Origin of the sequence: Iodobacter arcticus (assembly GCF_042664895.1) — a bacterium.
Taxonomy (GTDB): domain Bacteria; phylum Pseudomonadota; class Gammaproteobacteria; order Burkholderiales; family Chitinibacteraceae; genus Iodobacter; species Iodobacter arcticus.
In genome coordinates this window covers 57,672-115,342 of sequence record NZ_JBHTBQ010000044.1, presented here as the reverse complement: position 1 = coordinate 115,342, position 57,671 = coordinate 57,672, and the positions used below count along the sequence as shown (strand labels likewise).

At 49.3% G+C, this 57,671-nt stretch carries 48 protein-coding genes and 4 pseudogenes (2 of these 52 cut by a window edge); 22 read left to right on the top strand and 30 right to left on the bottom strand.

The window, feature by feature from the left end:
• Both ACFQNF_RS17990 and ACFQNF_RS17985 read right to left on the bottom strand, forming a co-directional pair.
• Positions 1–493, bottom strand: the 5' portion of a protein-coding gene (locus tag ACFQNF_RS17990) for a GNAT family N-acetyltransferase (RefSeq protein ID WP_380189308.1). It extends 86 nt beyond the left edge of the window; 493 of the gene's 579 nt are visible here — the first part of the coding sequence; it begins with the start codon at positions 491–493; the stop codon falls past the left edge of the window.
• A gap of 64 nt (positions 494–557) precedes the next feature.
• Complete coding sequence (locus tag ACFQNF_RS17985; protein ID WP_380189306.1) at positions 558–941, bottom strand: nuclear transport factor 2 family protein; 384 nt, start codon at positions 939–941, stop codon at positions 558–560.
• Positions 942–1,214: 273 nt separating this feature from the next.
• Here ACFQNF_RS17985 and ACFQNF_RS17980 point away from each other — a divergent pair, with 273 nt between their 5' ends.
• Entirely contained in the window at positions 1,215–1,634 is a 420-nt protein-coding gene (locus ACFQNF_RS17980; RefSeq protein ID WP_380189305.1) for a VOC family protein, read from the top strand.
• Between the two features lie 31 nt (positions 1,635–1,665).
• On the opposite strand, the gene ACFQNF_RS17975 is transcribed toward ACFQNF_RS17980, so the two are convergent.
• The 6 genes and pseudogenes from ACFQNF_RS17975 to ACFQNF_RS17950 all read right to left on the bottom strand — a co-directional run bounded on the left by ACFQNF_RS17975 (position 1,666) and on the right by ACFQNF_RS17950 (position 6,690).
• Positions 1,666–1,944 (bottom strand): type II toxin-antitoxin system RelE/ParE family toxin, encoded by a 279-nt coding sequence (locus ACFQNF_RS17975; protein WP_380189303.1) that lies wholly within the window; start codon positions 1,942–1,944, stop codon positions 1,666–1,668.
• Positions 1,934–2,164: a hypothetical protein gene (locus ACFQNF_RS17970; RefSeq protein ID WP_380189301.1), complete on the bottom strand. Its 231-nt coding sequence runs from the start codon at positions 2,162–2,164 to the stop codon at positions 1,934–1,936. Before ACFQNF_RS17970 ends, ACFQNF_RS17975 begins: the two co-directional genes overlap by 11 nt.
• A gap of 261 nt (positions 2,165–2,425) precedes the next feature.
• Positions 2,426–3,925, bottom strand: a complete 1,500-nt coding sequence (lysS, locus tag ACFQNF_RS17965; protein WP_380189299.1) for a lysine--tRNA ligase — start codon at positions 3,923–3,925, stop codon at positions 2,426–2,428.
• 63 nt (positions 3,926–3,988) lie between these two features.
• A pseudogene (locus ACFQNF_RS17960) lies at positions 3,989–4,347 on the bottom strand (GxxExxY protein).
• Between the two features lie 116 nt (positions 4,348–4,463).
• Positions 4,464–5,567 carry a peptide chain release factor 2 gene (prfB, locus tag ACFQNF_RS17955; RefSeq protein ID WP_380189297.1) on the bottom strand — a complete coding sequence of 368 codons (1,104 nt, stop codon included), beginning with the start codon at positions 5,565–5,567 and terminating at the stop codon, positions 4,464–4,466.
• Between the two features lie 349 nt (positions 5,568–5,916).
• The gene (locus ACFQNF_RS17950; RefSeq protein WP_380189295.1) at positions 5,917–6,690 is read right to left on the bottom strand and encodes a hypothetical protein; all 774 of its coding nucleotides are present in this window, start codon (positions 6,688–6,690) and stop codon (positions 5,917–5,919) included.
• Between the two features lie 207 nt (positions 6,691–6,897).
• On the opposite strand from ACFQNF_RS17950, the pseudogene ACFQNF_RS17945 reads away from it, so the two are divergent.
• Positions 6,898–7,186 (top strand): annotated as a pseudogene (locus tag ACFQNF_RS17945) (ATP-binding protein); the annotation flags it as partial.
• A 135-nt stretch (positions 7,187–7,321) separates the two neighbouring features.
• Here ACFQNF_RS17945 and ACFQNF_RS17940 read toward each other — a convergent pair.
• The 5 genes from ACFQNF_RS17940 to ACFQNF_RS17920 all read right to left on the bottom strand — a co-directional run bounded on the left by ACFQNF_RS17940 (position 7,322) and on the right by ACFQNF_RS17920 (position 11,727).
• Entirely contained in the window at positions 7,322–8,401 is a 1,080-nt protein-coding gene (locus ACFQNF_RS17940; RefSeq protein WP_380189293.1) for an ATP-binding protein, read from the bottom strand.
• Positions 8,402–8,634: 233 nt separating this feature from the next.
• Positions 8,635–9,375: a response regulator gene (locus ACFQNF_RS17935; protein WP_293934887.1), complete on the bottom strand. Its 741-nt coding sequence runs from the start codon at positions 9,373–9,375 to the stop codon at positions 8,635–8,637.
• A gap of 205 nt (positions 9,376–9,580) precedes the next feature.
• On the bottom strand, positions 9,581–10,345 hold the full coding sequence (locus ACFQNF_RS17930) for a molybdopterin-dependent oxidoreductase (protein ID WP_293934890.1): 765 nt from the start codon (positions 10,343–10,345) through the stop codon (positions 9,581–9,583).
• Positions 10,338–10,988 (bottom strand): cytochrome b/b6 domain-containing protein, encoded by a 651-nt coding sequence (locus tag ACFQNF_RS17925; RefSeq protein WP_380189291.1) that lies wholly within the window; start codon positions 10,986–10,988, stop codon positions 10,338–10,340. Before ACFQNF_RS17925 ends, ACFQNF_RS17930 begins: the two co-directional genes overlap by 8 nt.
• Before the next feature lie 124 nt (positions 10,989–11,112).
• Positions 11,113–11,727 carry a hypothetical protein gene (locus ACFQNF_RS17920; RefSeq protein ID WP_380189289.1) on the bottom strand — a complete coding sequence of 205 codons (615 nt, stop codon included), beginning with the start codon at positions 11,725–11,727 and terminating at the stop codon, positions 11,113–11,115.
• 390 nt (positions 11,728–12,117) lie between these two features.
• Between ACFQNF_RS17920 and ACFQNF_RS17915 the strand changes: the two are divergent.
• A pseudogene (locus ACFQNF_RS17915) lies at positions 12,118–12,231 on the top strand (TIGR02391 family protein); the annotation flags it as partial.
• A 139-nt stretch (positions 12,232–12,370) separates the two neighbouring features.
• On the opposite strand, the gene ACFQNF_RS17910 reads toward ACFQNF_RS17915, so the two are convergent.
• On the bottom strand, positions 12,371–17,122 hold the full coding sequence (locus tag ACFQNF_RS17910) for an NAD-glutamate dehydrogenase (protein ID WP_380189287.1): 4,752 nt from the start codon (positions 17,120–17,122) through the stop codon (positions 12,371–12,373).
• A 567-nt stretch (positions 17,123–17,689) separates the two neighbouring features.
• Between ACFQNF_RS17910 and ACFQNF_RS17905 the strand changes: the two genes are divergently transcribed.
• The 5 genes from ACFQNF_RS17905 (at position 17,690) to ACFQNF_RS17885 (ending at position 22,198) form a co-directional block, all read left to right on the top strand.
• A complete protein-coding gene (locus ACFQNF_RS17905; protein WP_380189285.1) occupies positions 17,690–18,385 on the top strand; it encodes a helix-turn-helix transcriptional regulator in 696 nt (231 codons plus the stop codon).
• A gap of 110 nt (positions 18,386–18,495) precedes the next feature.
• Positions 18,496–18,870, top strand: coding sequence for a VOC family protein (locus ACFQNF_RS17900; protein ID WP_380189283.1), 375 nt, complete (start codon positions 18,496–18,498; stop codon positions 18,868–18,870).
• Between the two features lie 209 nt (positions 18,871–19,079).
• Positions 19,080–19,544, top strand: coding sequence for a GyrI-like domain-containing protein (locus ACFQNF_RS17895; protein WP_380189281.1), 465 nt, complete (start codon positions 19,080–19,082; stop codon positions 19,542–19,544).
• A gap of 76 nt (positions 19,545–19,620) precedes the next feature.
• Positions 19,621–20,184 (top strand): gamma subclass chorismate mutase AroQ, encoded by a 564-nt coding sequence (gene aroQ / locus ACFQNF_RS17890; RefSeq protein ID WP_380189279.1) that lies wholly within the window; start codon positions 19,621–19,623, stop codon positions 20,182–20,184.
• 118 nt (positions 20,185–20,302) lie between these two features.
• Positions 20,303–22,198, top strand: a complete 1,896-nt coding sequence (locus ACFQNF_RS17885) for an ATP-binding cassette domain-containing protein (protein ID WP_380189277.1) — start codon at positions 20,303–20,305, stop codon at positions 22,196–22,198.
• A gap of 297 nt (positions 22,199–22,495) precedes the next feature.
• On the opposite strand, the gene ACFQNF_RS17880 is transcribed toward ACFQNF_RS17885, so the two are convergent.
• Positions 22,496–23,950, bottom strand: coding sequence for an MFS transporter (locus ACFQNF_RS17880; protein WP_380189275.1), 1,455 nt, complete (start codon positions 23,948–23,950; stop codon positions 22,496–22,498).
• A 98-nt stretch (positions 23,951–24,048) separates the two neighbouring features.
• Here ACFQNF_RS17880 and ACFQNF_RS17875 point away from each other — a divergent pair, with 98 nt between their 5' ends.
• The 4 genes from ACFQNF_RS17875 to ACFQNF_RS17860 all read left to right on the top strand — a co-directional run bounded on the left by ACFQNF_RS17875 (position 24,049) and on the right by ACFQNF_RS17860 (position 30,812).
• Positions 24,049–24,852 (top strand): helix-turn-helix transcriptional regulator, encoded by an 804-nt coding sequence (locus ACFQNF_RS17875; RefSeq protein WP_380189273.1) that lies wholly within the window; start codon positions 24,049–24,051, stop codon positions 24,850–24,852.
• Between the two features lie 550 nt (positions 24,853–25,402).
• Positions 25,403–26,716, top strand: coding sequence for an esterase-like activity of phytase family protein (locus ACFQNF_RS17870; protein ID WP_380189271.1), 1,314 nt, complete (start codon positions 25,403–25,405; stop codon positions 26,714–26,716).
• Positions 26,717–27,271: 555 nt separating this feature from the next.
• The gene (gene mgtA / locus ACFQNF_RS17865) at positions 27,272–30,031 is read left to right on the top strand and encodes a magnesium-translocating P-type ATPase (RefSeq protein ID WP_380189269.1); all 2,760 of its coding nucleotides are present in this window, start codon (positions 27,272–27,274) and stop codon (positions 30,029–30,031) included.
• 64 nt (positions 30,032–30,095) lie between these two features.
• Positions 30,096–30,812, top strand: a complete 717-nt coding sequence (locus tag ACFQNF_RS17860) for an MgtC/SapB family protein (RefSeq protein ID WP_380189267.1) — start codon at positions 30,096–30,098, stop codon at positions 30,810–30,812.
• A gap of 60 nt (positions 30,813–30,872) precedes the next feature.
• Here ACFQNF_RS17860 and adhE read toward each other — a convergent pair whose 3' ends face one another.
• Positions 30,873–33,503: a bifunctional acetaldehyde-CoA/alcohol dehydrogenase gene (gene adhE / locus ACFQNF_RS17855; RefSeq protein WP_380189265.1), complete on the bottom strand. Its 2,631-nt coding sequence runs from the start codon at positions 33,501–33,503 to the stop codon at positions 30,873–30,875.
• Between the two features lie 610 nt (positions 33,504–34,113).
• Complete coding sequence (locus ACFQNF_RS17850) at positions 34,114–34,575, bottom strand: transcriptional repressor (protein ID WP_380189263.1); 462 nt, start codon at positions 34,573–34,575, stop codon at positions 34,114–34,116.
• A gap of 101 nt (positions 34,576–34,676) precedes the next feature.
• Between ACFQNF_RS17850 and ACFQNF_RS17845 the strand changes: the two genes are divergently transcribed.
• From ACFQNF_RS17845 to thrS, 5 genes and pseudogenes are all read left to right on the top strand, one after another.
• Positions 34,677–35,750 carry a CobW family GTP-binding protein gene (locus tag ACFQNF_RS17845; protein WP_380189261.1) on the top strand — a complete coding sequence of 358 codons (1,074 nt, stop codon included), beginning with the start codon at positions 34,677–34,679 and terminating at the stop codon, positions 35,748–35,750.
• Positions 35,747–35,950 (top strand): annotated as a pseudogene (gene yidD, locus ACFQNF_RS17840) (membrane protein insertion efficiency factor YidD); the annotation flags it as partial. The gene ACFQNF_RS17845 and the pseudogene yidD, both read left to right, overlap by 4 nt.
• Positions 35,951–35,993: 43 nt before the next feature.
• Positions 35,994–36,554, top strand: coding sequence for a gamma carbonic anhydrase family protein (locus tag ACFQNF_RS17835; protein WP_380189259.1), 561 nt, complete (start codon positions 35,994–35,996; stop codon positions 36,552–36,554).
• Positions 36,555–36,568: 14 nt separating this feature from the next.
• Positions 36,569–37,906, top strand: a complete 1,338-nt coding sequence (locus ACFQNF_RS17830) for a dihydroorotase (protein ID WP_380189257.1) — start codon at positions 36,569–36,571, stop codon at positions 37,904–37,906.
• 44 nt (positions 37,907–37,950) lie between these two features.
• On the top strand, positions 37,951–39,885 hold the full coding sequence (thrS, locus tag ACFQNF_RS17825) for a threonine--tRNA ligase (RefSeq protein WP_380189256.1): 1,935 nt from the start codon (positions 37,951–37,953) through the stop codon (positions 39,883–39,885).
• Between the two features lie 157 nt (positions 39,886–40,042).
• Here thrS and ACFQNF_RS17820 read toward each other — a convergent pair whose 3' ends face one another.
• The 6 genes from ACFQNF_RS17820 to ACFQNF_RS17795 form a co-directional block, all read right to left on the bottom strand.
• Positions 40,043–40,501 (bottom strand): nickel/cobalt efflux transporter, encoded by a 459-nt coding sequence (locus ACFQNF_RS17820; protein WP_380189255.1) that lies wholly within the window; start codon positions 40,499–40,501, stop codon positions 40,043–40,045.
• Positions 40,502–40,619: 118 nt separating this feature from the next.
• Positions 40,620–40,913: a copper-binding protein gene (locus tag ACFQNF_RS17815; RefSeq protein WP_380189254.1), complete on the bottom strand. Its 294-nt coding sequence runs from the start codon at positions 40,911–40,913 to the stop codon at positions 40,620–40,622.
• 56 nt (positions 40,914–40,969) lie between these two features.
• Positions 40,970–41,440, bottom strand: coding sequence for a cupredoxin domain-containing protein (locus ACFQNF_RS17810; RefSeq protein WP_380189253.1), 471 nt, complete (start codon positions 41,438–41,440; stop codon positions 40,970–40,972).
• Positions 41,441–41,463: 23 nt separating this feature from the next.
• Positions 41,464–42,867 (bottom strand): multicopper oxidase family protein, encoded by a 1,404-nt coding sequence (locus tag ACFQNF_RS17805; RefSeq protein ID WP_380189252.1) that lies wholly within the window; start codon positions 42,865–42,867, stop codon positions 41,464–41,466.
• A 220-nt stretch (positions 42,868–43,087) separates the two neighbouring features.
• Positions 43,088–44,500, bottom strand: a complete 1,413-nt coding sequence (locus ACFQNF_RS17800; protein WP_380189251.1) for a TolC family protein — start codon at positions 44,498–44,500, stop codon at positions 43,088–43,090.
• Entirely contained in the window at positions 44,497–44,769 is a 273-nt protein-coding gene (locus ACFQNF_RS17795) for a hypothetical protein (RefSeq protein ID WP_380189250.1), read from the bottom strand. The genes ACFQNF_RS17800 and ACFQNF_RS17795 overlap by 4 nt, the downstream gene beginning before the upstream one ends.
• A gap of 350 nt (positions 44,770–45,119) precedes the next feature.
• Between ACFQNF_RS17795 and ACFQNF_RS17790 the strand changes: the two genes are divergently transcribed.
• The 4 genes from ACFQNF_RS17790 (at position 45,120) to ACFQNF_RS17775 (ending at position 48,991) form a co-directional block, all read left to right on the top strand.
• A complete protein-coding gene (locus ACFQNF_RS17790; RefSeq protein WP_380189249.1) occupies positions 45,120–45,800 on the top strand; it encodes a heavy metal response regulator transcription factor in 681 nt (226 codons plus the stop codon).
• Positions 45,797–47,146 carry a heavy metal sensor histidine kinase gene (locus tag ACFQNF_RS17785; RefSeq protein ID WP_380189248.1) on the top strand — a complete coding sequence of 450 codons (1,350 nt, stop codon included), beginning with the start codon at positions 45,797–45,799 and terminating at the stop codon, positions 47,144–47,146. The genes ACFQNF_RS17790 and ACFQNF_RS17785 overlap by 4 nt, the downstream gene beginning before the upstream one ends.
• 260 nt (positions 47,147–47,406) lie before the next feature.
• Positions 47,407–48,705, top strand: coding sequence for an MFS transporter (locus tag ACFQNF_RS17780; RefSeq protein WP_380189247.1), 1,299 nt, complete (start codon positions 47,407–47,409; stop codon positions 48,703–48,705).
• A gap of 28 nt (positions 48,706–48,733) precedes the next feature.
• Positions 48,734–48,991: a DUF4826 family protein gene (locus tag ACFQNF_RS17775; RefSeq protein WP_380189997.1), complete on the top strand. Its 258-nt coding sequence runs from the start codon at positions 48,734–48,736 to the stop codon at positions 48,989–48,991.
• A gap of 1 nt (position 48,992) precedes the next feature.
• On the opposite strand, the gene ACFQNF_RS17770 is transcribed toward ACFQNF_RS17775, so the two are convergent.
• The 6 genes from ACFQNF_RS17770 to ACFQNF_RS17745 form a co-directional block, all read right to left on the bottom strand.
• A complete protein-coding gene (locus ACFQNF_RS17770; RefSeq protein WP_380189246.1) occupies positions 48,993–49,379 on the bottom strand; it encodes a helix-turn-helix domain-containing protein in 387 nt (128 codons plus the stop codon).
• Positions 49,380–49,382: 3 nt separating this feature from the next.
• Entirely contained in the window at positions 49,383–49,685 is a 303-nt protein-coding gene (locus tag ACFQNF_RS17765) for a type II toxin-antitoxin system HigB family toxin (RefSeq protein WP_380189245.1), read from the bottom strand.
• 126 nt (positions 49,686–49,811) lie between these two features.
• On the bottom strand, positions 49,812–53,003 hold the full coding sequence (locus ACFQNF_RS17760) for an efflux RND transporter permease subunit (protein WP_380189244.1): 3,192 nt from the start codon (positions 53,001–53,003) through the stop codon (positions 49,812–49,814).
• 415 nt (positions 53,004–53,418) lie between these two features.
• The gene (locus ACFQNF_RS17755; protein ID WP_380189243.1) at positions 53,419–54,894 is read right to left on the bottom strand and encodes an efflux RND transporter periplasmic adaptor subunit; all 1,476 of its coding nucleotides are present in this window, start codon (positions 54,892–54,894) and stop codon (positions 53,419–53,421) included.
• Positions 54,895–54,896: 2 nt separating this feature from the next.
• On the bottom strand, positions 54,897–56,105 hold the full coding sequence (locus ACFQNF_RS17750; protein ID WP_380189242.1) for a TolC family protein: 1,209 nt from the start codon (positions 56,103–56,105) through the stop codon (positions 54,897–54,899).
• Positions 56,106–56,208: 103 nt separating this feature from the next.
• Positions 56,209–56,604, bottom strand: a complete 396-nt coding sequence (locus tag ACFQNF_RS17745) for a hypothetical protein (RefSeq protein WP_380189241.1) — start codon at positions 56,602–56,604, stop codon at positions 56,209–56,211.
• Positions 56,605–57,199: 595 nt separating this feature from the next.
• Between ACFQNF_RS17745 and ACFQNF_RS17740 the strand changes: the two genes are divergently transcribed.
• A complete protein-coding gene (locus ACFQNF_RS17740; protein ID WP_046350134.1) occupies positions 57,200–57,484 on the top strand; it encodes a hypothetical protein in 285 nt (94 codons plus the stop codon).
• Between the two features lie 60 nt (positions 57,485–57,544).
• Here the strand turns inward: ACFQNF_RS17740 and ACFQNF_RS17735 are convergent, their stop codons facing one another.
• Positions 57,545–57,671 carry the final stretch of a phasin family protein gene (locus ACFQNF_RS17735; protein WP_380189240.1) on the bottom strand. 440 nt of this gene lie beyond the right edge of the window, so 127 of the gene's 567 nt are visible here — the last part of the coding sequence; its start codon lies beyond the right edge, outside the window; the stop codon is at positions 57,545–57,547.

Below are 57,671 nucleotides of genomic sequence, written 5' to 3'. Positions count from 1 at the left end.
AAAGCATCGCTCCTGCCTTTTCTGCGGTATGGCGCGATGCTACATTATCAACGCCCATGGCGATATCAATCCAGCTTAAGCCGTGGCTTATGGCCAAAGGCACGAGTTGCAAAATGGCTTGTGACGCATAATTGCCCCCGCGCTTCCACGGAACCACCACATAGCCAAGATGCCCCAAGCAATAAGCAGGCAATTCCGAAGTCCCTTTTTGCCAACGCAAACTTAAATCCCCCGCAAACTCCCCATCAGAAATCCAATACCTAGCCCGAGGTAGACGTGGCACTTTACTGCCATCATTAAGCTCTACAAACGGGCCACTACCGTTTAAGTCTGACAGCGAGGTGAGAAATGCGTCTGCGTCTTGGTGGATGCGGGCCAATTGTGCCGCCGCGCCAGCAGGATCTTGATCATTATCACGGGTCCAGTTTCGCTCTAGTGCGGCGATATAGCTGGGTAGAAGGGCTAGGTTTGGAGTGACGAGTGTAATGGGCATGGTGGTTGTTAAGTTTTGTATAAAAAAAATGGGGTAGCGCTATTATTTAATACCAAGTAGCCACTTAACTTATATCCGTAATTTTTAAAATAAGCCCATCTTTAAATTCAAAATCAGTACGTCCAGATAGCTCAAGTACTTGGTCTTTTTTTAAGCCGTTTGGCAAATCACGGGCAATAATGGCGCGAAACGCGATGGTTACGGCGGCATGTGTTTCCGTGTATTCAAAAGATAAAATCTCCTGATGCCGCTCAGAGAATAAAGAAATAGATTGCTCTGCAAGTGCTCGTAATTCAGTAGCGCCAATGGCAGTGGCATTAACAACGCCTCCTGATATATTTTTAAACTCAATATCGGAGTGCACCGTCAGCAGCATGGCCGGAATATCCATACGATTATACGCGCTGATATATCGATCGAGCAGGGCGCGCGTTTCAGTAGCATTCATTTAAATCTCCCGAAGCAATTTTTATTTAAGCCTTAGCGTTGAGCTGCACAATAAAAACGAGCGTTTTCTAAGCATGCTAAAGCATGATGACTTAATTGGCCGGTGGTTTTAGTTGCGATGGCTTACCGATAAGCACGAGCAGCACACTCTACTTTATCTATTTTCATGGCTTGCGTCATTCAAAAGAAAGCTCTGCGTCATAATTTATCGGCTAATGACGCGCAACAATATACAATAAAGAACAATCGTTCCATTCACTACAGAGGGGTAATCATGAGGCAAAGGCTTAATTTAATTTTGCTTGGGGTAAGCGACATTGCTAAATCCACAGCCTTTTATGAAGCACTCGGCTGGCCTAAGGCTGAATCGAGCCATGCGGAATTTGTGAAGTTTGATTTGGGTGGCGTGGTGTTGGCGATTCAATCTCGTGAAGCTTTTGCCAAAGATGCCAACTTTGCCACGGCGGAAGGGAGTGGCTTTTCAGGTGTGGCATTAGCCTATATCGCCCGCAGCCCTGAAGACGTACCGCGAGTGCTAGACAAAGCCGCCAATCTGGGTGCAACGATCATAAAGCCAGCCACGAAGAACGCATGGGGTATAGCAGGCTATTTCCGTGACTTAGACGGGCATTTATTTGAAGTAATTTATGAAGATGGCTGGGTTTTTGATGCGAGTGATGATTTGGTAGTTTAGCCAGAAAGGGCCTATCACTAATTAGGAGCGGCTAGTGGTAGCTCTGCCGCTGGTGATACACCCTCAGCAGGTATACAACCTCATTTACCATATCAACCCGATACAACAGCAAAAACGGGAAGCCCCGTACCACATAGCGACGGCGTGTTTCATCTATCAGTTGAAAGGCCGTCGGGATTGATTCAATCAGCTTAAAACCGTGCATCAACTCAGCAAGGAATCGCTCGGTAAGCTCAGGGGCTTGTTGTTGATACTGTACGGCGTGGCTCTGCATATCCGATAAAGCCTGCTGAGTTAACTCAAGCCGCACGGTTTAAGACCTGTCGAGTGAGTGCGATTGCCTCATTGGCTGAATAGGTCGGCTCATTGTTTAGTGACCACTCACCAATGGCCAGAGCCTCTTGTAATCGCGTTTGCTCTTGCACATAGTCGGTAAGTACCCGACGGGCTAGGGCGTCCGGGGTATCACCTTGCTGTATGGCTAGGCCATCAAGCGCTACTTGTAAGTCTGTCGGCAAGTGAAGGTTCATTGCTGGCCCCTTTAGAATCTGTTTATTTTACATCTAAAAATTTGCGTAAGTCGTTTTTCATTATTAATAGGTTACTTATGTTTCTGCTTCGTCTTATTGGCTTTTACAAAGATATTTATTTCCCGTCGGATTGGCTCACCTTTTCTTGCCCTTAGTTGAGTGTGGCCAGTGCAGAGGGGTATTGACTAGTCCAACAAGCAAAAACCCCGCACAAGCAATCACCTATGCGGGGTTTTGTTCGTTCAAGCAAAAAACTAAATCTTACTCAGGGCGCATCTGCGGGAAAAGAATAACGTCGCGAATGCTTGGCGAATCAGTCAGCAACATCACTAAGCGATCGATACCAATGCCGCAGCCACCGGTTGGGGGCATACCGGATTCCAGGGTGCGGATGTAGTCTGCATCAAAGTGCATCGCTTCATCGTCCCCAGCGTCTTTTTGCTCGACTTGGGCCATAAAGCGTTCGGCTTGGTCTTCTGGGTCGTTCAGCTCTGAGTAACCATTGGCATGTTCACGGCCAACCATAAATAGCTCGAAGCGCTCGGTAATGCCGGGTTTGCTGTCGTTGGCACGGGCCAGTGGGGAGACTTCGGCCGGGTAGTCGATAATAAAGGTTGGCTCCCACAGCTTGGCTTCGGTGTTTTCTTCAAACAGGGCCAGTTGCAATGCGCCAACGCCTGCGGTTGGCATTGGCTTGCCACCTAAACGAACCACTTCTGCCGCCAAGAAAGCTTGGTCATTCAGTTGCTCGTCGGTGTATTCTGGGTTGTAAGCTTTGATCGAGCCTGCGATGGTGTAGCGGGCAAAGGGCTTGGATAGATCGACTTCTTTACCTTGGTAGGTAATGACCGTGCTGCCCGTCGCAAGCTGGGCGCAAGCGCGGATGATGCCTTCGGACATTTCCATCATGCGTTGGTAGTCAGAATACGCTTCATAGAATTCGATCATGGTGAATTCTGGGTTGTGGCGTGTGCTCATGCCTTCGTTGCGGAAAGAGCGGTTGATTTCAAACACGCGCTCCATGCCGCCAACGATCAGGCGTTTGAGGTAAAGCTCTGGGGCGATGCGCAGATAAAGCGGCATATCCAGTGCATTGTGATGCGTTACAAATGGCTTGGCTGTTGCACCGCCGGGGATGCCATGCATCATCGGGGTTTCAACTTCTAAGTAGCTTTCGCCCACCATGTAATCGCGGATGCACTGAACGATTTTAGAGCGCTTGATGAAAGTGGCGCGGCTTAAATCGTTAGTAATCAAATCCAGATGACGCTGACGATAAATCTGCTCTTGGTCTGCAAGGCCATGGTGTTTGTCTGGAAGAGGGCGTAAAGATTTTGTCAGTAAACGCAATTCGGTAACTTGGATCGACAGCTCGCCGGTATTGGTTTTCATCAGCATGCCACGGGCAGCAATAATATCGCCCATGTCCCAAGTCTTGAAGCTGTCGTAAATATCTTCGCCAACCTTATCTTTGCTGATAAAAAACTGAATGCGGCCTGTGGAGTCTTGCACAGTAGCGAAGCTTGCCTTGCCCATCACGCGTTTGAGCATCATGCGGCCAGCAACGGCTACGCTCACTTGTGCGGCCTCCATATCGGCTTTTTCAAACTCGCCATACTTGGCTTGCAAATCGCCAGACATGTTTTCCCGCTTAAAATCATTCGGGTAAGCCACGCCAGCCGCGCGTAAGGCAGTCAACTTAGCGCGGCGTTCCGCGATAATTTGGTTTTCATCTTGCTGGATAATTTGTTCTTCGGACATTTAATTTAAACCCCAAGTCTGTAGACACAGAGAGCAGGAAGAACACAGAGCGCACTGAGAAAATCAAAGTGAGGGTCTGCGAATCCCGTCTTTTAGTAATTTGCTATTAAAGTTGATTAATAAGCCGATTTTGCATTGAGTTAATCGCATATAAGTGAGTAACTGGGCTTGATGCAAAGGCAGAAAATTCTCAACCGCTTTAAGCTCAATAATTAATTCTTTATTTACCCAAATATCCATTTTGAAAGCGTTTTCAATATGGATATTTTTATAATCCAATGCCACAAAACACTGCCGCTCGGTTCTTAAGCCGCATAAACGCAATTCATAATCAAGGCACTCTTGTAAGTGCTTTCAAGTAAACCCGGCCCAAGCGATTTATGCACTTCAAGCGCTGCACCAATGACAATTTTGCTCAGCATTTAAAGCACCCCCAAAAGGTCTGTAGTACACATAATCAGCAGGGTTCCTGCCTTTACTCGATTTTCTCTGTGCTCTCACAGATCTCTGTGTCTACAGAAGTTTTTTTGGGGGGGGCTTAAACCCCGTGTTTCAAGCTGGCGGCGATGAAGCCTTCTAGGTCGCCGTCCATCACACCCTTGATATTGCCAACCTCAAAGCTGGTGCGCAGGTCTTTGATGCGGCTTTGGTCGAACACATAAGAGCGAATCTGATGACCCCAGCCGATGTCGGATTTGGTCGCTTCCAGAGATTGCTGTGCTTCCATGCGTTTGCGCAGTTCCAGCTCATACAATTTGGCGCGGAGCATTTTCCATGCCTCGTCACGGTTTTTGTGCTGGGAGCGATCGTTCTGACACTGCACCACGGTATTGGTTGGGATGTGCGTTAAGCGAACAGCAGAGTCGGTTTTGTTAATGTGCTGACCGCCCGCGCCCGAGGCACGGTAGGTGTCAGTACGCACATCAGCCGGATTGATTTCAATCTCGAAACTATCGTCAACTTCTGGGTAAACAAAGACCGAAGCAAACGAAGTATGGCGGCGATTGTTTGAGTCGTACGGCGAGCAACGAACCAAGCGATGAACGCCTGTTTCTGTGCGTAAAAAGCCGTAAGCGTAGTCGCCGGTGAGTTTGATCGTCGCCTGGCTGATGCCCACGATATCGCCGTCTGACTGCTCCATCACTTCAACGGTAAAGCCTTTGCGCTCGCCATAGCGGACATACATGCGTAGCAACATGCCCGCCCAATCTTGCGCCTCAGTGCCGCCAGCGCCCGATTGAATGTCGATAAAGCACGGCATTGGATCCATCGGATGATTAAACATCCGGCGAAATTCCAGCTCTTCTACGCGGGCAGAAATGGCATCCACATCATCAGACACAGCTTGCAAAGTATCGAAGTCGCCTTCTTCCTTGCCCATGCCGAACAAATCTTTGGCGTCGCCAAGGCCTGCGGAGACTTCATCCAGCACCACAACCACGCCTTCAAGTGCTTTCTTTTCTCGGCCTAATTCTTGTGCTTTTTTCTGATCATTCCAGATGTCTGGGTCTTCCGTCAGGCGCACAACTTCTTCAAGTCGATCGCTTTTGCCGGGATAATCTAAGTATTTGCGGAGTTCTTCGCTGCGAGAGACCAAATCTTCAATTCGGTTCTCGATCTGATTAAGCTGTTCTGCTTCCATGCCTGTGGCTTTGTCCCATAAAGGCGGCTTGCAGTCTGCCTGACTTAAGCGATCATTGCGAAGGGAAGTCCGGCTTGAGACACATATCGCGAATTTTTGAGGCGAATAGCGGGCTATTCAACGAAAAAATGCGTGAAATGTGGCCAAATCCGGCTTTTCCGCAGTAGATCAGTCTTAAGCCTGGCAGGCTGCAGACACTAAAGCGCGAAATTATACCGTGAGAGTGGCATTCAAGGGGAGTCTCAGATGGAAAATTGCTAAAAGTACGATTTACTCGGGTAGAGCGCCCTAGCACGCAGTAAGGATTACACAGGCTATAAAGCGCAGATTTTGCATGTTTATGCCGGCCTTATGCCTGCACAGAAATTTGCGGCAGGCTCACTTGAATAGGGCTGGTATTGCCATCGGCGCTGTACACGCTGGGAGTATCGGCGGCTTGTTTGCCTTCCTGCTCTAAAGCGATGGTGGCATTTTTGAGTGCATCGTCCATGCTTTTTAAGGCGTCTTTGTAGAGCGCTTTATCTGTTTTGATTTCTTTCTTGCTGTTTTGTATTTCCAAGGCCAGCAGCAGCTTCGCTTTTTGCATGATCTTTTTGGCTTCATCCAAAAAATCACGATCTTCTGCACTCATGCCGCTTTTTTGCGCGAGTGGGTTTGATGCTTGTTTTTCCTCTTGCCTTTCTTCTTGCTCCTTTACTTGTTGCTCGACTTTTTGTACTGCTTGCTGCGCCTCCTGGCCAGCGTTCTCCACAGCCGGGGCCTCAGTAGGGGCCGTCGCCGTAGTGGTGGCTGTGCCCGCAATGGTTGGCGGTTGAACCGCGCCGCCGCTGACGCCTGCATATTCGGCTACCGCAGCGGCAATTTGCTTGGCTAGCCGTGCTGCGGCCGCCACATTGCTTTTGCCTATGCCTGCAAACTTCAACATGCCTTCCAATTGCCGCTTCAGCATATCTAAGCGGCCCTTTGCCGCGCTTTTACGGCTGGAAACCGGATCGAACTTTGGCATTTTGAATTCAAACGAAGCGCTTTTTGTAGTGTCCTCTTCCGTCGCGCCGTTATTGCTCACACGCTGCCGTGTAAAGTTTTGAATGGTGGCTTGCATTGATTCGGAGGCAATTTTCATGAGGAAAACCTTAAATTTGAAGCAAGCAGTCAGTCTGATTAAAGATATATCGAATAAACCCCACGAATCTTTAATGTTATTTATTATGTGAAAGCTTGTTTAGCGATGCTCGAAGAAGTTATCTAGTAAATTATTTCGTCAGTTTCGTTGAACTCGCCTTTTGCTGTATTTTAAATTGGGCTGGTTTTGTGGGGGGATTACCGAGAAATCACGCATCACGGCAAACGCGCCCGTTTTTATTTGAACGTGGGCTTGGTCAATCTGCTGGAAAAAGAAAAACGCGAAGGCAAAGCTGGCCGAATCGCACAGGCTTTAATGCGGGTAGATGTGGTGATTCTGGATGAGCTGGGCTAGCTACTAGGCAGGCGGTGGCGCATTGCTCTTTCATTTGTTGTCGAAGCTCTACGAGCACACCAGCGTCATCATCATCACGAACCTGAACTTTTCAGAATGGTCGAGCGTATTTGGCAACGCTAAGATGACTATGGCGCTGTTGGGCTGAGCGGTTTTAAGCTGAACATGAAGGCGTAAAAATAGCGGGCGCTGTTTGCTAGACTTATCCACCGTTGCCCAATCAAAAAGCAACGCCCAGCCCTGGGGCAAATTTCAATCTGCGTGAACAATCGAATCCTTAAACAGGAATATCCGTTAGCGTAATTTTAACCACTAGACCACCTTCCACTCGATTGGTTAAGGTTAAGCTACCATTTAGGGAGGTAACGAGTTGCTGTGCAATAGCTAATCCCAGTCCGGTACCGCCTGTCATTCTATTACGTGAATTCTCTACTCGATAAAATGGCTGCATCACAGCATAAAGTTCATCTGGAGGGATACCTGGCCCTTGGTCCTGTACTTGAATAATTATGTACTCGGCTTCTTGTTTCACAACTACTTCTGCACTACCTGCAAACTTCAAGGCGTTATCAATCACATTACTGAGAGTCCTGCGTAGCGCGAGTGGTTTAGTTAGCAATGACCCACTTAACTTGCCGAGGAGCATCACAGGCTGACCCGTATCTTGATAATCGCATACTAAGCTGTCAACAAGTGCATGAGGCTGGACGCGGCAAGTTTTTTCACTGCTACTTTCATTGGTACGAGCATAGGACACACCTTCACGGATCAATAAATTCATTTCCTCCAGATCTTGCAGTAATTTTATTTTGATCCCGTTATCTTCTATTAGCTCTGAACGTAATTTAATGCGGGTAATAGGTGTTTGCAGGTCATGTGAAATAGCCGCGAGGATATGCATTCGCTCCTGTAAATAAGCCGCGATTCGTTCCTGCATTGCATTAAATGCACATGCTGCCTTACGTACTTCTACTGGCCCTTCCTCGGACATTTTAATTGCGATGGAGGTATGTGGGTTCATTGATTCAGCTGCCTGAGTCAGGATAGTTAACGGCCGTACTGCGCTACGTATAGCAAACCAGGCTGTGCACAATAGCAAAATTAACTGACTGACCAATACGACAGGAAACCAAGGAATAAACGGCATGCTTCTCAGGGCCAAATCGATTGTGAGTGGGCTTCCGTCATTAAGGTGCAAATGCATCTGCAAATGGCTTTGGTTGTCAGAAGGGGTACTAAAACGCAAGGCATACAGCTCCCCAAGCGCATTCCTCAAGGACTGTGCAGTATCCTGCAAGCGCTTGTCCGTTAGGTATTCATCCCCCCCGCCTTCTTGTTGTATGTAATGATAGCTCACTCGATTAAGCCGTAATATCCACGCAGGACGCTCATTTGCAGGTAGGCGGTCTAGGATTGCCACCCCTGTAGCCACGTTGTACGTCATGTTACCTTGCATCATTATTTTAGCACTCTGCGCACGCTCGAATAATAGCAAGCTCAGAGTCAATCCGTTTGTCGACAACAGTCCAAACAACAAAATTAGCAGCAAGCGCGAAGCTAACGTTTTTGGCCACCATTGACAAACATACTTCATATTTTAGACTCACGTAACTCTACAGACATAGTGAACACATATCCCTCACTTCTTACGGTCTTAATATAAAACGGCTCCCGTGCATCGTCGTTTAACCGTTGCCTCAATCGACTTACCAATAGATCGATAGAACGTTCAAACAGGTCTGCATCACGCCCTTGTGTCTGATTGAGCAACTGATCACGGGTTAACACATGCTGCGGGTGATCGAGAAACACCCTTAGTAGACGGTACTCTGCACCACTCAATGCAACCATGACCCCGTCACTATCCATCAGGCTACGCGCAGTAGTGTCTAATACCCATACACCAAACGCTAAAAGACGTGCCGGTTCAGTTGTCCGTAAGCTGGGTGGCATCATACGTGTACGGCGTAATACCGTTTTGATGCGCGCGAGTAGTTCACGAGCAACAAACGGCTTCACCAGATAATCATCTGCTCCCATTTCTAAACCAACAATCCGATCAGTATCTTCACTTCTGGCAGTTACCAAAAGTATAGGCGTGGCCTTATGTCTACTGCTTCGCAATTCGCGGCACAGCGTCAGGCCATCATCGCCAGGCATCATGATGTCGAGTACTATCACATCTACGGGAGTTTTCTCCAGAAAGGCCCACATCTGGCGTCCGTCAGCGACTTCGGTAGTTCGGAGTCCATTCTTTTTCAGGTAATCAGCAATCAACCAACGAATTTCACTATCGTCATCTACAATCAAGACATGATCTGTATGTTCCACCGCAGCATCCTTATTTCAGGCTTTAAACAGATAAGTCAGTAGATTCTGTCTCATTAAGGGGAAAAGGTTAAGCAGAAGCCGTGTGATTGTGTTTTAGGCGGCCAAAGATAAAACTGTACTGCAGGGGACAATACGTACCCTGCAGAATGCAGAAATTGCCCCTTGCGTATCCTATGCAAGATGGCCATTGAGACCAGAGTCTCACTTAAATCCCACTGAACCAGTTATAGCCCTGATCTTCCCAATAACCACCGGGATACTCGTTAGTAACAAAAATCGCGCCAATATGTTTGGCATTTTTGAAGCCGAGCTTGGTCGGCATACGCAAACGCAGCGGATAACCATATTCGGGCGGCAAGGGTTTTCCGCCAAAATCTAGCGCCAGAATAGTCTGTGGATGCAGAGCAGTCGCCATATCAATACTAGAATAGTAGCGGTCATCACATTTGAAACCTACATATTTAGCGGTGAGATCGGCCCCAACTTGCTGCAGAAAGGTTTTTAGTGGTACACCACTCCATTGACCGATCGCGCTCCAGCCCTCAATACAGATAAGCCGAGTTATCTGGCTCTCCTGCGGCAAATGCTGTAACTGTTCCAATGTCCACGGAGCCTTCTTTTGCACTAATCCTGAAACCTCCAATCGGTAATTAGGTATATCGACTTCAGGAACATTGAATTCAGGATAATAGGCGTTAAAGCGGAACGGCATATCTATTTGATCTGGACGATATGTCTGTGCCAATTTCTCACCGTTAAACAGCCAGCGCTGCACGCGATCATTCCAGCGCGACATTTCCCACAGAACCTTATCGACCTGATCGCCATCCTGCAAATTACAGCCAGTTAGCATCGATACCGCACCGAGTGTTAACCCGGAACGTAGCAATAAGCGACGCTGAATATTGACCAGTTGTTTACGCTGTTCTGGTTCAATAATGATTCTTGGTGGTTTTGATTGATCACTCATCTGTGCTCTCCTGGATGTGTGCTTTTTTACCGCCGGTAATCATGGCGATAAAGGTTTTAGGCACCAATAGCACCATCAAAACATGGATTACCACAAACAACATCACACCGCTCATAGCAAAGAAATGCACATAACGGGCACTACCGAACCCACCTAAAAGCCAGACCAGACCACTTAGCTGCACCGGTTTCCAGATAGACAATCCGGACAGTACCAATAACGCCCCTAGCAGCAGTACGCTGACATACATCAGTCTTTGAACGGCATTATATTCACCGAGTTTGTGCGGCAAGGTAAACGTAAAAGCCCGTACAGTATCACGCCAGACAGACTTAGATGAAAACGGGAAAAAGCTTCGCTTAAAGTGCCCGCTGAACAAGCCCCACAGCAGGTAAAACAGAGCGTTGACCGCCATTAGCCACATAGTAGCTAAATGCCAAGCAATATTGCCACCTAACCAGCCACCCAGCGTTGTGCTTTGCGGAAAGGTGAAGGGAAAAAGGGGATAGGCATTATAAATACCCCATCCACTCATTATCATGCAGATCATTGCCAGCAGGTTTATCCAGTGGCTCAGGCGGATCTGCCACGGATGAATATTTTGCTTACACCGTGGAATTATTTTCGATAAAGGACGATTCACAAAGCGTCTCCGGCATATTCAATCTATTAGCTCGAATTGCCACGAAAAATATATAAACAGTAAGAAAATAGAAAATACCGCACTATTTTTTCTAAAAACCCTCACAAACAGGTTCACCACTGGTTTACATTGGCGGAGTAATACCGTCTTTGCCAGCAGAAATAGCACGGATAACCGACTGACCTTTATCATCTTTCATGAAGAAGAGAATTACTTTTACGCCAGGCATCAACACACTACGATCGCTGGGAGTAATCAGAACAACTGGCACATCATCTGGGATGATGACCGTTTTTTCTGCATTATTGAATTTGATCGTTAGGGTACGACCATTATTGTTCACTAGCTTGCCAACGGTGCCGTTGGTCATGGTGTTGATTTTACCGTCCGCCGATTCAAACGGGTTGAAACCTTCGCCATTACCGCGAAGACTTGGCGAGAAAACGTGTACTTCCAACGCTTTCAGCGTACCGTCGGCCTGAGGTGCTGCAGCCGTACCGATGAAGCTGTTGGCTTTAATATCAGAAATTTTAGCTTTAGTGATGCTATTAATCTTGGTCTGATTAGTCAGTTTGACATCCAGTTTTTTCCCCTGACGCGTAATTATCTGTACGGAGTTACCATTCACCGACTCTATAGTTCCACGTGTAGGTCTGCTTACGTTGTCTGCTGCGAATGCAGAGCAGCACAAAAAAAGATAACTCAACACGGCACCAGCAAAGCGAGATGACATCGCCATTTTAATTCTCCATATTTTGTAGATTGAGAAAAACGTATCACTATCAGACACGGTTATGTCGTAATAAGGGAAATAGGCTTAATACATCATAATTCGTGTTTTCAAAGGTTTCACCTTATAACTGCAAGATTAAAGGCAGGGAAAGTATTATCTTTCTGCTGCTCGACGAGTTAATTAAAACACTGCAATGTATCGCTGATATGTCGAGTAAAGGCCCGAATGTAACTTAATATTGTTTTCTGCTGGATAATTACATTGATATACAATTTAATGGTTAAGTTAAGAGCCTGAATAGGTTTTGTGGGGGGATTACTAAAGGAAACAACATTAAAAGGGGCTCGTGTTAGGGCGGGGCATTTATGAGGATTACTTGAAGGTCGAGGTACTCATACAGAAGTTCTGAAGTTTTGTAAGGCTGAGCGATTAGAAGAAAATCATTTCCATTCTGTACTTGAGGCTGTAAAAGGCATCGCAGAGCGACTTCGTTGTACCTCCAGCCAATAAAAATGCGGCCCCTCTCAAGGCCGCATTTTTATATCTAAGTACCAAATTTCATTTAATCAAATACACAAATCCCATTAAACATTAAATAAAACCCAATACTCAACCTACAGGCCAAGCCTAAACTAAGCCTCCTTCTTTTTTACACCGCCAAGCGATGACGAATTTCGCGTAAGGCGGCCGACATCATGGCCAAGTCTGGCGCGAGTGTTTTCATTTCTTCAAACATTCTGCGGCAGTGGGCGATGGCTGTTTCTTGACTTTGTAGCCATGATTCAACCCGCACACTTGGCGTAGCACCGGGGCTTAGCTCCAGCGCGGCACTTGTTAAGGCGATGTGGGCGCGTTGTAGATCGTCGCGGCAAGCCAGGCGGGCTAGGGTTTGCCAATGATTAGCGCGTGGCAATTGCTCGATCAAGCCGTGCAACCAATCCAGCTCCAGCGCATCCCCCAAGGCAAAGTGGATCGTTGCTACGGCATCCACATCTGCGGCTTGTTTTCGGGTAAGCAGCGCGATATTAAGCAACTGCGTAGCCCCATCGAGGCAAGCACTTTGTTTGGCCAGAGCGGCAGGCACGCCCGCTGCCAACCAACTTTCAGTGGTTTCTGTTTGTCTGGCCGAGCCTGCATACCATTCAGGCAATTGCGGCAGCAAGGCAGGGATTTTGCCTTTTAGCTCGCGAATCAGCTCTGCGTAATCTGGCAGGGTGTCCTGGTTTTGTAGTAACCAACGTGTGGCATGCTCTAACTGACGACGCTCACGCAGCAGCATGGTGTATTGCATGGTAGCCGGAATACTGTTGTCGAGCGATTCGATGGCAACAAAGCGGGCTTCGCTATCGAGTAGCTCGGTGGCATCGTACCAAGCGCGCACAATCGTGGCTGGGGATAGCTCGGTTTCTTCGGAAAGACGGAAAACAAAGCTAATACCCATGCGGTTGATGGTGCGGTTGGTTAGCTCATTGGCCACAATTTCGCGGCGCAATGGGTGCTCGCCAAGGCGATCACCAAAGCGATCTACCAGCGGCTTAGGGAAGTAAGCGGCGAGTAGGCCATCCCAATCTGGGCTGTCTGGTAAGTCGCTAGCCAGTAAGTCTTGGTACAGGGCCATTTTTGCGTAGGCCAGTAGTACGGCTAGCTCTGGGCGCTCTAAGCCCCTGCCTTCTTGCTGACGCGCGACGATTTGCGTATCGGTTGGCAAGAATTCAATACGGCGGGATAGGCGGCCATTTTTTTCTAGCGATTGCATAAAGCGCTGATGCACCGGCAGGAGTGACGCAGTTTGCTGGTATTCAAGGCTGATGGCTTCGGTTTGCAGATAGTTGTCCCGCAGCACCAAATGGCCTACTTCATCGGTCATCGATGCCAGCAAGTCATTCCTTTGCTTCATGGTTAAATCGCCACCGGCCATAATGCGGCCCAGCAAAATCTTGATATTTACTTCGTGATCGGAGCAATCTACACCGGCGGAGTTATCAATCGCATCGGTATGCACGCGGCCACCGTGAGCAGCGTATTCGATCCGGCCCAATTGGGTGAAGCCCAAATTGCCGCCTTCTGCAATCACCTTGCAGCGGAACTCCTTACCGTCGATACGCACAGCATCGGTACCGCGATCGTTGGCTTCGGCTGGCGTTTGGGTCGATGCCTTGCCGTATGTACCAATCCCACCGTTGTAGAACAGATCAACCGGTGCTTTTAGCATGGCGCGGATCAGCTCGCTTGGCTCCAGCTCATCGGCTTCTACATCAAGAATCGCTTTTACTTCGGCAGACAATGGAATGGTCTTGGCATTGCGCGGCCAGACACCGCCGCCTGCAGAAATTAGCTCGGCGTTGTAATCAGCCCATGAAGAGCGGGGCAGATCAAACAAGCGCGCGCGCTCTTTAAACGACACGGCAGGATCCGGGTTTGGATCAAGGAAAATATGGCGGTGATCAAACGCGCCCAAGAGCTTGGTGTGCTCGCTGCGCAGCAAGCCATTACCAAACACGTCTCCGGACATGTCCCCGACGCCGATCACGGTAAATTCATCAGTACGGGTGTTAATGCCCAGCTCGCGGAACTGGCGCTCTACCGAAACCCATGCGCCCTTGGCGGTAATGCCCATTTTCTTGTGGTCGTAACCTACCGAGCCGCCTGAAGCAAAGGCATCATCTAGCCAAAAGCCATAATCGCGCGAAATGCCGTTGGCGATATCAGAGAATGTCGCTGTGCCTTTGTCCGCAGCCACCACCAGATAAGGATCATCCTCGTCTAAGCGGCGTACTTGCGATGGGTGTACCACTTGGCCCGCCACCAGATTGTCGGTTAGATCAAGCAGGCCGCGAATAAAGTTTTTGTAGCATTCAATGCCGCGCGCCATTAGCGTTTCACGATCGCTTGGTGGGTTTTTCACCACAAAGCCACCCTTAGAGCCAACCGGCACAATCACAGTGTTCTTTACCATCTGTGCTTTTACAAGGCCCAGCACTTCGGTACGGAAGTCTTCACGGCGATCAGACCAGCGTAAGCCACCGCGAGCCACCTTACCGCCGCGTAAATGCACGCCTTCCATTTCTGGCGAGTAAACAAAGATTTCAAAGAGTGGCACAGGCTGCGGCATATTTGGGATGCGCGCTGATTCTACCTTGAACGATGTATACGATTTGATCTTGCCATCGCCATCAAGCTGGAAGAAATTAGTGCGCACTGTAGCCAGAATCGCGGCCAGCAGGCTAGAGAGGATTTTTTCATCATCTACGCTGGATTGATTAGCGCAAGCTTGGCGAATTTCTTCTGCCAGGATTTCTGCTACGCCCGGTGAATTGGTGACTGGGTCGTGCGACATCACAAACAGCGCCGCAAGCTGGCCGCTGAGTTTGCCGTGACGTAGCAAGCAATCGGCGATAATTTCAACGCCGTACTTCAGGTTTACCTGACGCATATAGCAAGAGTAAGCGCGCAGAATCAACACTTCACGCCAAGCTAGGCCAGCACCTAAGATCAAACGGTTAAAGCTATCGTTTTCGCATGCGCCTTCAAAAATAGCGGCAAATGCGGCAATCAAGCGCTCGCGATCAATGCTGTTTTCCAGCGAGGTGCCTACAGGTAAGCGCAGACCAATATCAATAATCCAAGCGTGTTCGGTTTGATCGAAAGTCAGCGCGTAGGGGCGCTCGTCCAGCACGCGCACGCCAAGGTTTTCTAAGAGTGGCAAGCAATCGGATAACTCAATGGGCTTACCACGGTAAAGCTTCAAGCGCCATAGGGTAGGATCAACCACACTGCCCGGAGAAAGGGTAATGGCGATCTTGTCATTCTTTAAGCTGGCTTCCAGTGCTTCGATATCGTAAACCGCCACGCGGCCCGTGAAATCTGCGCAGTAAGCGGGGGAGAAAGCACGTTGATAGCGCTGATACAGCGCAGCACCCACTTCTTCGCCGCGTACATGGGTTAGCTGATTACGTAAATCATCTTGCCAGCGTTGGGCGGCGCGGGCGATTTCGTCTTCAATTTCTTTAACGTTGTAAACCAGACGCTCGCCAACCGGCAGGTGAATCAGGAAGTGAATGCGAGCCAGCGGGCTGTCAGCCAGCAAGACATTGAATTCAGCCTCGTAGCCACCTAAGCGCTCCATCAGGATTTTTTCGACTTTAACGCGCACTTCGGTGGTGTAGTTATCGCGCGGCACAAACAGCATCACGGATACATAACGGCGATAGAGGTCTTCACGGAAGAAGGTGCGAACGCGGCTGCGCTCGTGCAGGCTAACGACGCCCTGGGCAATCCGGGCTAAATCTTCTATGCCGATTTCTAGCAATTCATCGCGCGGATAAGTGTCGATTACATTCAGCATGGCCTTGCCACGGTAGCCACCTACATCGGCATCGCTGGCGAGCAAGACTGCGTTAATTTTTTTGCGTAGTAATGGAATATTGCGTGGGGGTGTGGTGTAAGCACTGGCAGTGTAAAGACCAAGAATGCGTAATTCACCAATTACTTTACCGCTAGCATCCACTTCACGCAGGCTAACCATATCAAGGTAGGCAGGGCGGTGAATTAAAGAACGGGTATCGGCCTTGGTCATCAAAATCAATGGGTCGGCAGAATAAGCACGCTCTCTTAAATCAAGCGGTAAGGCGGCCCAAGTGTGTGACAGGCCAGACTCGCCAGAATCGCGTAATAAGCCGTGGCCAGAGCCACCCACAAAATGTAAGTTGCCATCTTCTGCAAAGCGGTAATCACGCACGCCCAGGAAAATAAAGTGACCAGCCAACATCCATTCTAAGAATGCGCTGGTTTCACGGACTAAAACAATATCAAGCGGAGGCGGACGATGACGCAGGCCTTCAAGTGCCGCCGTGACGCGATCTGCCATACCTGGCCAATCGGTAACGCAAGCATCCAGCATATCAAGGGCGTTGTTCAGATCGTTTTCGAGTTGAGCCAGTGCGTCGCTCGCGGTGATGCGATCAATTTCAATATGCATCCAAGATTCGGCAGGGCTTTGCTCATCCATACCTTGCCAGTCGCCATTTTCTTGACGGGCAACTTGCAACACAGGGTGAACAACCTGATGAACGCCATAGCCTAATCGCGCAACAGACATGCCAATGGTGTCAACCAGAAACGGGCGATCTGACTGCACGATTTCAATCACGGTATGGCTGCTCTGCCAGCCGTGATCAGGCACGCTTGGATTATAAATGCGTAGTTTGCGCGTGTTCGCCACGCGAGTGCGTGCCATACGCCAATGCGCAAGCACCGCGCCAAACCAATCTTCCGGTGTTTTTTCTATTAAATCGTCTTCGGAGATGTGGGCGAAGTAAGCAGAGAGAAAATCTTGGGTGATCGGCTGGTCACTCGCCGCAGCAAGTTCACCTAGTGCTTTGAGTGTGGACAAAACGGTCATAACAGAAGCTCCGGTTCAGTGTGCCCTGACTCTATACCCACCTTTCAGGCATTGCCAGCTTTGGCACATCATGATTTTCACTAATAGCAAGATTGGAAGAGTAAGAATATTGCAGCCAAGTTGTTGTTGTTAATGAATAAGCCTGACTACATGTTATTTTTAACAATAGGGTAAATTGTAAACTTCCAGAATACTTAATTTGCCCACGCATTTTGTATTTGATGGATTAAATATAAAGCAAGTTATGTTTTATAAGTAAAATCACCTACCCAATGGCTTTTTGTCTAGCAAAAATGAGCCTTACAAACAACCATGCTATAGCGGCTTGATGACCGTTTTTATTTCTGAAAAATAAACGATTGTTTTAAACCACTCTTATCCCTGTGCTTAAAATCCAATCAAGAATAGGCCAAAAAAATTATATCGCTGTTTTGATGCACAGATAACGAGATAAGAGCAGGAAATCGGCGCTGTTTACTACAAAAAAAACAGTACACCACCTATTTTATTGTAAGCTTCATGGCTGGGCTTTTAATTAGTCACTGACATACTAGAAAGGTTTAAAACGTGTCCAGAGCCGAACGCTTATTAGATCTGATGCAAAAATTACGGCTTTATCACTACCCAGTAAGCGGTGCGGTACTGGCCTCTGAGCTGGGTGTTAGCCTGCGCACTCTGTACCGGGACATCGCCAGCTTACAAGCGCAGGGAGCGCAAATCGAAGGGGAAGCGGGGCTAGGCTTTGTCTTAAGGCCGGGTTTTACACTGCCGCCCCTGATGTTTACGATTGAAGAAATCGAAGCACTTGCATTGGGTGCTAAGTGGGTGGCTGATCGTGCCGACTCTAGCTTAGGCGCTGCGGCTAATCATGCCCTGAGTAAAATTGCCGCCGTTTTGCCCGCAGAGCTGCGTTTAGAGCTAGATAGCACCGCATTACTCATCGGGCCAAGCTTGCATCCTGGTGTTGCAGATGAAACGCTGCGCTTGATTAGAGCCGCCATTCGCCAGGAGATAAAACTGGATTTACGTTATCTGGATGCTAAAGAACAAGCATCCAGCCGTGTAATCTGGCCTTGCGCGCTGGCTTTTTTTGATCAGATACGCGTGGTGGTGGCGTGGTGCGAATCACGGCAGGCGTTTCGCCACTTTCGGGTGGATAGAATTCAGTCAGTGGTTTGCCTTGATGTGTGCTACCCAAAACGACGTCAGGCTTTGCTTAAAGCATGGCGCGAAGCCGAGGGGATTCCTGCCCGAAATCGCTAGGGTGCGATTTAAAGTAGGCCCCGAGTCGATTGACTGCTGACAGAAACTGACACTCGCATAGCGCAAGATATGGGCTCTCAAGTCATAGAAAAAACCCAAGGAGAGCCATTATGTTTGATCCCAATCTAATCCTGCTTTACGTTGACAGCCCAGCAGCAAGCGCCGCTTTTTATGAAAAGCTGATCGGCCACCCGCCTGTAGAGCTGTCGGCTACTTTTGCATTATTTAAGCTTGAATCTGGCCTAAAACTGGGTTTTTGGTCCAAACATACGGTTGAACCCCGTGCCGCAGCAACAGGGGGAGGAGGGGAATTAGCACTTACCGTCGCGAACCATGCCGCTGTACAAGCGCTATACGCTAGCTGGCGCTTACTGGGGGTTTCTATTGAGCAAGAACTCACCGAGATGGATTTTGGCTATACCTTTGTGGCACTCGATCCTGACCAACACCGCTTGCGGGTGTATGCGCTAAACGCCGAGCGCTAATTCAGCCTTTACTGGAGCAATTGGATTTTTACAAAGGCATACGCAACTGGGGCGCACCATTTCGTTTTGGCTTATTTGCCATCAGCGAGCATGATAGGCAAATCACCACTGAGGCAATGGGCATCGATAGCGAAATGCCCCCGGTTAACAATGTAAGCAGGGCAGCAAATCAGGCTGTATTTTCCTTTTAACTTTTAATAAAGAAAAAAATGAATCCTAAACACGAGCTAGTCAGTGCTTTTACGGTAGCTGGTCTTGTAGTCAGAACAAAAAACAGTGATGAATTCAACCCGACAACAGCCAAAATCGCCCGAGTGTGGGGGCAATTTTTTACTGAAGGTTTGATTGATAAAATCCCTAATCGGCTGGCGAATTCGCCTGTTTATGGTGTGTATGCAGGCTATGAGAGTGATGCAAATGGTCTTTATGATCTAACCGCTGGTGTGTCAGTTAGTGAAAGTAGCGCAGATTTCAGCACGATCAATATTCAAGCAGGGGATTATCTGGTGTTTGAGGCGCGTGGTGCGATGCCGGCTGCGGTGATTCAGGCATGGGGTAATGTATGGGCTTATTTTGAGCAAAACCTACAAATCAAACGTAGCTATCAAACTGATTTTGAATCGTATATCGGGCCTAATGAAGTGCATATTTATATCGGTATAACGGGCCAATAAGCCAACTTACATCACCACCCCGCTGCATTGCAAAATGGGCAATCCAGCGGGCTCCCTGATCAAAATAGGAAGGCTTATGCGCCAGACGCTTATAAGATTATTCATCTGCCTATGGGCAAGCATCCTCGTAGTGGCCTGCACACATTCTCCGGCAGTAGCAACGCAGGCAAAAGAGCAGCAAGTACAGCATTTATTCCACTTAATCGCGCAGCGCCTAGAGGTTGCACCCTTGGTGGCCCGCAGCAAATGGAATTCTGGCGGCGCTATTAATGATCCAGCACGTGAGCAATTCATATTAGAAGAAGTGCAAAAACAGGCTCTTGCGATTGGACTTAACCCGCGCTTTGCCGCCGATTTTTTTCAATCTCAATTTGATGCAGGCAAGCTTATACAGCAGCAGCTTCATCAAGAATGGCAGCAGCAAAATCAAGCGCCATTTTCACCTGCGCCAGATCTTGCTAGGGATGTGCGGCCTGTCTTAGATGCGTTAAGCCCGCAATTACTAACCGCCATCAAGCAAGTAGAAGCCGATAGGTGCCAGCCCTATATGCAGCGCTTATTGCAAACTGAGGCGTCGCCCCTTGCTCAATTCAATACAGAAGTCAGGAAGATAGCCGTCCGTACATTGCAATGCCCTTGATCCCTCTCCTGATTTAGTGCGTAAAAAATCCCCCTATCTGCCTTTATGGCTAAATAGGGGGCTTGTACCTGGCAAACTCAGCAGAAGAAACTGAGTCAGTCTGTTAGAATCCTGCCCCATGATACGACTTAAATCCCTCACTCTAAGACGCGGCACCAAGGTGCTGCTTAATTCTGCGGACCTTACCCTGCAACCCGGCAGCAAAACCGGTGTAGTAGGGGCCAATGGCGCAGGTAAATCCAGCTTCTTTGCGCTGATGCGCGGCGAATTACACCCGGATGGTGGCGATATTGAAATGCCACCCCGTATTACCATTAGCCATGTGGCGCAGGAAACACCTGCGCTAGAGTGCTCGGCACTCGACTACGTGCTCGACGGCGATCGCGAGTTACGTCGCCTAGAGCACGAATTAGAAAACGTTTCGCACGATGACGGCATTCGCCACGGTGAGTTGCTTGGCGAATTTGACGCGATTGATGGCTACACCGCGGCATCACGCGGGTCTAAATTGCTAGCGGGCCTGGGCTTTTCTACTGAAGAACTAACGCACCCTGTTTCTAGTTTTTCAGGTGGCTGGCGTATGCGTCTGAATTTGGCACAGGCTTTGATGTGCCGTTCAGATTTGCTGCTGCTGGATGAGCCAACCAATCACTTGGATTTAGAAACCGTGGTTTGGCTTGAGCAATGGCTCAAAACTTACCAAGGCATGTTGCTGGTGATTTCGCACGATCGCGATTTCCTCGACAACACCATCAAGCAAATCTTGCATGTGGAAGGCGGCACGCTGACGCTTTACACCGGTACTTATGAAGACTTTGAAAACCAGCGTGCAGAGCGCTTGTCGCTGCAACAACTGGCTTTTGATAAACAACAGCGCACCATTAACCACTTAGAATCATTTATTACCCGCTTTAAAGCCAAAGCAAGTAAGGCGCGCCAGGCACAAAGCCGTGTGAAAGCACTGGAAAAAATGGAGCGCATTTCTGCAGCGCACGTAGATTCACCATTTACCTTTAGCTTCCGCGAGCCAGACAACAGCCCTAATCCTTTGGTTAAACTAGAAAACGGTCAAGCCGGTTACGACATTAATCGCCCCATCTTAAAGAACCTGACGCTGAGCTTGGAAAACGAAGCGCGGCTTGGTTTGCTGGGGGTTAACGGTGCGGGTAAGTCGACCTTTATCAAGGCTTTAGCCGGCGAAAATCCATTGCTATTGGGTGAGCGCGAAGAAGGTAAGGGCCTGAAGATTGGTTACTTTGCCCAGCATCAACTTGAGCATTTGCGCCTAGATGAATCACCGCTGTGGCATATGCAAAAGATTGATCCGCAAACGCGCGAGCAAGAGCATCGCAACTTCCTTGGCGGCTTTGATTTTAACGGCACGATGGCCACCAGCAAGATTGAGCCATTCTCCGGCGGCGAAAAAGCACGCTTGGCTTTAGCACTGTTGATTTGGCAAAAGCCAAACCTATTGCTGCTGGACGAGCCAACCAATCACTTGGATATCGAAATGCGCCAGGCGCTAACGATGGCGCTGCAAGATTTCGAAGGGGCCATTATTGTGGTCTCGCACGATAGACACTTGCTGCGTGCGACGGTAGATGATTTCTGGCTCATCGAAGACGGCACAGTTCGCCCATTTGATGGTGATTTGGATGAATACACCAAATACAGCCAGCAAAAGCGTAGCGAAGAAAACAGCGCCCTGCGTAATTCAAGCAGCGCGGTTGATCGCAAAGCACAGAAAAAGCTAGAGGCCGACGCACGCCAACGTAATGCCGTACTGCGTAAACCGGTAGAAAAGAAACTCGCCAAGGTCGAAAAAGACATGGTAGGCTTTACTGCGGAAATGCAAAAAGTGGTGGCTTTACTGGCCGAAGAAAGCTTGTATCTACCTGCCAGAGCTGCAGAATTAAAAACAGCCCGTGCAAAAGAAACCGAGCTAAAAAGCAAATTAGACCCACTCGAAGCATTATGGCTAGAGATTTCTGACGAGCTAGAAACTTTACGCTAAAAGCGCCTTAACAGCGCCATAAACGCATGGACAATCAGGGTGCCTTCACTGCCCCCTGATTGCCATGCGTTTTTCTTTGTAAATTGCCAGATGATATCGCTCATTTTAAAAATAGGATGCCGGCACTTGGCTTTGAATTTATTGGGAATGCGTTTGGATGACGCTCTGATTCTGTGCAGTGGAACCAAACAGGTCGACTAGATGCATTCGTGCAACAATACTTAGTAGGCGGGTAAGTGACAAGTCAAGGTGAAATTGTGACAGGCTTAAGAAAAACTGACCGTTTACTCTCTGTCATCAACGTGTTGCCCGCTGCGTTTTCGCCAGTATCGTCAGGAGCACAAACACGAGGACGGCCGCTCCTAGGTTGTAGAGCATTCCAGCGACAAAGGCCGACGCGTATTCGCCGGCTCGCGCAGTCGTATCGTGATCGCCGATGAGTGCCGCCCCGAACAGAATGCCGACAACGGCCACGCCCAGTGCTGCACCAATTTGCTGCACGGTCGCGATCACGCCCGATGCCATGCCCGCCTGGGATTCTTCGACGAACCCCAGTAACAGATTAAGCAACGGCGTCATGATGAAGCCCTGTCCGGCACCGACCACGATCAGAGCAGGAATCAAACGCATCGGCTCCAGCTCGGCACCCGCCATCCAGACCTGCGCGATCAGCAGACCCATTGACACTGAATAGACCAGTGCCCCCATCGCGATAGCCCGCGTTCCCCAGCGCGCAACCATGCGCGGTGCGGCTAGCGAGGTCATGACAAAACCCACGCTACACGGCGCGAAGATGGCGCCCGCCATAAACGGATCAAGGCCCAAGCCCGATTGCACCAGCAAAGCGAAACACAGAAAGAATGAGCTGGAGGTCGAGTAGATCAGCAGCACTAACAACACGCCCAAGGCAAATCGGCGCTGTCCCAGCAAGCGCATGTCCACCAAAGGCTGGTGACCTGCAATCCGCCGCTGTTCCTGATGCCGATAGAAAACCACCAACAGCGCCACAGCTGTACCCAAGGACCACAGGCTCCACGCTGGCCAGTCATATCCCGGCCCTTCGATCATCGGAACCAGTAATAGTGTCAGGCCACTACTAACCAGTACCACGCCAACCCAATCCAGTGTTGGACGTCGCGGCGCACGGGATTCAGGAATGAAACGCGCAGCACCCATGGCGAACAGGCAGATAGGCACATTGATGAGGAAGATACTGCGCCAGCCCAGCCCGAACAGGTCGGCATGTACTAGCCAGCCGCCCAGTATCTGGCCCATGATGGCGGCCAGACCCAGTGTCATACCCAGAAGAGCAAAGGCACGACGACTATCATCGCCGTTGAAGTTGACGCGAATGGACGCATAGACCTGTGGGAATAGCAATGCTGCAGCCAGCCCCTGCAAGACGCGCGCACCAACTAGGAAATCCGCGCTTGGCGCTAGCCCGCACAACGCCGATGCCAGCGTGAACCCCGCCATGCCAACGATAAACAATCGACGCCGCCCGAACAGGTCCCCCAATCGCCCTCCGGTGATCAGCAGCACACCAAAGGCCAGTTCATAACCTGCGACAATGAAACCGATCTGTGCGAAGCTGGCCCCCAAGCTAGCCTGCATGCTGGGGATGGCCACATTGACCACGAACAGGTCGAAGATCGTGACGAACCCTGCTAGAAGTAGAACGGAAAGACCGAGCCAAGGAGCGCCTTTTGAGGCGCATGCACCCGTTTTGATAAGGAGAAAATTTAAGTTCATATTGCGTCTCTTGGGTATTGACGCGATGATTGTTACAGTCTTTTTAAACGATTACAATTTAACTGTTTATACTATTACTTAAAGCAATGAGATAAACGATGCGTACCTTGGAACGAACCCGTGAAGACCTTGCTGCATTTCTTCGGGCGCGCCGTGAGCGCCTGTCGCCAGTGGACGTAGGCTTACCCATTGGAAGACGCCGTCGCTGCCCAGGACTTCGCCGGGAGGAGGTCGCGGCACTCGCGGGCGTCGGCTTAACTTGGTACACATGGCTGGAGCAGGGGCGCGACATCGGCGTGTCGGCGACCTTTCTGGATAACCTCGCTCGGGTCCTGAAACTAGATGCCACCGAACGCCGCCACCTGTTTTTGTTGGCCCACGAACGCCCGCCAGCCGAACCAGGTAAGACATGGTGTGTGGTACCGTCTTTGGTGCGCCGCTTGATGCACGACCTGACTCCACATCCAGCCTATGTGCTCAACCTGAGATGGGATGTATTGGCCTTCAATGCGGCAGCCGATCAACTCTTTGCCTTCGATGTGCACCCACCCCAGCGACGCAACATGCTCTGGCTACTGTTTACCGATCCGACCCTGCATGAGTGCTTTGTCGACTGGGAAGGGCAGGCAAAGCAGATACTGTCGAGTTTTCGCCGCGACTTCGCTCGCGGGGCACAGGAAGCCGGCATCCATGAATTGGTGGACGAGCTGGAGCAGGTCTCACCCGAGTTCAAAACGTGGTGGCGCCAGCATGAGGTGCATGCGCCCTGCAGCGGCGTGCGCAAGCTGATGGTTGACGGCAATGCCGAATCGTTCGAGCACACCTCACTAACCGTCGACGAAGACCGGCATCTACGGCTTGTGGTGTACGCCAGACAGCAAGACGATTCTGCCTCCGAGTGATTGTCCGGACATATCCCGTTGGCTTTTGCTCAAGCCCCATAGTGTAAACAATGCCTGCTGCGAATGAATGCAGGACATCGACTGCTAGGTCGTTTAATGAAAAATATCAGAACAAGAAAAAACGTCTTGCACGAGCACAGACTGGTGCTGAATAGCTAAAAAAGCTGGACCGCCTCCCGCTTTCTGCTTAAAAAATACCCGGTGTTTCCTTACTCTCATTCCGTCAAAAAATACTTGTAAGTTTTCTGAACATTCAGGCATCAACTTTACATAATATACAATATACGAATATATGAAAACCGCCAAAGTAAGGTTACTTACTTTTTGTAATTTTTATATAAAAATCGTAAGCGTGGGGTGCTTTCTGCGTAACTCTTACTAACCAAGCCCAAGCTTTTGTTCTGTTGCCAATAAAGGCGCATTTATCCTTGTATGCACTTGTTACGGCAGTAGAATTCATTGGCTCGTCACACTTCTTGCTCAGGATATGCTTTTTAGCGCCAGAGGGCACAGCATGTCTCATTTTCTTTGTAGTAAAAATTTATTCATTATGGCAATCACAATAAGCGCCTTGCCGCTCTGTGCCCAAACCGAATTTCCTGCCACATTGGCCGGGCATATTGTGATGCCCGCTCAATCCTTTATTGCTACGCCCAAGAATGCACCGGTCGATTTAAAAGTGAGCGGCAAGTTTACGACGGGCAAGCGGGTAGAGGCGCTTGGCTCTGTGCCCGGCATGTCGTTTGGTCGACCTACCGGCGCATCTTTACCCTTTAATGGGCAAGCATTGCAGGGGCACTCTGGCATTAAGAAAATGCCTGACGGAAGCTTCTGGGTTTTAACGGATAACGGTTTTGGTTCAAAAGTTAATTCGCCCGATGCCATGCTGTATTTGAACCGCTACACGCTGAATTTTAAAAACGGTAAAACACAGCACTTAGAAACTATTTTTTTGCATGATCCCGATAAAAAAGTGCCGTTTCGTATTGTGCACGAGGGCAGCAAGCAACGTTATCTAACGGGCGGCGACTTTGATACGGAAAGCTTTCAGTTTGCTGGTGGCGCGCTGTGGATAGGTGATGAGCTTGGCCCTTTTTTAATCAAGGCCGATTTAAAAGGCAAAGTGCTAGCCGTCTTTGATACCCTGATCGATGGCAAAATTGTTCGCTCACCCGATCACCCCGCAATCACCACGCCTGCAATGCCATCAGGCACAGTCGATTTTCAGATCCGCCGCTCTAAAGGCTTTGAAGGCATGGCCGCTTCAAAAGATGGCAGCAAGCTTTATGCTCTACTGGAAGGCGCGGCCTGGAACGGCAAAGCCAATGAAAACTTGGAAGGCAAAGATTATTTGCGCGTTTTAGAGTTCGATGTCAAAAAAGAAGCATGGACAGGCCGCCACTGGAAATATCCGTTAGAAAACAATGGCAACGCCATTGGCGATTTTAATATGATTAACGAGACACAAGGCCTGATTATTGAGCGCGACAATGGTGAAGGCACTGCAGATAAGGCTTGTCTTGCGGGAGAAAAGCAGAGTGATTGCTTTCATGATCTTGCAAAGTTTAAACGCATATATAAAGTCGAGTTTAACGATGCTAATGTCGGTGGCCCGCTGAATAAAATGGCTTATATCGATTTAATGAAGATCGCAGATCCAGCCAGATTGGCTAAAAAACCTTTAAACAACGGCGCACTGACTTTTCCGTTTTTTACCATAGAAAATGTAGACGTTGTTGATTCCCGCCATATTGTGGTGGGTAATGATAATAATCTGCCGTTTTCTAGTAGCCGCGAACCCAATCAAGCAGATGATAATGAATTTATTTTACTAGAGACGAGTGCGTTTTTGAGCGCCAATTAAGCGCTGTATTAAATGACGGCTTCGGCCGTCATTTAATATGAAAACCCATAAAACCCCTCGCTTCGCTAGACCGACTGTACTTACCAAAGCGTTTATTCGCAAACTCCAGACCAACAACTTTGAAGCCGCTTTTAAGCCGGGCTTTATTAATCTGAAAAAATTACAAACTCATCCCATACGCTAGACAGCCTGCATTCGGCGGCGTATGGTTTAGCCTTCATTATTTTACGGAGGTCCCTCGTGGACAGTTCTAGTAGTCGATCTTATATCGATCGCTAGCGGCAAGGTTGCAGGGGTCTTTTCTTCTGCCGTTACCTTGCCGACCTGGCGGGTAACGGTGTCTGTAGAGCATCCGTCTCTGGATTGCTTGCGTACGCCATTCCCATTTTTTGCGCTTAGCACGACGCCCTTTGGGTGTCCGTGATGCTATGCACTGCTGATGCTTGTTTCCCCAACGTTGTTATCGCGTGAAATAAGCATCAACAGCGTGTCATTACCGCTTGCGTAATAGATTTGTCCTCAACGTCGCCGCCTTGCTGCGACGAAGGAATGTATATGCGCCTATTTAAAAATCGTTTATTAAATTTCATTCAAAAAGGCCTGTCGGCCCGTCAATTTCGCCGCGTAGCCAGCTTAGAGCAGCTTCGAGGCATGAATCGTGGCCGGGAGGTGAGTAAGTCTCTGGGGCAGCGTTTGTTAACTCTGTCCAAGCTGGAAATCAGCACGGTCTTGCATCGCCTTGGCTCCTGCGCAGAAGGCTTAAGCCATGCCGAAGCGGATAGCAAACGCTTGCAAACCGGCCCCAACGAAGTCGAGCACGAAAAGCCGATGTCATGGAGCGAGCACCTGTGGCTCTGCTATCGCAATCCTTTTAATGTTTTGCTCACGCTCTTGGCGGTGATTTCATTTATCACCGAGGATGCCACTGCGGCGGCGATTATCTCGGCCATGGTGGTGATTTCTACTTTTTTGCGTTTTGTGCAGGAAAAACGCTCAAATAAAGCAGCTGACCGGCTCAAAGAAATGGTCAGCAACACCGCCACCGTATTGCGGCGGGATCCAAGCAAAGTCGCGGCAGCTGAGGCTGAAAAATACTTTGGCGAGCAGCTTCAGCCCAAGCCGGCAGAGCAAATAGAGCTACCGATCAAGCAACTGGTGCCGGGCGATATTGTGGTGCTTTCGGCTGGCGACATGATTCCTGCTGATTTGCGATTATTTGCCGCCAAAGATTTATTTATCAGCCAGGCCGCACTCACCGGTGAATCCATGCCGGTGGAGAAATTCGCCGAACATAAAGATGTGTCGATCAGCAATCCATTAGAGCGCGACAATCTGTGCTTTATGGGCACCAATGTGGTGAGTGGTGCAGCAACGGCCGTGGTAATTGGCACTGGCAATCAAACCTATTTTGGCTCTTTGGCTGAACGGGTGTGCGCCAGTGATAGAACGCTCACTCAATTTCAGCTGGGTGTAAATAAAATTAGCTGGTTATTGATCCGTTTTATGTTTGTGATGGCGCCGCTAGTGCTCTTTATTAATGGCTTTACCAAAGGTGATTGGCCAGAGGCGGCGCTATTTGCATTGTCGATTGCCGTGGGCCTGACGCCGGAAATGCTGCCGATGATTGTGACTGCGGCGCTGGCCAAAGGGGCGGTGATTCTTAGCCGCAAAAAAGTGGTGGTCAAGCGCCTCGATGCCATTCAGAACTTTGGTGCAATGGATATTCTGTGCACAGATAAAACCGGCACGCTGACGCAGGATAAAATCGTATTAGAGCGCCACACCGATGTATTTGGCGGCGCTAGCGATGAAGTGCTGGCGATGGCGTATTTAAATAGCTACTACCAGACGGGCCTTAAAAACCTGCTGGATGTGGCGGTGCTTGAGCACGCTAATTTAAATACCGAGCTGGGTGTGGCGCAAAACTATCGCAAAGTGGATGAAATCCCTTTTGATTTTAATCGCCGCCGGATGTCGGTTGTGGTTAGCGAGCAGGAAGACCATCACGAGCTGATTTGCAAAGGGGCTTTAGAAGAAGTGCTGGCGGTTTGCTCGCATGTGCGGCACGGCACGCAGATTGAGCCGCTCAGTGCCGAGCTGTTGCAAGATATTCGCCGCATTACTGCCGCACTGAATCAAGATGGTTTACGCGTGGTGGCGGTAGCCAGCAAGGAAATGCCAATTGATCGCGAGGCCTATGGCGTGAGCGATGAAAGTGATTTAGTGCTGGTGGGCTATATCGCGTTTCTGGATCCGCCCAAAGAAAGCACAGCGCCTGCGCTTAAAGCACTCAAAGCCAATGGCATTACTGTAAAAGTGCTTACGGGCGATAATGATTTGGTTACACTAAAAGTCTGCAAAGAAGTTGGCTTGCAGGTGGATGACGTATTGCTTGGGCCACAAATTGAAGCGATGAGCGATCAACTGCTCGCTGAAAAAGCCGAAATAACCACGGTGTTTGCCAAGCTCACGCCACTGCATAAAGAGCGCATTGTGCGTTTGCTTCGTAGCAACGGCCATGTGGTCGGCTTTATGGGGGACGGGATTAATGATGCGCCGGCATTGCGTGCGGCAGATATTGGTATTTCAGTTGATTCGGCAGTCGATATTGCTAAAGAAGCGGCCGATATTATTTTGCTGGAAAAAAGCTTAATGGTATTGGAAGAAGGCGTAATTGAAGGTCGTAAAACCTTTGCCAATATGCTGAAATATATCAAGATGACGGCCAGCTCTAATTTTGGCAATGTATTTTCGGTATTGATTGCTTCGGCATTTATTCCGTTTCTGCCGATGCTGCCCCTGCATTTATTGATTCAAAACTTGCTTTACGATATCTCGCAAACCACCATTCCTTTTGATAATGTGGATAAAGAATCGCTGAGCAAGCCACAGAAATGGAATCCTGATGAATTGGGCCGCTTTATGATTTTCTTTGGCCCGATTAGTTCGATCTTTGATATCACTACTTTTGCTGTAATGTGGTATGTTTTCAAGGCCAATACCGAATCGGCACAATCTTTGTTTCAATCTGGCTGGTTTATTGAAGGCTTATTGTCACAAACGCTGGTGGTGCATTTATTGCGTACGCGTAAATTGCCCTTTATTCAAAGCCGTGCAGCTTGGCCTTTATTAGCCATGACCGCACTCATTATCAGCATCGGCATCTTTTTGCCAATGGGGCCATGGGCGCATTACTTTAAGCTGCAGGCATTGCCTTTGACGTACTTCCCTTGGTTAGTAGGGATTTTGCTGTGCTATATCACGCTCACGCAAATCATGAAGGGTATTTACACAAGGCGTTATGGCTGGCAATAATTTTTAAATTAAATAAGGGCAAGACAATATCTGCCCTTATTAATCCACTTAAAAGGAGGCGCGCATGCACTTTACGCAAGGATTTGATCTTAACCTATTATTTAATTCCTTTATCAATCTGAGTACGGCCTTTATTCTTGGCTCAATTATTGGCTACGAGCGGCAATACCGGCAGCGCACGGCGGGTTTGCGTACCAATACACTGGTTTCACTGGCGGCGGCTGTGTTTGTGGGGCTTGCTTATCGCTTGAACGGCCCCGGTAGCGCGGCACATGTCGCGGCCTATGTGGTTTCTGGTGTCGGCTTTTTGGGGGCTGGCACGATTATGAAAGAAGGCCTGAATGTGCGTGGCCTTAACACGGCGGCCACCCTTTGGGGCTCTGCGGCGGTGGGGGCCTGCGCAGGCGCTGGCATGATTGTCGATGCACTGATGGCAGCAGTGTTTGTATTGGCGGCAAATACTTTATTGCGCCCTGTAGTTAACGCGATTAACCGCACGCCGATTAATGATCAGACGGGTGAAGTGAGTTATCAGATTTGTATGATTGTGGATGGTGGCAGGCAGAAGCACGCCTTAAGCGCTTTGGAATCTTTGCTGGAGCAAGCCCAATATCCACTAGGGGACTTGGATGTGGAGCCTTTTGGTGATGACGACGTGGAAATCACGGCCACCTTGCTATCGACTTCAGTGGATTCGGGCAAGCTGGATGCCTTGATCGCTCAAATGACGAAGCGCCCTTATGTAAAACAAGTTTTCTGGAACTTATCAGCGGCAGAATAAGCAAACCCGCAAGCAAAAACAAACCCCATCATATCGATAGGGTTTGTTTTTATCAGAAGCTTACTTCGCTTCAATAACTTCTTCACGCAAATGGCTTTCTACATAGTTGCGACCGTAGTAGCTGTCTAGCAAGAGCTGTCTTAGCTCTGAAATCAATGGGTAGCGCGGGTTGGCACCGGTACATTGATCGTCAAACGCTTCTTCAGCCAGTTGATCTACTTTAGAAAGGAACAGCGCTTCAGGCACGCCCGCTTCTTTGATCGAGACAGGGATTTGAATCGTTGTTTTCAGCTCTTCAATCCAAGCGATTAGGTTCACCACTTTTTGCTCGTCGTTCTTGCCGCCAAGGCCTAAATGTTCAGCAATATCAGCATAACGGCAACGCGCTTGTGGACGATCGTATTGGCTGAATGCGGTTTGCTTGGTTGGAATGTCTGCTGAGTTAAAACGAATCACATTAGAAATCAGCAGGGCGTTAGCCAAGCCGTGCGCAAGATGGAACTCGGCACCCAGCTTGTGCGCCATGGAGTGACAAACCCCTAGGAATGCATTCGCAAACGCAATACCGGCGATGGTTGATGCGTTGTGCACCAATTCACGTGCTTTAGGATCTTTCGCGCCATTGAGGTAAGACGAAGGCAAGTTTTCTTTAAGCAATTTCAGTGCTTGCAAGGCTTGCGGGTCAGAATACTCATTCGCCAGCACCGATACATAGGCTTCTAAAGCGTGCGTTACCGCATCAATCCCACCGAATGCAGTCAGGCTTTTTGGCATATTCATCACTAAATCGGCATCAATAATCGCCATATTTGGTGTGAGTTCATAATCGGCAATTGGGTATTTCATACCGGTTTTTTCGTCAGTCACTACCGCAAATGGGGTCACTTCTGAACCTGTACCCGATGTGGTTGGAATCGCAACCAATTCAGCTTTAATACCCATCTTAGGGAACTTGTAAATACGCTTAGTAATATCCATAAAGCGCAATGCAAGGTCTTCAAAGTGGACTTCTGGGTGCTCGTACATTACCCACATAATCTTAGCGGCATCCATCGGTGAGCCACCACCCAGTGCAATAATCACGTCAGGCTTGAACATGTTTAAAGAATGTACGCCCTTACGAACGACTTCTAGCGTTGGATCGGCTTCTACTTCGTGGAACACTTCGACTTCCATGCCCATTTGTTTCAGCACTTTGATGGTTTCATCGCAGTAGCCATTGGCAAATAGATAAGGGCCAGTCACGATGGTTGCGCGTTTCTTATTAGCAAGATCAGCCAAGGCAAATGGTAAGCAACCACGACGGAAATAGATATTCTTAGGGAGTTTGTGCCACAACATGTTTTCAGCCCGTTTAGCAACCGTTTTAGTGTTGATCAGGTGTTTTGGACCCACGTTTTCAGAAATCGAATTACCGCCCCATGAGCCGCAACCCAAGGTAAGCGATGGTGCCAACTTAAAGTTATACAGATCGCCAATCCCGCCTTGTGAGGCAGGGGAGTTGATCAAGATGCGCGCAGTTTTCATCTTGTCGCCAAAGTAGGCGATTTTTTCGTGCTGCTGATCTTGGTCGATATATAGCGCAGAGGTGTGACCAATCCCGCCGAGTGCAACCAAGGCTTCTGCTTTAGTTACCGCGTCGTAAAAGTCTTTCGCGCGATACATGGCCAATGTTGGCGAGAGTTTTTCGTGAGCAAAAGCTTCTTCTTCACCAGTAGATGACACTTCGGCAATCAGAATCTTTGTGTAACTAGGCACTTTAATGCCGGCCATCTCAGCAATCTTCACAGCCGCTTGGCCAACGACGCCCGCATTTAAATTACCGTCAATCAAGATCACCTTACGTACGGCTTCGGCTTCTTTTTTGCTTAAGATATGGGCGCCGCTTTGGGCGAAACGGGCTTTCATAGATTCATAAATACTGTCAACTACGATGACAGACTGCTCTGAAGCGCAAACCACACCGTTATCAAATGTTTTTGACATCAAAATAGAGGCAACAGCGCGTTTAACATCGGCAGTTTCATCCACCACAACTGGCGTATTACCTGCACCCACACCAATTGCAGGCTTGCCTGAAGAGTAGGCAGCACGCACCATGCCCGGACCACCAGTGGCCAAAATCAAATTAATGTCTTTGTGCTTCATGAGCTGATTAGAAAGCTCAACGGTTGGCTGATCAATCCAGCCAATAATATCGCGTGGCGCACCAGCGGCAACGGCAGCATCAAGCACAATACGTGCGGCTTCACAGGTGGATTTTTTAGCGCGGGGATGCGGGCTAAATACAATACCGTTACGTGTTTTAAGCGAAATCAGTGCTTTAAAAATAGCGGTAGAAGTGGGGTTGGTCGTTGGCACAATCCCACAGATAATCCCGATTGGCTCTGCAATCGTGATAATGCCGTAGGCGTCATCCTGAGTAAGGATGCCGCAGGTTTTTTCATCTTTGTACGCGTTATAAATATATTCAGAAGCAAAGTGATTTTTGATCACTTTATCTTCAAGCACGCCCATGCCTGTTTCAGCAACCGCCAGCTTAGCCAGCGGCAAACGCGCATCCGCGGCAGCCAGTGCCGCAGCGCGGAAAATTTTGTCTACTTGTTCTTGTGTATACGTTGCAAAAAGCAGCTGTGCTTTTTTAACCCGCGCCATCAGCGCATCGAGTTCTTGAATGTTAGAAACAGTCATTTTTAATCTCCAGAGAAGCTTTATAAACGGCTTTAAAATCACAACTTAATAGGGCTCGTAAACCTTGTTACTGATTCACGCTGTAAAGCGAACATCTACAGAATATACGCAGCAGCCCAAGGGCCATTGATTAATATCAAATTGCGTTTGATTGATTTATATTACTTCGCATAATGTATATTATGTAAAGCTAAGAAGCAGAAAGCGACGCAAAAAGATGCATGCCGTTCGTGTGCATAATATTACTCACTGTCTTCGCATAAAGTTGTTCTCTCCCTTCTGTAATGAGTTTTTCACCTTTATGCCATTTCAGTCTCAACTTCTGCGACTCTTCGTGCCAACTCAGATCAAAGTCTATAACTCGCTCGCCAAGCAATTTGGAACAGCGCATCTTGGTTTCGACCAAGCTGCGCCAATGGTAGCCACTTCATTTTTTTCACAGCGCTCGCCCCATGTATTTCGTAACACGTAACGTTCCACGGCTGCCCGTTTTCCTCGTCGAAATGATCGCCGCTGCTTTGCGCTGCGTAATCGCCGTGTAGTATTCCATTTGGCGTTTTGTATTTATTCGGCTCGGGTTTGCTTAAGACACAACATGGCTGTAAATTTTTCAACGTCCGAGAGTCAAACAACCTGGGCAGGTGGCAGTGATTTCTATCTCCTTCTCCATTAAGCGAAAGCCAGAAGCAGCCAAAGCATCTATCAAGCTGTGATTCATCGACTCATTATCATACTCGGTGACATTTTGGCAGCACGGACAGATCAATAAGAAGCTGGGTGTATCTGCGTGGTGACAGAGGTGTTTGCAAGCCACAAAGGTATTAAGCTTACTAATCTTATGTGCAAAGCCATGCTCCAGCAAAAAATCCAATGCGCGATATGCAGTCGGAGGCGTTGCGGATGACTTTTGTAGTTTGATTTTATCCAGCAATTCGTATGCTTTTAACCCATTAGGCGCAGTTAGAAGCAGCGAGAACGCCAATTTTCTGATTGGGGTAAGCTGAATTGATTTTTGCTTACATATCGATTCAACTTCAGTGAGTGCCGACTGTACATCGTGATCTGACATCATTAAGTGGTGTACCAGAAAAAATATTAGACGATTTTAGTAGCTAGACCGCAATAGAGCAATGTTATAACATTGCATTTGCCGACTAAAATTGGGAATAAATTGTGATAAGCACGGAAAAAGAAGCCGACCGACGTACTCCTGTCTCAGTGCTCACCGGATTTCTAGGTGCGGGAAAGACAACGCTTCTTAATCAACTACTGAAAGAACCTTACTTTAACGACACTGCGGTGATTATTAATGAACTAGGCTCGATTGGCGTCGATCATCATTTAGTCGATGTGATTGATGAGCATACAGTGTTGTTATCGGCCGGTTGTATCTGCTGTTCGGTGCAAGGTGAACTGGTTGATACGCTAAAAAACCTGTTTATGCGTGCCATCAACAAAGAAATAAAACCGTTCAAACGAGTCATCATCGAAACCACTGGACTTGCTGAGCCCTCCCCTGTCTTGTACTCATTGAGAAATGACGGTTTTCTGGAAGAACGATATCGTTTCGATGGCACACTCACCGTCGTCGATGCACAGCTTGATTTAGATGCCATCTCACAAAGACCCGAAGCCGCTCAGCAAATTGCACTCGCGGATGTAATCGTGCTCAGCAAAACCGATTTAGTCAGCGAAGTGCAGCAAGCACAGATCGCAAAACAATTAGTGCGCATGAATGCTTCTGCGATTCAGATGCGCAGCCACGATATTGCCGGTATTGCACGACTAATCGGGCAACTCAATCCGGCACAGGGCGGCAATCCCGCGCAAAAAACAATGAAATGGCTAACCGGGCAAGCAAAACCAGTAAATCCCACAACTGGGCGCAGCCTACTGAAACCATCCCACCGCTCGCTGAGTGAGCAACATCCTGGTATTTCGACGTTTGTTATTGAATTTGATGAGCCCCTCTCCCCGATACGCTTCTTTACCTGCATTGAAGCAATACAAATCTACTATGGAAAACAAGTTTTACGCTTCAAAGGTTTAGTGCAATTTGAAGGCAAGCAAAATCTACAAATTATTCAGGGGGTACATGGCCAACTTTATCCCGTAGGCACGCTTGAGCGGCAAATAGATAGCGATATATATTCATGTTTAGTATTTATTGTGGATCAAGTAGATCACCAAGATATCGAAGAAGATATTCGGAATATTTTATTTAATCAGGCAATACGCTCGGCATGAACTTCTTATTCAAGGGCGTCATTCTAAAAATTTTAAGGCTATATCAAATTGCGATTAGCCCATTGCTAGGGCCGAATTGCCGATTTCACCCAAGTTGCTCTAGTTATAGCATCGAGGCTATTCAACGGTTTGGTGTTTTTACAGGCAGCTATCTAAGCATTCGCCGTTTATTACGCTGCCACCCGATGAATCCGGGTGGATTTGATCCTGTTCCTACTGAATTTATATTCATAAAGAAGCCCAATGCTCAGAAGAAATCCAAGTGGCGATCGACCCGTCATTGCCGAATCTGCCTATATCGACCATACCGCAATTATTTGTGGAAAGGTGATCATTCACGACCATGTCTTTGTAGGCCCATACGCGGTAATTCGTGCGGATGAGGTCGATGAATTAGGCCAAATGGAGCCGATTACTATTGGAGCCAATTCGAACATTCAAGATGGCGTCGTTATCCATTCTAAATCTGGCGCGGCGGTCACGATTGGGGAACAGACATCAATTGCGCATCGGGCCATTATTCATGGCCCATGCAAGGTAGGGAATCGCGTATTTATTGGATTTAATAGTGTGTTATTTAATTGCAGCGTTGGCGATGGTTGCGTGGTGCGGCATAACGCAGTGGTTGATGGCTGCGATCTACCGGCACATTTTCATGTCACATCAAGCCAACGGCTCGGCCCCAAAACAGATTTAAGCACCCTACCTAAAGTTTCCATTTCCGCCGCTGAATTTTCGGAAGACGTGGCACGCACCAATATTGATCTGGTGAAGGGCTACAAAGCATTACAAAATGAATTTTAGGAGCAAGAGATACAATGAAGTCAATTCTAATCCGCAATGCGCGAGTGGTGAATGAAGGGCTAGAGTTTGATGCGGACATTCGTATTTTAAATGGCCGTATTCAACAAATTTCCAGCTCTCTACAAGGCCGCCACGCCGACATCAACTTAGATGCCAATGGTCACTTTGTTTTGCCAGGTATGATTGATGACCAAGTGCATTTCCGTGACCCAGGCTCTCCAAATAAAGCCAGCATAGCGACAGAATCACGTGCAGCAGTAGCCGGCGGCATTACCAGCTTTATGGATATGCCTAATACAAACCCACCGACGCTGACTCTGGCGGCGCTCGCGGATAAAAAGTCGCGAGCCGCGATCTGTTCGATCGCTAACTACGGCTTTCATTTTGGCGTTAGTAATGAAAACCTCGGCACAGTAGCGCAACTTGACCCTCGCGAAGTATCTGGGGTTAAAGTATTCATGGGTGCTTCAACCGGCAATATGCTAGTTGATGATCCAGTGATTCTTGAAAATTTATTTGCCAATTGCCCGACGATTTTGCTAACGCATTGCGAATACACACCGCGCATTCGCGAGCGAGAAATCGCTTGGTCCGCACAATTTGGTGATGAAATTCCAGCTGATCAGCACCCGCTAATTCGCGACGAAGAGGCCTGCTATCAGTCTTCCAGTCTAGCGGTCTCATTGGCCAAACGCTTTGGCACTCAGCTGCATGTGCTGCACATTAGCACGGCGCGCGAACTGGCCTTATTTGAAAGCGGACCGATGCGCGACAAATCGATTACGGCGGAAGTCTGCGCGCATCACTTGCTATTTGATGATCGCGACTATGCCACGCTAGGTCATTTGATCAAATGCAATCCTGCTATCAAAACGCAAGCGGATAAAGAGGCGCTACAGCGCGCATTATTAAGCAACGCGCTCGACATTATCGGCACCGATCATGCGCCGCATACGTGGGAAGAAAAACAACAGCACTACATGAAGGCTCCTTCGGGCTTGCCGCTGGTGCAGCACGCGCTACCAAGCTTGCTTGAATTAGTGAGTGCTGGCGTTTTACCACTAACTACTTTAGTCGAGAAAACCAGTCATGCCGTCGCAGATCGTTTCGCTATTGAGCAGCGCGGTTATTTGCGTGAAGGCTATTGGGCCGACCTCACCATAGTCAAACGTCACGCTACACCGCAAGCCGTTGCCAAAGATCCTATCCTTGCGCACTGCGGCTGGACACCATTTCAACAGCATGCTTTTCATCACACGATAGAGACAACCGTCGTGTCGGGGCAACTTGCGTGGCACCAAGGTGAAATCATTCAGCACTGCCAAGGCCTGCCCCTGCGATTTAATCGCTAAGCAGATTATTTACTTCTTTTTTTGCAGTGAGTGTTTCGAAAATCATGCCACACATTACCTTGCCCGATGGACGTCAGCGCAGTTATGACAAGCCCGTATCGGTAAATCAGATTGCACACGATATCAGCCCCAACCTAGCTAAAGTCGCACTTGCGGCGCTGGTGAATGAAGCCCTAGTCGATACTCAATCCCTCGTCGAAGTCGATGCAACAGTAAAAATCATCACCAATCGAGATGCAGAAGGATTAACAATCTTGCGCCACTCCTGCGCACATCTATTGGCGATGGCCGTCAAATCATTATATCCATCGGCACAAGCCACTATTGGTCCAGTGATTGAAGATGGTTTTTATTATGATTTTGCATTTGAGCGCAGCTTTACGCCAGATGATCTTATCCAAATCGAACAACGCATGTACGAATTGGCCAAAGCCAATTTAGCTGTAACGCGCCGCACACTCAATCACGAAGCTGCCATTAAATTTTTTGAATCGATAGGCGAAACTTACAAGGCCGAATTAATTCACAGCATCCCTACTGACGAAACCCTCACACTTTACAAACAGGGGGATTTCGAAGATCTATGTCGCGGGCCGCATGTACCCAATATGGGCATAATTCAAAGTTTTAAATTAATGCGGGTCGCCGGGGCATATTGGCGAGGCGATGCTAAAAATGCAATGTTACAGCGTATCTATGGCACCTGTTGGCCTGACCAAAAAACCCTAAAAAGCCACTTACACCATTTAGAAGAAGTAGCTAAACGCGATCATCGCAAGCTGGGTGTGCAACTCGATCTATTCCATTTTGATGAATGTGCACCAGGTGCAGTATTTTGGCATCCAAAAGGATGGACGCTATTTCAGCAACTGATTGGCTTTATGCGGGAGCAGCAAGATGAGGCGGGTTATGTCGAGGTAAATACACCGGATGTGATGGATCGTAGCTTGTGGGAGCGCTCAGGGCACTGGATGAATTACCGTGATCATATGTTTACGATTACCACAGAAGACGAACGTATTTTTGCGCTCAAGCCGATGAACTGCCCCGGCGCGTTGGCTTTGTATGCGCACGGTTTGCGCAGTTATCGTGAACTGCCCTTGCGCATGGCCGAGTTTGGTAAAGTGCATCGCTACGAACCGTCAGGCGCTTTACATGGCTTAATGCGTGTTCGGCACTTTACTCAAGACGATGCGCATATTTTTTGCACCAACCAGCAGATGCAAGACGAGTGCAGCAAAACGATCAGCTTGATTTTTAATATTTATCGTCAATTTGGGTTTGAAAATATCATTGTCAAACTATCGACTCGCCCAGAAAATCGCATCGGCAGTGACGAAAACTGGGACTTATTGGAGGATGCGCTGCATGGTGCTCTGGCAAGCCTAGGGATTGGCTATCAAATCAACTCGGGCGAAGGTGCATTTTATGGGCCCAAGCTTGAATTTGTCCTTTGTGACGCAATTGGTCGCCATTGGCAATGCGGCACACTGCAGGTTGATTTAAATTTACCCGAGCGCTTTGACATCAGCTTTATTAATGAACACAACGAGCGGGAGCGCCCAGTGATGTTGCATCGGGCTTTGTTTGGCTCACTTGAACGCTTTATTGGCATTCTAATTGAGCACTACAGCGGCATTCTGCCACTTTGGCTGGCACCGATTCAACTCGCAATAATGAGCATCAGCGAGGCTCAATCTGAGTATGCAAAGACCGTTTGCCAGCAAATGAAACGCGCTGGTTTCAGGGTGCAACTAGATGTTCGAAATGAAAAAATCGGCTTTAAAATTCGTGAGCATACGCTACAAAAGATCCCATATCTGATTGTGGTTGGCGATAGAGAACAGGCCGAATCTTTACTCACAATTCGTAGTCAGTCAGGCGAAAATTTGGGAACATTTACGCAGCCAGAAGCGATTGAGTTACTGCGTGCCAATTGTAATCCCCTCACCCCAGACCTTGAGGCATCCCTACGATAAACATTTGGTTAAATTTAAAGCAAGCCAAGCTAAGCTGGGCGAGAGCCTGCCATTGCACGACGTTATCAATCCAACAGTTTGGAATCAAGACGGCTTAATTGCAGCAATCGCACAGCAACACGGCACGGGTGAGGTACTGTGCCTCATCCCTGTTGAGCTAAGGCAAATTTATCCAGCCATGATAGCCAACATATAGGCCCACCAGCAGAATTAGCCCACCAGAAAAATACGGTGCTTTACGCGCAAACTCACCAAAACCGCTCCAGCGTTTTGAAACATGTTTCACGCTTAAGGCCGCTACTACACCAGAGAGCACTAGGGTTAAGGCAAGGCCAATACTAAAGCCCAAAACCAGCGTCGCCCCAAGTGCGATTTTTTTGATTTGCAGGCAAAGCAGCAGCACAGTGATCGAGGCAGGGCAAGGGATTAAGCCCCCTGTTAGGCCAAACATGACGATTTGCCCGGTTGTTACTTCACGATTTGCAAAGCGGCGGCGAATATCGTTGGCGTGGGCTAACTCATGTGGGTCTTGATAGCCCGGAGCAGAAATATCCAGCTGCTCATCATCTGCAATTGCATGGTGATGATGCTCGGTAAACTCCACGTCGTAATTCAATTTTAAACCGGCTACTTACGGGGCATAAGTAGCCAGCATCTGCTGCGCCCTCCTCCCCAGGAAAAAACCATCTAGCTTACGCAGAGATTGTTCTCTAAAAACCTTTGCTGCAGGTCGATTATTTAACGGCTTGAATCTCTGTAACAAGCATCTTGCCATTTTCACTAATCGCTTTAAATTTTACTTTATCGCCCGCTTGCAAAGGCTCCAGCTGATCCAGGTTTTTAGCGGTAAAAACCATGGTCATGCCGGGCATGTCCAGATTTTTGAGCTCACCATGCTTTAAGGTGATCTTTCCGGAAGTCTTGTCGATTTTTTTAATTTCTCCATCACTAAGCTCATCGCTATTGGCAAAAGACACGTTTAAAGCAAAAGCCATGGCCAGTAAGGCGATTAATTGTGTGCTTTTCATGATCTGAACTCCGGTGTTAAGTGGAATATCGCTCGCCTTAAGCGCAATGAAGCGCTTCATTTAGCGGTAGCTTTTACAGTAATAACGCCCTTCATGCCTGCCTCGTAATGACCGGGACTTAAACAGGAAAAAGGAAAATTGCCCGCTTTGGTAAATTGCCAGAGCACTTCTCCGCTTTGGCCAGGAGCAAGGCTTTTCATATTCGGCTCATCGTGCTCCATTTCAGGAAATTTTTTCATTTGCTCTAAATGCGCTTTGATTTCTTTTTCGCTATTAAGAATAAATTCATGCCTTACTTTGCCAGAATTTTTGAGTGAGAACCGAATGGTTTCGCCCTGTTTTACTTCGAGTGAGGATGGGGTAAAGCGCATGGTGTCGGCCAAATCAACCTTAATAGTGCGGCTTACTTTGCTGGCGATACCAGGCTTGCCCAAGCTGTCTTCGTGCCCTCCTGCATGCTCGCCACTAGCAAAGGCCAAGGAAGAAAGAAACAAGGTCGTGATTGCAAGTAAAGGAATGGTTTTCATGGTGTCTCCAGGGCTACTTATCATTAATGGCCGGATTGGCCTTTCGGTTTGCGAACTTGTACTTCAACTGCAGTTTTCTGCTTGCGCGGCATGCTGGCGTTGCCCTCTGCTTTAAAACGTGCCGGTTCGGCAAGCGGGCCTTGGTATTCATAAGCCACTGTGCCTGCGGGATGTTTGTACCAGCCGGGACTCTTGTAATCGCCCACTTTTTGGTCGCGCCTTACTTTTAGCATGCTAAACATGCCGCCCATTTCGACCGAGCCAAAAGGTCCTTCGCCTGTCATCATGGGCACGGTGTTGTCGGGGATCGGCATTTCCATTTCGGTCATGTCCGCCATGCCGCGCTCGCCCATCACCATATAATCAGGGATCAGCTCGGTTATTTTTTTGGCGAGTCCACGATGCTCTACGCCAATCATGGTCGGCAAATCGTGGCCCATCGCGTTCATGGTGTGGTGGCTCTTATGGCAATGAAAGGCCCAGTCGCCTTCCTCGTCGGCTAAAAATTCAATCTGCCGCATTTGCCCTACCGCCACATCGGTGGTGACTTCTGGCCAGCGCGTGCTTTTAGGCGTGGGGCCGCCATCGGTGCCGGTCACCATAAACTCGTGCCCATGCAGATGGATGGGATGATTGGTCATGGTTAAGTTGCCAATGCGAATGCGCACCTTATCGTTCAAGCGCACATTTAGAGAATCAATACCGGGGAAAATGCGGCTATTCCAAGACCACAAATTAAAATCGGCCATGGTCATGATTTTGGGCGTGTAGCTGCCAGGATCGATATCGTAGGCATTAAGTAAAAAGACGAAATCCCGATCGACCTCAGCAATGAGGGGATGCTTGGTTTTAGGATGAGTAATCCAGAAGCCCATCATGCCCATCGCCATTTGCGTCATTTCATCAGCATGGGGGTGATACATAAATGTGCCGGGCCGCCTTGCTACAAACTCATACACAAAAGTTTTGCCAGGGCCAATCGCTTTTTGCGTGAGGCCCGAAACGCCATCCATGCCATTAGGCAAGCGTTGGCCATGCCAATGCACGCTGGTGTGCTCGGGGAGCTTATTGGTGACAAAAATACGCACCCGATCACCTTCGACCACCTCGATGGTTGGGCCGGGCGATTGGCCGTTATAGCCCCATAAATGCGCCTTAAAGCCAGGGGCCATTTCCCTGACGACGGGCTCTGCCACAAGGTGAAACTCTTTCACTCCCTGATTCATACGCCAAGGCAGGGTCCAGCCATTTAAGGTCACCACCGGGCTATAAGGGCGGCCGCTTTCTGGAACTAAGGGCTGCATGGTGTCGGGCAGCGCTTGGCTAACCGGCTCAGGCAAGGCCGCCATCACCACTTTGCTGACGCTGGCTGCAATTGCTGCACCAGCGATGCCAGCCGTTCTTAGAAAATCTCGTCTTGAATTCATGGGCGTGGCCTGCGTTGGGGCGAGTGGATTAATGATTGTTGGGGTGGGTGAAACCTAACCTTATTAACGCAGCAAGATGTTGTGCTGCTGCTCAATGGCAAGCGTTGAATCATCGTAGGGCGGGTGCAACCCGCCGTTTTTCGTGTTTCAGCAAAGCTCGGCGGGTTGCACCCGCCCTACGAAAAAAATTTCGCTTATAGGAATAAAGCGGGGTACAGAATCAATGCCCCACCTCCTTACTTCCCGCAGCTGCCGCTGCACCAATCACCATACTGCTGGGCTTTCCCATGAGTTCAGCCTGCAAGGCCGCATCGCTAAGCCAAAACTGTTGTTCTGCGGTGATGGCGGCAAGCACGCTGCTGATTTGCTCGCGGCTATCGGCGAGTAGCTCGAATACGCCAATCAGCATGCCGTTGTAGCGCAGCACGTTTTCTTCGCTAATGATTTTGCGCAGCGGCAGCACTTCATCACGGTAGTGGCGGCTCATATCGTAAGCGGTGCGATAGGCAGAATAGCTAGTGCGTAAGTTAGAACTTGCCGCGCGCACCGTGGCCTCTAAGCGATTGGCGGCGACCAAGGTTTGGGCATTCATGGCATCGCGCTGGCCACCGCCCCAGTCAAATAGCGGCAGGCGTAGGCTGATTTCATAGCCGTCTTTATTGTGCTTCTTGCCCTCATCAAAAATCGTGTCGTGCCTGAGACCTAATTCGATGTCGGTGAGGCTAGTGAGAATACTTAAACCTTGTGATTTGGCGGATGCATCAAAAGTCGCTTTTGCAAGCTTAATATCCAGCCGCTCGCTACTTGCTTGCTGGCTAATCTCGGCTGGGCTGCGTGGGTTTTTGGGTAGCGGTGGCAGTTGCTTAGGTAGCTGCAGCTGCTTGGCTTGGGCGTCCGTTAAGCCGAGGGCGCGGATAAGTTCCTCACGACTCGCAAGAGCCAGATGCTGGGCAGCAGCCCATTGTGTGGCCGATTCTGCATAGAAAACCTGCTGCTTTACCCTTGCTAAGCGGCTGTAATTGCCAACCGACTGTAATCGTTTTGCCAGCTCGGCACTGGCTTCGGCAGCATCAAACACCTGCTTGGCGTAAACCAAACTTTGCTGTGCTGCCACTGCATTCACCCATACCTGGCGCACTTGCGTGACGTGCTCAATGGCACTCAGGCTCAGTTGCAGCTGAGCCTGCCCCATACGGCGCTGCGCCATATCGTAGCGCTGAGGTAGCGTGAGCAAATCCAGCAAACCAAACGACAATAAGCGCCCTAGCTCCAGCTCATTACCAATGGTCATGCGCTCAAAAGTGAATAGCGGATTACTGATGCGCCCAGATTGCGCGGCCGTGGCCGCATCGGCCCAGTTTTGCGCCAGCATGGCTTGCACGCTGGGGCTATTGAGCAGCGCCAAATGAACGGCGCTATTTTGATCTAATGGTTTTTGCAGCAATTCAGCAGCCGTTTTATCCATCTCGGCGCGTTGCGTGGTAGTCGTGGCGAGGGCCAGCTTGCCTTTGGTAAAAGCCACCGCGCTCTGATTGCTTTGAGCGAGGGATTGATCAAAATTCACACTGGCGCAGCCCGATATGGCCAGCACGGCAAGGGCAAGTGAAGTGCTACGAAATGAGCGAGCGTTCATTTCGTAGCCTCAACGTTTACTACGGGTTGGGCTTGAGGTGGCATTTGTGCTTCTTTCGCATATACTCGCCAGCCCCCGATACGCGCCACAGTGTCATTGGCCTCCACCCAAGGTGTGAGCGTTTGTTCGCGATATGCTTGGTATTGAGTCAGCACCGAGTGATATTCCATACGAATAGGCCGAGGCAGATCTTTGGCTTCATCAGGCTGAGCGTAAGCGTTCGCTATGACTAAACTGACTAGAATAAGAATGGGGTAGCTGGGTTTCATTGCGTCTCTGCCGATATTGGGTCTGTATGCCAACTCAGCCCAAAGTATAGCCACCCTATGCTTATCCGCAGGATGACCCAAACATTACAAATTTGTCATTTTTGGTGGCGCTCTGATATAGAGGGATAGAATTTGGCTTTGTTAGCAGCCTTGAAACGGCCCTGCTGCAGCCGCAAGTCCGACCGGCGACTGACTTGCTTTATATTCACTCCCCCAAAGGCATGCCTGTCATCCCCGAATGTATTTGTCGGGGATCCAGTAAAAGCACTGGATTTCCGATAGAAACGTTCGGGAATGACGATCTGAGGGAGGAATTTCGAGATATATCGCCATATCTAAAGGAGAAACGCTTGCGTATCCTCATTATCGAAGACGAAAGCAAAACAGCGGCTTATTTAAAACAAGGCTTAAGCGAAAGCGGCTATGCCATTGATATCGCCAGTAATGGTATTGATGGCTTACATAAGGCGTTGGAAGAAGAGTTTGATTTGATCATTTTGGATGTGATGTTGCCGGTGCTCGATGGCTGGGGCGTGCTCGATGGTCTGCGGCGCAGCAAGCAAACGCCGGTGCTGATGCTCACTGCGCGTAGCCGGATTGATGATCGGGTGCGTGGGCTGGAATCCGGCGCGGATGATTATTTGCCTAAGCCTTTTGCCTTTCCTGAGCTACTGGCCCGTATTAAAGTGCTGCTGAAAAGAAATCATAAAGTCAGCCCCGCCGAGACTTTGCAGCTCGCGGGCCTAGAGCTAGACCCTGTTAAACATAAAGCCTACCGTCATCAACAACAGATCGACCTGACAGCCCGCGAGTTTGCTCTGCTGCATTTGTTGATGCGCCGCCATGGCGAAGTGCTGACGCGCACCTTAATTGCTGCCAATGTTTGGGATGTCAATTTTGATACTGACACCAATATTGTCGACGTAGCGATTCGCCGTTTAAGAGGCAAGGTGGACGATGGTTTTAGCCCAAAGCTGATTCATACCGTGCGTGGCGTGGGCTATGTTTTTGAAGTAAGGGATGAGGGATGAAAACACCGCAATCGCTTGCCTGGCGAGTGGGCGGCATGGTGGGCATGTTTTGCGCCATTTTGGTTTTATTGATTGCCATTGGCTCGGATCATTTATTGCAGGCAGCCTTGGATCAGCGGGCTAAAACCGAGCTCAATGGCAAGATGAAAGCCTTGCAAACGGTGCTTGATGCCAGTATAGCCGCCGATGAGGCAAAGCTGTCCGCGCAATTGGTGGGTCATCCTTATTTGCACTGGGCCTTGCTGGCCGAGCGCTCAGTCTTAAAAAGCTCGGATGAATTTGCTTTGCAGCAGGCTTTAAATATAAGCAAGCCGACGCAAGCAGGCGTATTTACACAAAAGGACAAGGAAGGGCGGCCCATTTTGCTGGGGGTATTGCCTCATGCTGGGCAATGGTTGGTGGTTTTTTTGGAAAGAGAGAATGATCAAAAACTACTCCGGCTGTTTCGCCAATCACAGGCTTTAGCCCTGCCCTTTGCCGTGTTATTTATTGCCTTCGGCTCATGGTTGGTGGCAAGGCGGGCCTTGCAGCCCTTGCAAAGCTTTAATACTTTAGTGAGTAGTGTCACCGCTGCGTCATTGCATGCAAGATTAAGTATGGATTCGGTGCCAAGCGAATTACAAGAGCTGGCAATTAGCTTTAATAGCATGTTGCAGCGCCTAGAAAACAGCGTGGAACGCCTCTCGCAATTTTCTGCTGATCTGGCGCATGAAATGCGCACGCCGCTGAGCAATGTCTTGGGCGATATTCAGGTCAATCTAAGTAAAACCCGCGAGGTGGCAGATTATCAACGCGTCTTGGCCTCGGCCGAAGAAGAGCTGCTGCGGCTTAATCGGCTGATTAATGATCTCTTGTTTTTGGCGAATGCCGAGCAAGCCGAGCAGGCTTTAAATCTGGAAGAAATTGAGCTGAAGCCGCTGATTGAAATGTTGTTTGATTTCTTTGATGCACTGGCAGAAAGCAAAAATATCCAGCTTATCCTTAGCGGTAGCGGTCAGCTTTTGGCCGATAAATCCATGCTGCAACGCGCTCTAAGCAACTTACTCTCGAATGCCATTCGGCACGCCGATCACGCTAGCAAGATTACGGTAGACATTAAGCAAGATACCCACGGCCTATCTATATCAGTAAGCAATCAAGGTGAGTCCATCGCAGCGGATCACTTAGCGCATCTATTTGAGCGTTTCTACCGCATCGACCCCGCCCGCAACCGCAACGACGGCGGCTCAGGCCTTGGCCTCGCTATTATTTCCTCGATTATGCAGCTGCATCATGGCGGGGTGACCGTAGATAGCCATGTTCACACCACTACGTTTTGTTTGAGGTTTGATGATGTGCGAGGTTGAAGTGCTTGAAAAGGCGGATTGCTTGGTTTAATCAGTGAGGTAGCCAAGCCATTGAGATGCTTGTTGCTATGGCTGTGGCCGAGTTAAACTGTCGTGAGTGTTACAATTGTTTGTAATGAATCCTTATTTAATGGTAAGCCGCGTGGCCCCATCGTGTGTCAAATGGATGTTAGGCCTGACAGCACAAGCTTTTGTATTTAGGGCCGTTATATGAACCGCATCCCTCATTAATTAGTTGTGCTCCGGCCTTGGCTTTTCAAATGAAAATAGAAAAATATTTAATCAAGGTCGATCCGGCATTACGAGGGGTGCTCGTTTTTGATGTGCTTATGACATTAGCCTTGATGATTGGCTATATCACGATTCCATGGTGGATTATTCAAAAAGGCAATGCGCAAGATTTAGCCATTTATGGGGTTATCACTGCCATTGCAACTTTTTTCTTATCGCCGCTTATGGCGCCATTGTGCGAGCGATATGCCAAGCGCAAGCAATTGCTACAAGGCACTGCCGCACTTGCATTCTCTGGTCTTTGTTTGATTGCGATAACTGGCCACTACAATCTTTGGCTTGTGACAAGCGCAGGGCTCCTTGCTGTTTTAGCGAATGCGTTTATCGACGGTGCATCGGTGACAATAACGCCCGAGCTAATCCCTGCCGCGCAGTTGCCTGATGCATTACAGCTGCGTAAAAGAGCCGCCTCACTTGGCCGTCTTTTAGGGCCAATTGTAGGTGGCGGATTGTTGGCGATGGCGGGAACAATCGCCACGCTTTGGGTCTATTTAGGCTTGGTGATCATTGCGCTATTTAGCGTTAGCCAAATCCCAGTCTCCATCAATACGATTGCACGGCCTCATGGGAAAAATGGCGTTGAATTGTGGTGGTTTGAATTTCGAGCAGGAATGAAAGCCAAGTGGACGGTGCCTTTGGAGCGTGGCTGGACCTTGGTCAATTTTCTAGTCTGGATATTTATTGGCCCTGCATTCGTTCTATTTATCCCCCTTAAAATACATTCGCTTGGCCTATCTGCGGCTTGGTTGGGCGCATGTGAGGCGAGTATTTCGATCGGTATGTTATTGGGTAGTTTTAATATTTCGACCTTCTTGGTCAATCGATTTGGCCGCTATCGAGTGCGGGTATGTGCCGCTGTTTCAGAAGGCCTTATCCTTGCTTGTGTTGGCCTAACACAAGAGCTTTGGGTGCTTATTGTAGCCTTTGCTTGTGCAGGATTTGCCAATACCTTGATGGTGCTGGTGGGCTCCACTCATCGTACTTTGGCTATTCCCAAGGAATTTAGGTTGCGGATTGGTTCGGTGAATAAGATGAGCACACAGATGGCCAGCACCATTGGCCCCGCTCTGGCTGGAATTGCTTTATTACACTGGCAATTACCGACTGTTTACACTGTATTTAGCCTTATGGCTGCCGCTATGGCCTGCTGCTTTGTATTGATACCGCGTTCAAAAGAGTTTTTTGAGCTTGATCATGCGCAAGTTAATGACTGGTATCGGAAGGAATATCCATCAGGATTTGAAACGCCTCTGATTAAAGGGGCTTAGCCTCTGAAACAGAGAGCCTCATGTTTCTATCTGGGCCATTTCAGGCGACCTACCCAATGATTATGTTTCAGCCTATAAAGCTAAAAATCCAAAAGAAGCAATACATGCTATTGCGTCTTTATGGCAAGAGGCCGCTCAATACATGGCACGTGGGCTGGCGCATCCAAGCTTTATGATTGGGACGGGTGAGCATGCTGAAGAGTTAGCGCCTATGCTCGCATCAAGAGCTAAAATGCTGCTCGACTGGTCTAGTGATCCAGAAATGTGGGAAGAAAATGAGGGCTAAATTATCTATCAAGAATACGAGTAAGCCGACTATCTTGAATCAAAATGGCAAGTGGTAGACCTAGGCCTTGGTGTAGTTTACGAATCATGGCTAAGGAAAGACGACGGCTGCGGTTTAATACTTCGCTGGCTTTCGATGCGCTGCCAAAATAAGCGGTCATATCGACAGGGCGTAAGCCTTGCGCTTCCATGATGCTTTGGATGGCTTCAACAGGATCGGGCAAGCTTGCTGGGTATTGCTCTGCTTCATAAGCCTCAAGCAATGTGGCTAATATTTCTAGCTTGTCGCCATCAGGCGAGCCAAGCGGTGGATCAAGATCAACTAATCGTGATACTTCGGTGAGGGTGGTTCGGTAATCCGCATCGCTATGAATTGGGCGAATATTCATGATTTACTCCATTTCTACAGTGGCCGCATCGACCGCGTTGTATTCAGCATGCGTGCCAATAAACTTGATATACACCACGCCGACTCGATAGGCGATGGCGACGATCAGCCGGTATTTATTGCCACCAATATTAAACACCACTCGGTTGTGCGCTACAAAGCTGGCGCTCGAAAACTCAGCTTTGATTTCCCCAGGGCTTTGCCATTTAGCCGCCTTAACCTTGTCTTCCCAGAGCGTAATCGCACTATGTCCATCAGGATGTTTCGTACTGAATCGGCGCAGTGGTGGCGAGGCGATGATCTTCATGATACTAGTTTAGTTCCCAAAACGGGAACTTGCAAGCTAGGGGCTTTCAAAACGAGGAGCAGACCGCAGTTAACTTTCCTTATCAACGAGATTCTGCCCTCTGTTTTTCTCAAGCCTTAACTCCCCTTAAGGTTTTCTCCCCGCTCTGTTTTTAAACTCCGTGTTCTCCGTGTCTACAGACCTTAGGTTTTTAGCGCCCCCTCCTTTTCGCATCAAGTAATACGCCGCAGGAATCACAAACATTGAGAGCAGCGGCGCGGTGATCATGCCGCCGACCATGGGGGCGGCGATTCGGCTCATGACTTCTGAGCCTGCGCCGCTGCCCCATAAAATCGGCAGCAGGCCAGCCAAGATGACTGAAACAGTCATAGCTTTGGGGCGCACTCTGAGCACCGCACCTTCGCGAATTGCCTCCAAAATCACGGCCAGCTCTAGTGGCTCATCGCCTATCTGCCGCTTCTCTAATGCCTGCTTAAGATACAGCAGCATGATCACGCCAAATTCAGCGGAAACCCCCGCCAGCGCAATAAAGCCAACGCCGGTGGTGATGGATAGGTGGTAGCCCAATATATACAAAAACCACATACCGCCCACCAGTGAGAATGGCAGCGTGGCCAAAATCAGCAGGGCTTCATCGATGCGCCGAAAGGTGAGGTAAAGCAGCACAAAGATAATCATCAGCGTGGCCGGAATCACCAGTTTGAGTTTGGCATTGGCGCGTTCTAAAAACTCAAATTGCCCTGAGTAGGCCACGCTTACGCCGGGGCTGAGGGTGACTTGGCTATCGATGGCGGTTTGCAAACGATGCACCACGCTAACTAAATCGCTATCCCTTACATCGATATAAATCCACGAGGCAAGGCGGCCATTTTCGCTTTTAAGCATGGGCGGGCCGTCGGTGATGCTGATTTTGGCGACCGACCCCAAGGTGATTTGTTGGCCCAAACTGGTCACAATCGGCAGATTACGCAGCGTCTCAGGGGAACCTCTTAGCTCACGTGGGTAGCGCACATTGATCGGATAGCGTGCCGTGCCTTCTACCGTTTCGCCGACATTTTCACCGCCAATTAAGCGGGCGACTACCGATTGCACATCGACCACATTTAGGCCGTAGCGAGCGGCTGCTGCGCGGTTGATATCCACATCGATATAGCGCCCACCAGTAAGCCGCTCGGCTAAGGCCGATGAAACACCGCTGACGGTTTTTGCGACTTTTTCGATGGCAATGGCGGTGGCGTCAATGCTGGCGATATCGGTGCCTGCCACCTTAATGCCGATGGGACTTTTAATGCCAGTGGCCAGCATGTCGATGCGGTTGCGAATCGGCGGCACCCAAAGATTAGCAAGGCCGGGGATTTGCACCGCGCGATCGAGTTCTTCCACCAGTTTTTTAGGCGTCATGCCAGAGCGCCATTGATCTTGCGGCTTAAAGTGGATGGTGGTTTCAAACATCTCCATAGGCGAGTTATCGGTGGCGGTTTCTGCGCGGCCTGCTTTACCAAAGACGGTGGCGACTTCAGGGATGGTTTTAATCAGGCGATCGCTTTGTTGCAGCAGCTCGGCGGCCTTGGCTGCAGAAAGGCCGGGCAAGGCACTGGGCATATACAGCAAATCGCCCTCGTCCATTTGCGGCAGAAACTCGCCACCTAATTGGCTGGCAGGCCAGAGCGCGGTGATAAACACCAAGACCGCTATGATTAAGGTGGTTTTCGGGCGCTTAAGCACGGCTTCTAGCAGCGGGGAGTACACCTTAATCAAAAAGCGATTCAAGGGATTACGGTTTTCATCGGGAATAGCGCCGCGTATCCAATAGCCCATCAAAATCGGCACAAGGGTGATCGATATCCCTGCCGCCGCCGCCATGGCGTAGGTTTTGGTAAAGGCCAGTGGCGCGAACAGCCTGCCCTCTTGTGCTTCTAAAGTAAAAATCGGAATAAAAGACAGGGTGATAATCAACAGGCTAAAAAATAGAGCTGGCCCTACTTCGGCAGCGGCGTGGCCGATAACTTGCCAGTGCTCAGCCCCCACTAGCTTTTGATCAGGATGCGCATGCGCCCATTCTTCGAGCTTTTTATGTGCATTTTCTATCATCACCACGGCAGCGTCGACCATGGCCCCGATGGCAATGGCAATGCCGCCCAGCGACATAATATTGGCGTTTACGCCTTGATAATCCATCACGATAAACGCCGCCAATACGCCCAGTGGCAGCGAAATAATCGCCACCAGCGCCGAGCGTAAATGCCATAGAAACACGGCACACACGAGTGCGACGACGATAAATTCCTCGAGCAATTTATGGCTGAGATTCTCTACCGCATGATCGATCAACTGGCTGCGATCATAGGTGGTAACGATCTCCACCCCAGCAGGCAGGCTTTTCTTGAGCTGCTCTAGCTTGGTGTGCACCGCGCTAATCGTGGCCCGGGCGTTTTTGCCCGAGCGCAAAATCACCACGCCACCCGCCACTTCGCCTTCACCATTTAGCTCGGCAATGCCACGGCGCATTTCCGGCCCAATCTGGATGCGGGCCACATCCCCCAGTTGCACGGCCACGCCATTGGCCGATGTTTTAAGAGGAATGGCTCTAAAATCATCCAGCGTTTTTAAATAGCCGCTGGCACGCACCATATATTCGCTTTCGGCCAGCTCAATCACCGCGCCGCCGGTTTCTTGATTGGCCTTTGCCATGGCATCCATCACAGCATCATGGCTGATACCAAAGCTAGCTAATTTCAGCGGATCAAGCACTACCTGATATTGCTTAACCATGCCACCAATCGACGCCACTTCGGCCACATTGGGCAAGGTTTTAAGCTCGTATTTAAGAAACCAATCTTGCAAACTGCGCAAATCGGCCAAGCTATGTTTGCCACTTTTATCAATCAGCGCATATTCATAAATCCAGCCCACCCCCGTGGCATCTGGCCCTAGGGCTGGACGAGCAGCGGCGGGTAATTTTGCTTGCACTTGATTTAAGTATTCTAAAACGCGGGAGCGCGCCCAATAGAGATCGGTATCGTCATCAAATAAAACGTAGACATAAGAATCGCCAAAAAAGGAAAAGCCCCGCACAGTCTTAACACCGGGCACAGACAGCATGGTGGTGGTAAGCGGGTACGTGACCTGATCCTCAACAATCCTCGGCGCTTGCCCCGGATAAGGCGTGCGAATAATCACCTGCACATCAGATAAATCTGGCAAGGCGTCGATAGGCGCATTTTTAACAGCCCAAATACCCCAAGCCACCAACATAACCGTGGCGAGTAAGACTAAAAATCGATTACGAATCGACCAGTAAATGACTTTGGCGATCATGGCTGACCTCCAGTCGGCAGAGGTGCTATTAAGTAATTTGATTTTCTAGTGGTGAACAAAGAAAAAATGTAATGAGCAGGCTCTTTGCATAGGGCTTTAAAGTCCCCTTGAAGCACGCCGAAGCGAGGAATAAGCGGATCGGGGTTTCGGAAAAGGGGTAGCGAGGCAGCGAGCGAGCAGCCTTTTTCGCCGAGCCGATTATCCGCAGTGAGGGGCTTTCGTGCTGGTCGGGGCGGCCTTCTTTGCTTACTTTCTTGGCCGTTCAAGAAAGTGAGTCCCCCGCGGGGATACCGCACCAAAATCAATGTGCCGAAGGCACTAAAAAGATCTTTTTGACCTTGGTTAGCGCATATAGAGTGAAACCGGCGGGTTGCACCCGCCCTACAAAAAGGAGGTTGGATCTGAAAAGTGCTCATCATGGCTGATCCCCAGTGGTCATCACCTGAATGCTTTGCACCACGCTGCCTTGCTTAATAAAGGAGAAACTCACCTGCTGGCCGACGCGAATCCCCTTCGCTAGACGGGGATTCGCCAAGGGAAAATCCATAGTCATGGCGGGCCAGTTGAGGCTAGCAATCGCACCGTGCTCTAGCGTAATTTGCTTGCTATCAATGGCTTTAACGATGCCTTGGCCTTGGTGCACCCCTTGAGTGGGGGCTGGGGTGGAAGTGACTGTTGGGGCCGAGGTGGCTGGGTTCATTCTTGCCAATACCCCCCGCAAGCTGGCCTCTGAATCAATCATAAATTGCCCAGAAACCACAATCTGCTCGCCTTCTTTTAGGCCGGAAATAATCTCGGTTTGCCCTTGATGCTCGCGGCCCGTTTTGACGTCGCTGGGTGTAAAGCGCCCTTGGCCGTCGCTGGTAATCACCACGCTGCGTTTGCCGGTGACGATAATACTTTCGCTTGGCACCAGCAAGACCGCACTGCTGTCAGGGTTGGCCAGAGAAATACGTGCAAACATGCCGGGGCGTAGCAGCCCCTTAGGGTTAGGAATCTCGGCCCTCACCCTTAGGCTGCGCGTTTCTTTATTTAACTCAGGCACGAGAGCCGTGACTTTGCCGCTGATGGGTGCATTGGGCCACGCTGCAAATAGAGCCTGAATCGGTGCGCCGATTTGTAGCGTGGCAGCTTGGGCCTCTGGCACTGCAGCCTCGATCCACATGCTGGCCAAGCCATTGATTCGTGCCAGTGGTGCACCAAGGCTCAGCACCATGCCTTGCCGCACAGATAGCTCGGCGATCATGCCGCTACGGGGGGCGGTAATGGTGATGGTGGCCTGCGGCTGGCCGCTTTGTTTTAGACGGGCAATCTGCGCCGCGCTCATGCCCAGCTGCTGCAGGCGAGAGAGCATCGCGCCTGCCAGCTCGGCATCATGGCGAAGTGCAAGATATTCATTTTGCGCGGCCAGCCATTCGGGTACGCGTAGCTCGGCAATCGGCGCACCGGCTGCAATCACATCGCCGCTTGCTAGTGGATAGACACGCTCCACAATGCCATTGCTACGCGCTTGAATAATCGCTACATCTCGATCGTTAAACACCACGCTGCCAGGAACCTCGATTGCTTGCGATATCGTGCCGCTGTGAACGGTGGCTAATTTAAGACCGGTGTTTTGTGTGAGGCTAGGGTCGATTTTGATGCTGTTGCTATTCGCTGCATCAGGAGCATCGGCATAGCGAGGCACCAGTTCCATATCCATAAAGGGCGATTTACCTGGCTGATCGAAATGCTGTTCAGGCTTCATTGGGTCGTACCAATAAAGCGCTTTGCGTGCCTCGACGGGAGCGCTGGCGGTAGCGTGGCTTGGCGTTGGTTTTAGCCACCAACCTGCGGCACTTCCGATAAAAAGGGCTGCAATGACTAAGGCGATGGTGCTATTGCGATTCATGATTAATGGCCCCCAGTCAGAAAGAAGATTTGCGCTTGGATGGTGGCAAGGCGGGAGGTCAGATCAAGGGCGCGTAACTGGGCGACTCTTTTGGTTTTACGAGCTTCAAGCACCGCATTGCTACTGCCCTTGCTAGATTGCAGCCCTGCTAAGGCCAGCTCGGCCTGCTTTTGAATTAAGGGCAGAGTCAGCTGCTTAAGCCTTTGCAGTTGGCTAGTCAGCGCATCGCCTTGTGCATTTAACTCGGCATATTGTTGGCGATAGCCTGCGCTACGAGCGGTTTTTTCTGCTTCGGCGCGTTGCAAATTGGCTGTGGCTGCGGCGATTTTTGGGTCTTGTCTCGATGCGGTAAAAAATGGCAGGTCAAAATAAATCCTCACCATCGCTTGGCTTTGCCCCATATCGCTGCGTTGCAGGGCCAGCTCCAATCCCCAGTCGGGGTGCTTGCCCGCTTCCATCAGCGCTAATTCGGCGCGGGCCGCACTAATTTGCGAGCTAGCTGCGTGCAGATCGGGTTGCTTGCTAAATTGATCTTCAGAGGCGGGTTCGCGCTGCCACACAGGCAGCGGGCCATTAACGATTTCGCGTGCGCGGTCAGGCCCAATCCAGCGCGCTAATAGCGCTCGCGCCTGTTGAAGCTCGCTCTTTAAATCATCACGTGCATCGGCTAATTGCTGGGTTTCTAGCTGCGCCGCCAAGGCATTGTCGGCCGTGCCGCCGCCTGCTAAAGCGGCACGGCTGAGGCTTAAGCTGTTTTGATTTTCGATGACTTGTGCATCAAGGATCTGTGCTTTTTCTTGCGTGTAATAAAGGCTGAGCCAAGCGAGCGTAGTGGCGCGTTTTACATTGAGCTGTGCATAGCGATGCTGGGCGCTACTCGCTTGCCATGCTGCAGTGGCGATTTGGCGCTCGGCTGCTCGCTTACCCGCATTAGGAAACTCCTGCATCAGGCCAATGCTGCGCATCGATTTGCCAACTTGATATTGGTCTTCTCCTTCTAAAGGCAGGCTATCGATGGTGAAGGCTATTTTAGGGTCGGGGAGCGATCCTGCCGACTGGGTTAAAGCATGTGTGGCGACCTCCCCTGACTGGCTGGCAATTAGATCGGGGGCATAGTTTTTGGCGGCAATTAAGGCTTCATCCAAGGTCAGTGCCTGTGCGCTAGACGCGCAAAGGACGAGCACAATGCTGCGCAGTGCATAAGGGAACATGGGTATTTCTCCAAATCTAAACTGAATACGAAACACCAAGACGTGAGGGCGAGCGAAGACGCACCGCTGTCATGGTGATGTTCAAATGGATCAGAGAAACAGGCTAGTTACGAAAGACTTGGTATTGGATGCGTAAGGGCACAGAGGAGGCGAGTAATGCAGGCGGTGCGGCTAATTGCTGATTGGGCATCGGTAAATAGCTATCGACTAAAGGCGCAAGCTGGAACAGGGTGAATAGCTGTGGAGTAGGCAGATTAGGTGTTTTATGGGCTTCTGATTGCGAATCTTTTTGGCAATGCGCCTTACACACCAAGGGCTGCTGGCTGGCTTTCATATCAACACAATCGCTCATATCGGCCATTTGCACCATCGCTGGGGCCTTAGGTAAGCTGGCTAGTGCATCCGCACAAGCATAAGCCGCCACAACGAACTGGCTAAAAGTCAGCAAGATCATTATCAGCAAAACGGCGAGCGGATGAGCTAAAAAGCGATATTTCATGAGCCTAGCTTTAGTGAGTGCACTATGTAGCTTATAGCAATGTGGCACGATTTTTTTTGATTTTGCTTAAGGTTACCCCTTAGGTAAAGAGTAAAACCCTCTTGTTTTCTGCATTAAATCTGCTCATAGGGTAATCGAGCTACATTTAAATACATCATTCATTATAGACATCTCCCTTCCCTCGCAGAGTCGCTTAGATACAATATTGTGCCTTATAAAATTAAAAGAACAATATTACGTATCCGTTCTACACAATAGATGTTTCTTTAAGCGCTTAAAAAACCACACCGCTGCTCAGTTTATTTATGGGGCTTTAAACTACAATATTTATCAGCCATATTTGCGGTATAAATTGGGCGAGTGCGTGTTTGCCTTGTTTTTTAGCGAGAAAAACAAGCGCATTTGATTGTTTTATAACGCGAGTTTGGTTTTTTTAAGAAGGATTAATTGGGACAAGTTGCTCGCCATGCCTTTGTTCTATTAGCGTTTACACTTGTCAATCTATTGCCTAAGGTAAAAGCCACACATTCAAAACGTGACAAGAGATACAATCAGTCACTAAAATGGCGTCCGCCTTAAATGATCACAAAGTAATATGCGTCAGATCGAAGATACTAAAACAGCTGAACTTCCTGGCATGCCAACAGCCAAGCGACGTGGCCGCCCTCCTCTTGGCGAGCGGGCGATGACGGCTGCCGAGCGCCAGAGAGCCAGTAGAAAAGCGCGCTTCCAAGCAGGTTTAAAAAATATGAGTTTAACGACACCAGTGCAATTTAATGCAATGGTAGATATTGCAACGCGTGAAAAATTAAAACGGGTTGCCGCGGAACAAGGCCTGACAATGGGCCAACTGCTAGATCGATTGATTGAGCAACTTTAAGTAAATTAAATGCAAAAAAAGACACCAGCGGTGTCTTTTTTTACGGCTAAAGCAAATAAGTTATGCTGCTGCTTTTGTTGCAACCACTTTTGCGCCTGCTTCAGCTGCATTTACAGTTGCGCTTACCAGTTCAGATGCAATTTTTTGACCTGTTTTGCTTACTGTATCATAGGTATTGCTGGCAGTT

Coding starts and splice junctions, on each gene's coding strand:
- ACFQNF_RS17850 (WP_380189263.1), bottom strand. CDS start 34,575: ATGATGTCAGATCACGATGTACAGTCGGCACTCACTGAAGTTGAATCG.
- ACFQNF_RS17800 (WP_380189251.1), bottom strand. CDS start 44,500: ATGAACGCTCGCTCATTTCGTAGCACTTCACTTGCCCTTGCCGTGCTG.
- lysS (WP_380189299.1), bottom strand. CDS start 3,925: ATGTCCGAAGAACAAATTATCCAGCAAGATGAAAACCAAATTATCGCG.
- ACFQNF_RS17920 (WP_380189289.1), bottom strand. CDS start 11,727: ATGGCGATGTCATCTCGCTTTGCTGGTGCCGTGTTGAGTTATCTTTTT.
- ACFQNF_RS17875 (WP_380189273.1), top strand. CDS start 24,049: ATGCGTACCTTGGAACGAACCCGTGAAGACCTTGCTGCATTTCTTCGG.
- thrS (WP_380189256.1), top strand. CDS start 37,951: ATGCCACACATTACCTTGCCCGATGGACGTCAGCGCAGTTATGACAAG.
- ACFQNF_RS17895 (WP_380189281.1), top strand. CDS start 19,080: ATGAATCCTAAACACGAGCTAGTCAGTGCTTTTACGGTAGCTGGTCTT.
- ACFQNF_RS17780 (WP_380189247.1), top strand. CDS start 47,407: ATGAAAATAGAAAAATATTTAATCAAGGTCGATCCGGCATTACGAGGG.
- ACFQNF_RS17760 (WP_380189244.1), bottom strand. CDS start 53,003: ATGATCGCCAAAGTCATTTACTGGTCGATTCGTAATCGATTTTTAGTC.
- ACFQNF_RS17805 (WP_380189252.1), bottom strand. CDS start 42,867: ATGAATTCAAGACGAGATTTTCTAAGAACGGCTGGCATCGCTGGTGCA.
- adhE (WP_380189265.1), bottom strand. CDS start 33,503: ATGACTGTTTCTAACATTCAAGAACTCGATGCGCTGATGGCGCGGGTT.
- ACFQNF_RS17810 (WP_380189253.1), bottom strand. CDS start 41,440: ATGAAAACCATTCCTTTACTTGCAATCACGACCTTGTTTCTTTCTTCC.
- ACFQNF_RS17970 (WP_380189301.1), bottom strand. CDS start 2,164: ATGAACCTTCACTTGCCGACAGACTTACAAGTAGCGCTTGATGGCCTA.
- aroQ (WP_380189279.1), top strand. CDS start 19,621: ATGCGCCAGACGCTTATAAGATTATTCATCTGCCTATGGGCAAGCATC.
- ACFQNF_RS17835 (WP_380189259.1), top strand. CDS start 35,994: ATGCTCAGAAGAAATCCAAGTGGCGATCGACCCGTCATTGCCGAATCT.
- ACFQNF_RS17750 (WP_380189242.1), bottom strand. CDS start 56,105: ATGTTCCCTTATGCACTGCGCAGCATTGTGCTCGTCCTTTGCGCGTCT.
- ACFQNF_RS17985 (WP_380189306.1), bottom strand. CDS start 941: ATGAATGCTACTGAAACGCGCGCCCTGCTCGATCGATATATCAGCGCG.
- ACFQNF_RS17830 (WP_380189257.1), top strand. CDS start 36,569: ATGAAGTCAATTCTAATCCGCAATGCGCGAGTGGTGAATGAAGGGCTA.
- ACFQNF_RS17885 (WP_380189277.1), top strand. CDS start 20,303: ATGATACGACTTAAATCCCTCACTCTAAGACGCGGCACCAAGGTGCTG.
- ACFQNF_RS17795 (WP_380189250.1), bottom strand. CDS start 44,769: ATGAAACCCAGCTACCCCATTCTTATTCTAGTCAGTTTAGTCATAGCG.
- prfB (WP_380189297.1), bottom strand. CDS start 5,567: ATGGAAGCAGAACAGCTTAATCAGATCGAGAACCGAATTGAAGATTTG.
- mgtA (WP_380189269.1), top strand. CDS start 27,272: ATGCGCCTATTTAAAAATCGTTTATTAAATTTCATTCAAAAAGGCCTG.
- ACFQNF_RS17910 (WP_380189287.1), bottom strand. CDS start 17,122: ATGACCGTTTTGTCCACACTCAAAGCACTAGGTGAACTTGCTGCGGCG.
- ACFQNF_RS17745 (WP_380189241.1), bottom strand. CDS start 56,604: ATGAAATATCGCTTTTTAGCTCATCCGCTCGCCGTTTTGCTGATAATG.
- ACFQNF_RS17930 (WP_293934890.1), bottom strand. CDS start 10,345: ATGAGTGATCAATCAAAACCACCAAGAATCATTATTGAACCAGAACAG.
- ACFQNF_RS17900 (WP_380189283.1), top strand. CDS start 18,496: ATGTTTGATCCCAATCTAATCCTGCTTTACGTTGACAGCCCAGCAGCA.
- ACFQNF_RS17765 (WP_380189245.1), bottom strand. CDS start 49,685: ATGAAGATCATCGCCTCGCCACCACTGCGCCGATTCAGTACGAAACAT.
- ACFQNF_RS17980 (WP_380189305.1), top strand. CDS start 1,215: ATGAGGCAAAGGCTTAATTTAATTTTGCTTGGGGTAAGCGACATTGCT.
- ACFQNF_RS17740 (WP_046350134.1), top strand. CDS start 57,200: ATGCGTCAGATCGAAGATACTAAAACAGCTGAACTTCCTGGCATGCCA.
- ACFQNF_RS17755 (WP_380189243.1), bottom strand. CDS start 54,894: ATGAATCGCAATAGCACCATCGCCTTAGTCATTGCAGCCCTTTTTATC.
- ACFQNF_RS17770 (WP_380189246.1), bottom strand. CDS start 49,379: ATGAATATTCGCCCAATTCATAGCGATGCGGATTACCGAACCACCCTC.
- ACFQNF_RS17880 (WP_380189275.1), bottom strand. CDS start 23,950: ATGAACTTAAATTTTCTCCTTATCAAAACGGGTGCATGCGCCTCAAAA.
- ACFQNF_RS17815 (WP_380189254.1), bottom strand. CDS start 40,913: ATGAAAAGCACACAATTAATCGCCTTACTGGCCATGGCTTTTGCTTTA.
- ACFQNF_RS17870 (WP_380189271.1), top strand. CDS start 25,403: ATGGCAATCACAATAAGCGCCTTGCCGCTCTGTGCCCAAACCGAATTT.
- ACFQNF_RS17860 (WP_380189267.1), top strand. CDS start 30,096: ATGCACTTTACGCAAGGATTTGATCTTAACCTATTATTTAATTCCTTT.
- ACFQNF_RS17950 (WP_380189295.1), bottom strand. CDS start 6,690: ATGAAAATTGCCTCCGAATCAATGCAAGCCACCATTCAAAACTTTACA.
- ACFQNF_RS17785 (WP_380189248.1), top strand. CDS start 45,797: ATGAAAACACCGCAATCGCTTGCCTGGCGAGTGGGCGGCATGGTGGGC.